Source organism: Neorhizobium sp. 2083, from assembly GCF_031455615.1.
In the GTDB taxonomy this organism is placed as follows: domain Bacteria; phylum Pseudomonadota; class Alphaproteobacteria; order Rhizobiales; family Rhizobiaceae; genus Neorhizobium.
Genome location: NZ_JAVDTC010000002.1, coordinates 222,269 through 276,205, shown reverse-complemented (window position 1 = coordinate 276,205; position 53,937 = coordinate 222,269). Strand labels below are relative to the sequence as shown.

Below are 53,937 nucleotides of genomic sequence, written 5' to 3'. Positions count from 1 at the left end.
GGAATGCTGGCGAAATCGAGCACGGAACTGGTCCGGCAGCAGAACAGCGCGCTCGTGCTGTCTGCGCTGCGTCGCCATGGCCGGCTCGCGCATACGGAAATCTCCGATGCGACGGGGCTGGCGTCGGCCACGATCTCGTCGATCACCGCCGATCTGGAACGCGCCCGCATCATCGAAAAGAGCGAGCAGCAGGCGACCGTCGGCCGCGGCCGGCCGCGCGTCCTGTTCAGCCAGCGGCGCAATTGCGGCTATCTGATCACCGTCATCATCTCGTCGGACAGCATCCAGTATTCGCTGGTCGATTATGCCGGGACGCTGCTCGACCGGTTCACAGAACCGCGCGGGGAGGGCGGTACGGCTGCCTTCCTCGCCGCCATCTCGGCGGCACTGATACGGGTCGCGGAGCGTTCCCGGATAGATCGCGGCAGCGTGCTGCTCGTTTCGGTCAGCAGCAAGGGACTGGCGCATCCGACAGAACCGGTGCTCGTCTGGTCGCCGGTCTTCGGTTCGCAGCCGGTCGATTTCGCAGCGGCGCTGAAAGACGGCTGGCAGGCCAAGGTCATCCTCAACAACGAGACGCTGCTGGTGGCCGGCGCGCTGCTCGAGCGGCAGGCCAAGACCGAAGGCGGTGGCGAGCCGGTTCTGGCCGCGCTCTCGCTCGGCCACAGCATCGGGCTCGGGATCGCACGCAGGGCGCCTGCGGGCGTCCCGGAAATCTCGGCACCGAATTTCGGGCACATGCTGCACATGCCGAACGGCGGCCTTTGTCGTTGCGGCGCACGGGGCTGCGTCGAGGCCTATGCCGGTTTCTACGCCATTCTGCGCGCCGCCTTCGAGGTGCCGATGGATACGATCCCGGCGAAATTCGTGCCGGTGGCGGAGATCGACAAGATCGCCACCCGCGCCCGGCAGGGCAACCGCATGGCGCAGCTTGCCTTCCGCCATGCCGGCGCGGCGCTTGGTTTCGGCCTGTCGCGGCTGCTCAGCCTGCATGGTCCCATGCCGGTCTTCATCACCGGCCCCGGCACGCGTTACCAGGACCTGCTACAGGCAGGTATCGAGGAGGGGCTGGCGCAGACGCATGTGGTGCGGCTCGGCGGCATGCCGACACTCGCCATCGTGGCGGACGAGCCCTCGCTGGTGTTCGAGGGGCATCTCAACCTTGCATTTTCGATCGTAGACCAGGATATCATCGGATCACGCCAGAACATGCAGGCCGCCGGCGAATGACACGTGGCGACGACAGGGCGGGAGTGAGACCATGATCGATCCGAACCATCCCTTTTACCAGCCGCTGTGGCGCCGGGTGCTGATTCCGGCCGTGTGCGCCGCCTGGGCGATATTCGAACTGGTCGCCGGCGAACCTCTGTGGGCCGTCATCGTCGGCGCCACCGGGGCTTATGCCACCTACAAGCTGTTCATCGAGAAGAGGAAGCCGCCGGTCGAGAAGCCGGCCGACGATTCGCAGGACTGAGCTTTCCTCTAGCGCCAGAACAATCCCTTGATCGCGGTGTCGATCAGCAGGTTGGCGGTTTTCATGCGGGTATTGGCGTTTTCCCGGAATTCCGGCGCGACGCTGTCGGGATGGTTGGCTTTGGCGAAATGCCGGCGTTTCTCGCCAAGCGTCGCCTCGGTATCGGCGGAGGTGATGGCCAGCTCTTCCGCGATCTCCTCGGTCGTCAGGCGCAGCAGATGGGCGGGAAAGGCCGGTGCCGGCGGTTCCTCCGGCTCGGGCGCCGGATACTCCCGCTCCAGTTCGATTTCGGCGATGTCTGGAAGGAAGGCGAAATAGGCTTCGGTCCCGGCGGCGGCTACCGCCGGACCGTCATCCGTCGGCGCGACGAAACCCATGCCGAGCCCCTTGATGCGGAAGCCCGTGCCGGCCTCTTCGGCCTCGTCATCGCCTTGCTCCTGTCTCAGCCGCGTCAGCACGGACTGGAAGACCGATTGCCCGAACAGCATGCTCCATCCTCGTTTTCGAAGCGGGATCAGAGCATGCGGAGGTGGTGTCGGGCTTGCGACGTTTTCTTTCTCCCCTTGGAGAGAAGTGGTCAGAAAGACCGGATGAAGTGGTGTGGAGCGGCTCGGCGAACGTTGGAAATGAAACCGCAGAGCAAGATTGCGAAATCGGCTAGCAAATGTAGATCAACCAGCTCATTCAGGACGAGGATAATCCGAAAGAGACAATTGCGAGTGGAGGCGACAAATGGCAGAAAAGTCGAACGTTGAGTGGGGGCCTTGCTGCTTCTGCGGCAAAAATATCCAAGCTGAGATGCCCGATCCCTTGCGGATTACTGCTGAGACGTCCGCAGGTAAATGGCAAGTCTGGTTCGCCCACGCAGAATGTTTCAAGAAGCGCTTGGCCGATCCGCCGGAGGCCCCGGGGTTCTTCAATCCGGCCCACTTCTGATTTGTGGCTTGGCCCCTCCAACGCGGCGGCTAGACGGCGCGTGGCTTCGGGCCTCTCTTGGAGCCAAGCCGGCCCGTTCGTAAGGCCCTAAGCCTGCGTTTGGCTCTGCCCCTGCCCATTCTGGCTCTGCGTCTGTCCCGCGGCCACCGTCAGCGACACCTTGAGGTTTTCGCCGGCCGGGCCGAGGCGGATGCCGGAGACGGGGGCGCAGTCGCGGTAGCAGAGGCCGGAAGCGACCCGCACGTAGCTGTCGTTCGGGCAGATCTTGTTCGAAGCGTCGAAGCCGACCCAACCAAGGCCCGGCAGAAACACTTCCGCCCAGGCATGGGTCGCCGCCTGTTCGGTCGTTCCTTCCATCAGCAGGTAGCCGGAAATGTAGCGCGCCGGGATGTCGAGCAGGCGGGCTGCGGCAAGGAAGATATGCGCATGGTCCTGGCAGACGCCACTCCGGGCCTCCAGCGCCTGTTCGGCCGTCGTCTCGGTGCCGGTCGCACCGGGTACATAGGCGACGGTCTCGTGGATCGTCTCCATCAGCGCATGCATCCTGGCAAGCTCGCTGTCGCCCGTCAGGCTCCTGGCGAGTTCGCGGACGAGCTTGCCGGGCTTGGTGAGCGCCGTTTCGCGCAGGAACAGCCAGAGCGGGCAGAAGCCCTGGTGCGGCCCAAACACGCCGGCGCGGTCCTCCGTCTCCACTTCGCCGGATGCGGTGATGCGGATCGTGTGCTCGGCACCTTCGGTCGAGACCAGCTCGACGCGGTTGCCGAACTGGTCGGCGTAACCCGCCTCGATCTTGGCGCCGTCGACGGTGATCGACCAGTTTATGACCTTCTGGCCTGGCCCGTCGACCGGCGTCAGCCTCAGGCGCTGCAGAGAATAGGGCACCGGCTCGTCGTAGAGATATTCGGTCGTATGGGAGATCTTCAGCCGCATGTGCGGTAAATCCTGTGCCTGTTGGGCCTACTGGTAAAAGCGGTAGCCTTCGGTGATTTCGGCGCTGAGCTGGTTGTTGCGGCTGACGAAATCCTCCAGGAATTCGTGCAGCCCCTGGTCCATGATGTCGGAGATCGAGCCGCGCTTCAGCGTCGAGCGGATCGCCGCCGCCGTCTCGTGGGCCTTCAGCCGCTCGTCATAGGTCTGCGCCAGATAGTCCAGATTGCTGGTGATCTTCTCGTAGCAATAGGCCAGCGACCGCGGCATCTGCACTTTCAGGATCAGGAAGTCGGCGATGTTGGCGGACTGGTACTCGCCGTCATAGACCCAGCCGTAGGAACGGTGGGCCGAGACCGAGCGCAGGATCGATTCCCATTGGAAATTGTCGAGCGCCGAACCCACCTGGCTGACGGCCGGCAGGAGCACGTAATATTTCACGTCGAGGATGCGGCTCGTGTTGTCGGCGCGTTCGATGAAGGTGCCGATGCGCGAGAAATTGTAGAGGTCGTTCCGCAGCATCGAGCCGTGGAAGGCGCCGCGGATCAGGCCGCAGCGATGCTTGATGACGTCGATCAGTTCCGGCAGGTCGGCGGGCTTGAGCTTGCGGGCGAGCCGGGCCTTGAGGTCGAGCCAGGCTTCGTTGGTTGCCTCCCAGGTCTCGCGGGTCAGCGCGGTGCGCACCATTCGGGCGTTGTTGCGGCCCCATTCGATGCAGGACATGACGCTGGACGGGTTGGACGTGTCGCGCAGCAGGTAGTCGATCGCATCCGCGGCCGTCAGTTCGGCATGCACTTCCGAATAGGCCTCGCGCACGCCCGCGCTTTCCAGTACCCCGTGCCAGTCCTCGTCGGAGGAGCCGGCGCGGGTCAGCGACACGCGCAGGCCCGCATCGACGAGGCGGGCGATATTCTCGGCCCGCTCGATATAGCGGAACATCCAGTAAAGGCCGTTTGCAGTTCTTCCGAGCATGTCTCTACGACCTCAATCTTCCAGTACCCAGGTGTCCTTGGTGCCGCCGCCCTGGCTGGAATTGACCACCAGCGACCCCTGTTTCAGGGCAACGCGGGTGAGGCCGCCGGGGATGATCTTCACCTTGTCGGAGACGAGCACATAGGGGCGCAGGTCGACGTGGCGCGGCGCGATCCCCTTGTTGACGAAGATCGGCACGGTGGACAAAGCCAGCGTCGGCTGGGCGATGTAATTGGCGGGCTTGGCCGCCAGCTTTTCGGCAAATTCGGTGCGTTCCTTCTTCGTCGCCGTCGGGCCGACCAGCATGCCGTAGCCGCCGGACCCGTGCACTTCCTTGATGACCAGTTCCTCGATGTGCTCCAGCACGTATTTCAGGCTGTCCGGCTCCGAACAGCGCCAGGTCGGCACGTTTTCGAGCAGCGCCTTGCGGCCGGTATAGAACTCGACGATCTCGGGCATGTAGGAATAGATCGCCTTGTCGTCGGAAATGCCGGTACCGGGCGCATTGGCGATCGTGATGTTGCCGGCCCGGTAGACATCCATGATGCCTGGAATGCCGAGCGCCGAATCGGCCCGGAAGGTGAGGGGATCGAGAAAGTCGTCGTCGACGCGGCGGTAGAGCACGTCGATCGCCTCGTAGCCGCGTGTCGTGCGCATCTTGACGCGTCCGTCGATGACGCGCAGGTCGGCGCCCTCGACCAGTTCCACGCCCATCTGGTCGGCAAGGAACGAATGTTCGTAATAGGCCGAGTTGAAGATGCCCGGCGTCAGGACCGCGACGCGCGGCTTGCCCTTGCAGCCCGGAGGCGCGAGCGAGGCGAGCGACTGGCGCAGCAGCCGCGGATAGTCCTCGACCCGCTGCACCTTGTTCAGCGTGAAGAGTTCCGGGAACATCTGCATCATGGTTTCCCGGTTTTCCAGCATGTAGGAAACACCGGACGGCGTGCGGGCATTATCCTCCAGCACGTAGAACTGGTCCTCGCCGGTGCGCACGATGTCGGTGCCGACGATATGGGTGTAGACGCCGCCGGGCGGCTTGAAGCCGATCATTTCCGGCAGGAAGGCGACGTTCCTCTCGATCAGCTCGCGGGGGATGCGGCCTGCCTTGATGATCTCCTGCTTGTGGTAGATGTCGTCGAGAAAGGCATTGAGCGCCAGGACCCGCTGCTCGATGCCCTGCGCGAGCTTGCGCCATTCACGGGCAGAAATGATGCGGGGGATGATGTCGAAGGGGATGAGCTTTTCGGAACTGTCCGCGTGTCCGTAGACTGCGAAGGTGATGCCTGTCTTTCTGAATATGTTTTCCGCATCCTGGGTCTTGCGGATCAGGTGCGCAGCGTCCTGACTGGCATACCATTCGTGATAGGTCTTGTATGGCGGTCGCGGATTGTTGTCCGCAGTCAACATTTCATCAAATGCCAATGGCGCGTTCCCTTGTTTTCCTGCCATTTGAGTACAACGCTGAAGGCAATGCAAGAACTGTGCGCAATTGGCCGAAAAGAATTCTGCGCGGTGAAAAAAGCGAGGTTCGAACCGTCCCGCGCCAATAGATGCGCCGATTCAGGCGCTCGGCAAGCTCCCCGCTTCGGGACGAGCTGGAACGGCCTTCTGCCCTGAAAAACATCAGCTGCCCAAGCTCTGTTCAAATGCTGCCGGCCGGCATCCATTCAGCCCGCTGTTTGCGGGAGGGGCGGGGCCCGGGAAACCGCCGAATCTGCTGCTTGACAGAATTTCGGCTGTTCCGCATAAAGACCCCGGACGTGCGAAAGTCACGGCCCGGTAGGTAGTCCGGGTGGCGCTTTGCGTTCGTATAAGGGTTCGCTCATGGTGAGCGGGCACATCCTGTACGTCCTTTTCCGATGGCGGAAGAGGAGCGTCCCATGCCTAAGCTGAAAGTTATTGTCGTCGGTGCCGGCCTCGGCGGGCTTTGCCTTGCTCAGATGCTGCGTCGCGCCGATATCGAGGTTGAAATCTTCGAACGCGATGCCGGCCCCTGGGCCCGCCAGCAGGGTTATCGCCTGCATATCGATCGGGATGGGGTGAATGCCCTCAGGGAAGTCCTGCCCGACGATCTCTACCGGCTGTTCGAAGCGACCGCGATGCGGCCCTTGCCGTTCACGACGATCGTCGATACCGGCCTGAAGGAATTGCGGCGGATGCCGAGTGGCGGCCCGGACAGGGCGCCGCGGCACTGGCTTGCGGAGGGCGATCCGCAGCATGTCAATGTCGATCGCACCACCTTGCGGCATATTCTCCTGACCGGGCTGCAGGATGTCTGCCGCTTCGGCGCCCGGATGCTGCGTTATGAAACGGATGCCGAAGGGGTGACCGCCGTGTTTTCCGACGGCAGCACCGCGCGGGGAGACATTCTGGTCGGTGCCGACGGGATACGCTCCGCGGTGCGGCGGCAACGCCTTCCCGAGGCGCGGATCGTGGATACCGGAGTGGGCGCCATCTACGGCCGCATTCCGATCGAGCGGGTTCGTCACCTGCTGCCCGGGCAGGTTCTGGGTGACGTCTTCACTGTCGCGTCCGACGATCGCCGGGTGTTCTTCGGACTGGGGCCGGTGGTTTTCCCGAACCGTCCCGATGTCGCCTCCGGCCGGATCGCTCCGCAGGCGGGTCTTTCCAGCCAGGAGGACTATGTCGTCTGCATCGTCGGCGGTCGCCGGGAATATTTCCCCGGTGACGGTGCCATGCCGCGGGAGGCCGGCGGCCCGGAGCTTCAGGCGCTTTCGATCGGGATGCTGGATAACTGGCCGGAGGCGGCCGGGACTATCCTTGCCCACGGAGATCCGTCCTCCTTCTTCGCGATCGAGATGCACACGAGCGTACCATGCGATCTCCAGGAGACTTTTCGCGTGACGCTTCTCGGGGATGCCATCCATGCGATGACGCCGACGCTCGGACGAGGGGCAAACGTCGCCATGCGCGACGCGGCGCTGCTCGGACATGCGATCGTCGCCGTCGAGCGCGGCGAGGTCGGTCTTGCGCTCGCACTCAACGCCTATGAGCGGGAGATGACCGATTATGGTTTCAGCGTGGTGCGCGAGTCGGCTGCCATGGGGCAAAGGCTGATGGGGCAGGATCCGCTTCCGGCGCAACGATCGCACCGCGTCGCCTTTCTCAAGCGGCGTTCATTGCAGCCATCAGTTTTTCTGCTTTGACGCATGCCCGGACAGGCAATAAGCAGGCGGTTTCCTCCTAGAAACAGCGATGCCGGAAATGCCATCATGCTCGATCGTCTGGCTCCGGCCCTCTTCGTCCTCCTCTGGTCCACGGGCTGGATCGTCGCGAAATATGCGGCGAAACATGCCGATCCGCTGACGTTCCTGGCCGGGCGCCATGCGCTCGCCGCCGCGGCTTTTTTCGTCGTCTGCCTGATCACCCGGGCGAAATGGCCGAGGAGCCGTGTCCAGATCGGGCACGCGATGTTCTCCGGCGTTTTCCTGCACGGGCTTTACCTTGCCGGCGTCTGGTATGCGATCGGGCAGGGCGTGCCGGCCGGCCTTTCCGGCATCATCGCCGGGCTGCAGCCGCTCCTGACCGCCCTGGTCGCGCCGCTTTTCCTCGGCGAGCGCCTCAAGCCCCTGCAGAAGGTCGGCCTGGCGCTCGGCTTCGCCGGCATTCTACTCGCGATCTCGCCGCAGCTTCTCGACGTCTTCGAACGCGGGCTGGCCGGACTTGCGGTTCCGGTGCTGATCAACCTCGTCGCCATGACGTCGGTCACCTACGGCACGCTCTATCAGAAGCGCCACCTGCAGGAGGGCGACCTGTTCTCGATCGCGACGCTGCAATTCGTCGGCGCACTGGCCGTCACGATCCCGCTGGCGCTCGCTCTTGAAAACCTGCGCTTCGACTGGACCCACGAGGCGGTCTTCGCCATGGGCTGGTCGGTTTTCGGCCTGTCGATGGGCGCTGTCGGCCTGCTGCTCTACCTCATCCGCCGCGGGCAGGTGTCGCGTGCCGCCTCGCTCATCTACCTGATGCCGCCGGTCGTGGCGATCGAGGCGGCCATCCTGTTCGGCGAACCGCTGACCTGGCCGATGATCGTCGGCACGGTGATCGTGGTCGCAGGCGTCTACATGGTCAACCGGAAGGCTTGAGGGCGTTTTTCGCCCGGTCAGGAAACGGGTGTCGGCGGGAGCCGGGCAGTCATAGACAGCGGATGTAAACCCAACAGGAGCTACATCATGCTGACCAACAAGGTTGCCATCGTCACCGGCGCATCCAGCGGCATCGGCCGCGCCGCCGCCCTTCTTTTCGCCCGGGAGGGCGCGGCTGTCGTTGCCAATGCGCGAGGCGAGGCAGAACTGCTGAAGCTTGTTTCCGAGATCGAGGCGGCCGGCGGCCATGCGGTCGCCGTGGCGGGCGATGTCGCGGACGAGGAGACCCACCGGAGATTGCTCGACGCCGCGCTTGGCCGGTTCGGCGGTCTCGACATTGCCCTCAACAATGCCGGCACGGTCGGGCCCTACAAGCCGCTCGGGGAGGTGACGCGACAGGAGTGGCAGGATACCGTGACCGCCAACCTCACGAGCGCCTTCCTCGGTGCTCGCTCGCAGATCCCGGCCATGGTCGAACGCGGCGGCGGATCGATCATCTTCACCTCCACCTTCGTCGGCACCAGTGTCGGCATTCCCGGCATGGGCACCTATGGCGCATCCAAGGCCGGGATCATGGGTCTGGTGAAGGGGATTACGGCCGACTACGGCGCGCGCGGCATACGCGCCAATGCATTGTTGCCCGGCGGCACCGACACTCCTATGGCCGGCGATGCGGCACAGAAGGAATGGGCGGCGGGTCTGCACGCCCTCAAGCGTATCGCCCAGCCCGAGGAAATCGCCCGGGCGGCCCTTTTCCTGGCAAGCCCGATGGCGAGCTTCGTGGCCGGGTCGGCGCTCTTTGCCGACGGAGGGAACGCCGCGGTCAAATGACAAAAAAAGAGGCCGCGTGAGCGGCCTCTTTCTCTTTGTTTTGTTGTGCTTACGCCGTTGTTGGCTCTGCTTACGCCGGGCGGCGCTTGCGGCCCTGCTGGCCGCCGTTGCGGTTGTCGTTGCCGAACTTCACCGGGCCGCGGTTGTCACCGTTTGCCGGGCGGGCCTGGCCGCCGTTATGCGCCTTGCGCTGGGCGCCCGGTTCATGGGCGCCGTGTGCCGCGTGGGCGGCCGGAGCACCATTGCCCTTGCGGTGGTCGTTGCGGGCCGGACGGCCTTCGCCGTTCTTCATCCCATCCTGGGGGCCGAACTGCTTCTTGGCCGGGCGGAAATCCGACGTCGTCGCCAGGTCGTTGTCGGCTTCGAAGCGCGGGGCTTCCTCGCCGCGACGCTGGCCGCGGAAATCGTCATTGCGGCGGTTGTCGCGCTGCGGACGGTCACCATGGGGGCGATCGCCGTGCGGGCGGGCCGGGCGTGCGGGACGATCTCCACCCTCGGCGCCGTCGGCAGCGAAGAACGGCTTGCGGGCCGGACGTTCGCGACGCTCAGGACGGCCTTCGCCCTGCGGACGGCCTTCGCCGCCATGACCGCGACCCTGGCCATTGCCGCCACGGCCGCGATTTGCGCCGCCGCGGTTGTTGCCGCCGCCACGCGACGGACGGCCCATGCCTTCCGGACGCTGGCCGGATGCGGTGGTGATCTCGATGCCCATCAGCTTCTCGATATCGCGCAGCAGGCCGGTTTCGTCCGTGGCGCAGAAGGCGATGGCGATGCCGTCGCGGCCGGCACGCGCGGTACGGCCGATACGGTGCACGTAGGCGTCCGGCACTTCCGGCAGGTCGTAGTTGAAGACATGCGTGACGCCGGGAATATCGATGCCGCGGGCAGCGACGTCGGTCGCCACCAGAACGCGGATCTCGTTGTCACGGAAGGCCTTGAGGGCGCGTTCGCGCTGGCCCTGGCTCTTGTTGCCGTGGATCGAGGCGACCTTGAAGCCGATATGCTCGAGATGCTTGGAAAGCTTCTCGGCGCCGTGCTTGGTACGCAGGAAAACCATGGCGCGGCCATCCGGGTTCTCTTCGAGCGACTTCTTGAGAAGATCGGTCTTGTCGTTCTTGCCGGCGACGAAATGGACGAACTGTTCGACCTTGTCGGCGGCCTTGCCCGGAGGCGTGACGGAGACCTGGACCGGATCCTTCAGGAAGTCGGCGGCAAGATCGGCGATCGCCTTCGGCATGGTGGCCGAGAAGAGCAGGGTCTGGCGGCGGGCCGGGACCATTTTCGAAATCTTGCGCAGGTCGTGGATGAAGCCGAGGTCGAGCATCTGGTCGGCTTCGTCGAGCACCAGGTAACGGACCGTGGTCAGGCCGATGGCGCGGCGGGCGACGAGATCGAGCAGGCGGCCGGGGGTCGCGACGAGGATGTCGGTGCCTTTTTCAAGCTGCAGCTGCTGCTTGTTGATCGAAGCGCCGCCGACCACCGCATTGATCTTCAGCGGCGTGTTGCGGACATAGCTCTTCAGGTTGACGGCGATCTGGTTGACCAGTTCGCGGGTGGGCGCAAGGATAAGCGTCCGGGTGGTGCGGTTGTCGGGGCGCTTCTGCTCCTTGAGGAGCATTTCGATCAGGGGGAGACCGAAGGCGGCGGTCTTGCCGGTGCCGGTCTGGGCGAGGCCGATCATGTCGCGGCCTTCGAGAAGCTGGGGGATCGCCTGGGCCTGAATAGGGGTGGGCGTCTCGTAACCAAGCGCAAACAGGGTGGCTACGAGCTGCTTGGTGAGGCCAAGCTCATGGAAATTCGTCAAGTCGAATACCTTTTCGGGGCGCCAAAAGCGTATCGCCGGGCTGGCACCATGCCGTCCGGTCTGCCTTTGGCGTCAAGAACCCCGCGTGAAGTGGGAACTTGCAAGTTGGAAATTGCTCTCCAGCGCTTAAACCCTCCGGGATCGAGGGCGATCTATCTTTGCGCCTTGTTCCTTCTTCGCGGTTGTCTTTAAGACGCGGGGCCAACTCACGCGGCGGCCGGAAGGTGAAAGCTGAGGCGCATTTGGTGGTTTTCCGGGCAAAAGTCAAGCAGATGTTTCGCAATCGCGAAATGGAGCGGCCTTCGGGCGCGGTCCGAAACAGCGCCCGAAGGCGATTTCAAATGCAAAGAGCCCGCCTCCGCCGGTGGCGGAAGCGGGCTCGATTTCATTTTTCGGATCCCCGATCAGCGCGAGCAGACCTCGACGCGATAGGGCTCGCCATAACGGTTGCGGCGCCATTCGAGTTCGCAGACCGGCGGATAGTCGCGATAATAGGCGCGGCGGTAATAAACCGGCGGCGGGGGCGGGGGAGCGTAGTCGTATTCCGGCTCCACATATTCGGGCTCGGCATAGGCGGGCCGCTGCGATCCGGCGATGATCGCGCCGCCGATGATGCCGCCGGCAAGGCCTGCGGCCACGCCCGGCCAGACGTTGCGATGGTGGCGGTCGCGGGCTTCAGCCGCCGGAGCGGTCACCGTCAGGGCGCCCGCTACGGACAGTGCGACGAGGCCAAGTGATATCGTCTTTCTCAATGCCGACATGTTTTTTCCTTTCCCTTTTTGTCCTCAAGGGGTGCAGAAATGGTCGCGCCGAAACGCGGCAGATTGATGAAGACGATTTCCCAATAGTCTGAACGGACATTCAGCTTGGTGCCGCCTTCGGTTGATTTTCGTCAAGTCTGAGCAATCGCTAATGGATATTGCGGCGAAATCGTGGCGGCAATGCGGAAAAGACTTGACGTCGCCCTTTCTGCCTAAGTCTCGGATTTTGTGTTCCGATCGCGCTTCGGTCAGCCGCAGACGGCGCGGCAGGGACGAAGTTGAGAATGTCGGCATTCGACCTCAGGCTGTGGTCTCGGGCGAATGCCGGCGCCTATGATTGACAAATGCCAGAAATGACAAGTCGTACTGTTTCAACAACACGATGTTAACACCCGCTATGGTGTTATCAGTCGATTGGGGAAAAACGAATCGAGCCGGGTATCGGCCGGCACGAAGGAGCGGGGGAAGGTGGACACCGAAAGCGAACTCTTGAAAACGGCATGCGCGCGGATCAACGATCTCGCCGAACCTGCCTTCATCAAGGACAGCGCCCTCAACTACGTGGCGGTAAACGCCGCCTATGCGCGCCTTTTCGGCCTGCATCCGAGCGACTTCGCGGGCAATACCAGCCGTGGCCTTGCAGGGGCGCCGGAAGATGCCGACCGCAAGGAAAAGGAATGCCGGGCGATCGTTTTCGGCACCGACGAGACGGCGCTCTGTTTCGACCGGTCCGGCGTGGTTCGCCACGAGATCAATATCGAGCGGTTCCTGACCGAAGACGACCATACCTATCTTTTCGGCGCGTTCGGAGCGATTCCGCGCATCGGCGCCGTTTCCGAGCCCAAGGACGTTGCCCCGCCTGCGGTTGCTGTACGCGCCGTCGTCCCCGCCGGCGGGTCGCATACCGGAAGTGCAAGGCCCGTCGCGCCGTTTTCGCCGTTCAACAATGCCCTTCTCGACGATGCCCTCGACATGCTCGAAATGGGTATCGGCATCTACGACAAGCATAACGTTCTGCTCTACTGCAACTCGCAGCTCATCAACCATTTCGAGTCGATCTCGATCGACGTCCAGCCGGGCATCACGCTCAGGGACATCCTCGGATTCGCCTACGATCGCCGTCACCGGGTGTCACCGGCGAGTTTCGGCCCCGATGCTCCTGACAAGGAGGCATGGATTGCCGAGCGAATGAAGCCGTTCGACCTTCCCTATTCGGAAAGCACCGACCAGCTTTCGGACGGGCGCTGGCTGCGCAGCATCAACAAACGCCTCGAAAACGGCCTGCTGATCGCCATCCGCCACGACGTGACGGAATTCAAGGAGCAGGAAATGCTCCTGCGCGCCCATGTCTCGGAAACGGACCTGTTTCGCGCCGTGCTCGAAGACCTGCCGGTGCCGGTGTTCGTGCGCAACAGCGACCGCCAGCTCACCTATGCCAACGCCGCCTACGAGGCGATGCTCGGCAAGCCCAGGACCCATTTCCTCGGCAAGACCGAGACGGAAATGTTCCCCGGCGCGGCCGATCGTTTCCGTCTCGAAAACGACCGCGTGATGATGGGCGAGGATATCGAGAAGTCGGAGGACATCACCTTCCCCGACGGATCGGTCGTGCCGGTCATCACGCATCTGCGCCGGGTGACCACCAATGACGGCGCGCACAATCTCGTCGGTTCGCGCATGGACGTCTCCCTCATCAAGGAGGCGCAGAACAAGGCGGAGAAGATGGGCAAGGATCTGCAGACGATCCTGCACGCCATGCCTGTCGGCGTGGCGATCCTCGACGCGCAGTTCCTGTTCGAATACGCCAACCCGGCCTTCTATGCCTTCTGGGATGCCGGAGAGCAGTTCGAGCTGCCGGGGCGTTCCTACCGGGATTTTCTGAAAGTCAATTTCGACCACGGCATCTACAGCGGCTCGACGCGCAGCTTCGAGGAGATCTACCAGGAGCGCATCGCCGCCCTGACCGACGGCCAGGAACGGCCGCCGATCGAGGTGAAAAGCCGCAACGGCCTGGTGATCGTGATTTCCGGCACCCAGCTTTCCGGCGGAAAGATCCTGCTGAGCTACATGGACATCACCGCCGTGCGCAAGCGCGAGCAGGAGATCCAGGAAGCCCGCGCGGCGCTGGAAGCCCATGGCGCGCTGATGCGCGACGCGACGAGCGCCATGTCGCAAGGCCTGCTCATCCTGCATGACGGCGAGATCATCTTCTCCAACGACGCGCTGCCGGCCATGCTCGACATGCCGGCCGAGATGGTGGGCGCCGGATGCCTGTGGCGCGATCTCTTCCGCTATTGCGCAAGGCGCGGCGATCTCGGCACGCCCGAGGAGGCGGTGGCGACGCTCAAAGCCTGGGAGGATAACGTCGCTGCCGGCAAGCCGGTATTCGCCGCCTTCCGCATCGAGGGCGCCAAGTGGATCCATGTCGAGGCCAAGCTGACTGGCAGCGACCATTGGCTGGCGGTCTTCACCGACGTCACCGAGATGAAGAGCCGTGAGGAGGAGCTGACCCGTCTCCTGCAGCGCGCCGAGGCCGCCGACCGGGCTAAGTCGGAATTCCTCGCCAATATGAGCCATGAGATCCGCACCCCGATGAACGGCGTGCTCGGCATGGCCGAACTGCTTGCCAAGTCCAATCTCGACACCCGCCAGAAGACCTTCATCGACATCATCGTCAAGTCGGGCAACGCGCTCTTGACGATCATCAACGACATCCTCGACTTCTCCAAGATCGATGCCGGCCAGATGAAGCTGCGCAAGGCGCCGTTCGATCCGGTCGAGGCGATCGAGGACGTGGCGACGCTTCTGTCCTCCTCGGCCGCCGAAAAGGATATCGAGCTGATCGTGCGCGGCGACGCCTCGGTCCGCGAGACGGTGATGGGCGATGCCGGCCGTTTCCGCCAGATCATCACCAATCTCGTCGGCAATGCGGTGAAATTCACCGAAAAGGGACATGTCTTCATCGATCTGAGGTCGGAGGCGAAAGGCCCCCGCGAGATGATGCTGTCGATCCGCATCGAGGATACCGGGCTCGGCATTCCCGAAGAGAAGCTGAAATCCGTGTTCGAAAAATTCTCGCAGGTCGATACGTCCTCGACGCGCCGGCACGAGGGCACCGGGCTCGGGCTTGCGATCACCGCGGGCCTGACCGAGCTGTTCGGCGGTCATATCGACGTGACGAGCGAAGTCGGACGCGGTTCGGTCTTCACCGTCCACCTGCCGTTCCAGGTGGTCAGCGAACGCAATATCCTGACGGCCCTGCCGATCAACACGAGCGGCGCGCGCATCCTCGTCGTCGACGACAATGCCGTGAACCGCCGCATCCTCACCGAACAGCTCAGCATGTGGGGTTTCGACACGGTGGCGGCCGAGAGCGGCGCCGAGGGACTGGCGATCCTCACCGAGGCGGCCCGTATCGGCGTTTTCGTCGATGCGATCGTACTCGACTACCACATGCCGGAGATGAACGGGCTCGATTTCGCAAGACACCTCAGGCGCGACCCGCGCTTCGACGGTACCGGCGTGGTTTTCCTCACGTCGATGGACATGGCCGGCGACGACAGCATGTTCGCCGCCCTCAACATCCAGGCGCATCTGATGAAGCCGGCGCGCGCCAACCTGTTGCGCAGCACGATCATCGATGTCGTCCGTTCGATCCGCACCAGGCGGCGGGCAATCGAGGCGGAGCAGGCGGCGGCCCGGCCGCAGGCGCAGCCAGTGGTCCAGGCCGTGGCTCCGGCCGCCGTCGCCGCGCCGTCGAGTTCCGTCCCGGTAATCGCCGAGGAACCGGCAGCCCCGGTCTCCACGCCTCCCATGCAGGCCGCACCGACGCTCGACGTGCTGGTGGCCGAGGACAACGAGGTCAACCAGATCGTCTTCACCCAGATTCTGCAGACAACCGGCTGGCTGTTCCAGATCGTCAAGAACGGCGCGGAAGCCGTCGAGGCGTGGAAGAAGCACGATCCGGCCGTGATCATCATGGACGTCTCGATGCCGGTCATGAACGGGCATCAGGCGACCCAGAAGATCCGCGAGCTCGAACAGGAAACGGGCACCCATACACCGATCATCGGCGTCACGGCGCATGCGCTCGAAAGTGACCGCGAGCTCTGCTTCCAGGTCGGCATGGACGATTATCTTTCGAAGCCGATCAGTCCCGAGGCGCTCGAGGCCAAGATCCGCAACTGGCTCGGCGGCGCTATCGTGAGTTCCGCCTCGAATTAAGCCGGCAAGGCCCCGTCAGTATCGCCTTTCCCGCGATGCCGCCCACGGCATGCCGGAAAGCGAGGGGCTGGAAAGCGAAGGGCCGGAAAGCGAGAGGCCGGAAATCGATGGGGCCGGGAGGGTGTCGGCCGTGATCCTCATCTGCACTCTGCCCGTCGTCGGGTGAAAGGCGATCCAGCGCGCCAGGTCGTCGCCCAGGCTGGCATCGACAAGCTTGATGCCTTCCTCCAGAAGAAAGCGCCTTGCGAAGGCCGCATTGAGAGATCCCGGATCGTAGCCGCTCGATTTGCGCGAGCGGCCGCCGAACAGCTTGGCGCGAAGATTTCGGCGTTCCGCGCCGAGGCTATAAAGATCGTCGACCAGCGCGCGCATGGCCGGCTCGCCATACCGTTCCGGGCGGTCGACGGTCTCCTGTCCGCCGCATGTCGGCAGGAGGAAATGGTTCAGTCCCCCGATGGCAACGAGAGGATCGTAGATGCAGGCCGAGACGCAGGAGCCGAGGACGGTCATCAGCACGACACCGGGGTCGCACGATACCGCGTACTGGCCGCCAATGACGTGCAGGGGTTGGAAGTCCATGAGGTTCATCTAATGCCCTAAATCCGTGTATGCCGACAGCAGCTTCCCGCAAAAGTATGAAGGTGCCGGGCTGAGAGGAAGGACCAAGAATGAGGGGCGAGAAATTCGGACTAGCCCAGTTTTCATAACTGGAAGCAGGTTTTTGGCATTTTTCGCGCGTCAATTGTGCCGGGTCGAACCTGCCGATGCGCCGATCCGGCGATCGCACGTCGGTGCGATCGGTTTTCCGTTCAGGAACCATTAAGCACGGGACGTGCATTGTCCGCGAATACCGAGCCCCTTCCTGCCGCTTTAGAGCGCGACTCGGTGGAAACGGAGACGCTTGCGATGAAGAAGATGATTGTCTCGGCGCTGATCCTGGCCGCTACCTGCACCAGCATCGTGTTGCCGGCCGGCGAAGCGGCGGCCCAGCAGTGGGACAGACACTACGACCGATATGACAGATATGACCGATACGACCGCCGTGGGCCTCCGCCGCGCAGACATCACAACAATACCGGTGCGGTGATCGCCGGCGGCCTGGCCGCAGGCGTCATCGGCGGCCTGATCGGCGGCGCAATCGCCAATGACGGCGGGCCGCGCTACATCGACCCGCCACCGCCGCCCCGGCCGCGCTGCTGGTACGAGGACCGCCGCGTGCGCAACGCCTATGACGGCGGCTGGCACATGGAAAGCCTGCGCGTCTGCCAATAGGCCGCCGCGTGACCCGATGGATGGCAGCCGGTCGTCAGGCCGGCTGTTCTGCGTCGGGTGCCCCCTTTTGCGCCGGGTGACCGTTTCAGGATGCCGGCTTGATGCCGCACAACATCTCGCGCTTGCCCGCAAAACCTGGACGCCGCTCCACGACGAAGCCGGCCGCCTGAAGGTTTCGCCGTACGAAGCCGGCGGCGGCATAGGTGCCGAACGTGCCGCCGGGCAAGGTCCTGCCGTGGATCGCCTGCATGATTTCGGGCGACCACATGTCGGGATTGCGGGACGGCGCAAAGCCGTCGAGGAACCAGGCGTCGAAATCCGCCTCGGCCAGGGAAACGCCTTCGAGCGCCGGGCCGCAGACGACGGTGAGCCGGGTCTGGGTATCGGCCTCGATCACCACATGGCCGGCAGGCCCGTCAGGCCATGCCCCGACCAGCGCCTGCCGTTCCGCGTCGATCTCCGGCCAGCGGGCAAGCGCCCGATCGATCTCGTCGCGCTGCATCGGATAGAGCTCGAACGAGGTGAAATGCAGCTTTGCGCCGGGGGCGCGGAAAAGCTTCCATTGCCGCCAGGTCTCGCAGAAATTCAGGCCGGTGCCGAAGCCGAGTTCGCCTATCCGGAAATTCTGACGCCCTTCCCAGCGCTCCGGCAGGCCGTTGCCGGCCAGGAACGTGTGGCCGCATTCCAGCCGCCCGTCGGTGCGGCAATAAAAGTGATCGCCAAATTTCTGGGAATAGGGCATATCGCCCTCATGCCAATCCAGGGCCTGGGCATCGGGATTCTGGCTGTCGGTCGCACGAACTTCAGGATGACGATCACTCATGGGACATGCGGATAATCCTGCCGGCTTCGGCGGTCAATCTCATGTCCTTCCGTCATCCGCGGATCTCGTCATCGTCGGTGGCGGCGTCATGGGCCTGTGGGCGGCGGTCAAGGCCGAGCGTCTGGGTATCCGCACCCTGCTTGTCGATGCCGGCCCGCTGGGGCAGGGGGCGAGCGGCGGGCTGCTCGGCGCCCTGATGCCGCACATGCCGGACAAATGGAACGACAAGAAACAGTTCCAGTTCGATGCGCTCCTGTCGCTGGAAGACGAGATCGCCGAGCTTGAGGCCGAGACCGGGATGGCCTGCGGCTACCGCCGGTCCGGCCGGCTGATCCCGCTGCCGAAGCCGCATCTGCGAAAGATCGCGCTCGGCCATTCGGCCGATGCCGAAGCGTGCTGGCGGCGCGGCGAGCGGCGTTTCCACTGGCATGTGCTCGACCGCCCCCCGCAGAAGGGGTGGCCGGATGCCTCCTTTGCCGCGGCCGGCCTCGTCCACGACACCTTTGCGGCGCGCGTATCGCCGCGCGGCCTAGTTTCGGCGCTTGCCGCCTTCCTTCGATCCGCGGGCCATGTGCAGGTCGTCGAGGGGATCGAGGCGGAGACGATCGACCCGGTATCGAATAGGATTATATTCCGCGGGGGCGAAAGCGTCGCGTTCGGGCACTGCATCGTCTCGGCCGGCCACCGATCCTTCCCGCTGCTTGAAGGGATTTCGCCACCCTATCCGCGTCTCATCGGCCAGCCGGTCAAGGGACAGGCGGCCCTGCTGAAGGCCGATATCGACCCCGCCCTGCCGGTGATCTTCCTGAACGGTCTTTATGTGGTCGCTCACGAGGGTGGCCATGTGGCGGTCGGCAGCACCAGCGAGGATGTGTTCGACGATCCGTCCTCGACCGATATCCAACTCGACGACCTCATCTTGCGTGCCCGGGCACTGGTGCCGGCCCTGGCCAAGGCCCCGGTTGCCGAGCGCTGGGCGGGATTGAGGCCGAAGGCGATCGACCGCGATCCGATGGTCGGCCCGCATCCCGATCACGCCCGAGTGATTGCGCTCACGGGTGGTTTCAAGGTGAGTTTCGGCATCGCGCACAGGTTGGCGGATGCGGCGCTCAATGCCGTGAATGGCCGGGAAATGCGGCTTCCGTCGTCATTCACGCTCGCCAATCATCTGGCGGTCGCCTCGCGTTAAACGCGAGTTTTCGGCCCTCCGCGTCGTTATTCTGTCACGCAAATCACTTAACCCCCACCGCAGGGATTGTTGAGCAATGCGTAAAACAACGGGGTTGCTGAAAAGGACGTTCAGAAGGTGACGCATGCGCTATGCCATTCATTTCACGCCTCCGGCGCATGATCCGCTGACGCTGGCCGCGGCCCAGTGGCTTGGCCGCAACGCCTTTTCGGGCGATGCGACGGAGCCGCCGGCAATCCGCGGCATGGGCATTCACGAGGTCGCTTTCCACACCGCACTGCCGCGCCGCTACGGTTTCCATGCGACGCTGAAGGCGCCGTTCCGGCTGGCGCCCGACGTTACCGAATCGATGCTGCTGCGCCACCTGATGCGGTTTGCCGGAACCCACAGCCCGTTCGAGCTGCCCAGGCTCGAAGTCGTGCGGCTCGGCAATTTTTTCGGCCTGGCGCCGGTCGTGCCCTGCGACACCATGCGGTTTCTTGCCGCGTCCGTCGTCCAGGAATTCGACAATTTCCGCACGCCGCTGACCGAGGCAGAACTGGAACGCAACGATCCGGGCAATCTGTCTGCACCGCAATTCGCCAACCTGCACCGCTGGGGCCATCCTTACGTGATGGACGAGTTCCGGTTCCACATGACGCTGACCGGCCCGTTGCTGCCGGTCGAGATGCCGCGTTTCGATCTGGCGCTGCGCGACTATTTCGAACCCTACCTGAAAAAGCCGGTCGAGATCGCCAATCTGGCGCTGTTCATCGAGGAAGAGCCGGGCGCTCCTTTCCAGGTGCATTCGCTGCATCCGATGGGTCGCGTGGCGGCGCGCAAGATCGCCTGAAAGACTGAAGGCGGTCACTTTTGTTCAAGAGGCCGGCGCGGAAATCTGCTATATCCGCGCGATGCAGAACGTCTCGCAGGAACAGGCAGCCGATTACATGCCGCTCGCCCAGGCGGAAACCACCCGCTTCTGGCGCGACAGCCGTTTCGGGGGCATGGAATGTCTGTCCGCCACATTCCTCACCCATGAATTCGCGCCACACGCGCACGACACGTTCAGCATCGGCGCCATCGAGCGCGGCGCCCAGATCGCGACGATCCGGGGCTTACGCGAAAGCTCGGGGCCGGGCGATCTCTATCTCATCAATCCCGGCGAGATCCACGACGGCGCGCCCGTCGAGGGCGGTTATCGCTACCGGATGATCTATCCGGACATGGCGCTGTTTCGCGAAATCCTCGAAGACGTCACCGGCAAATCCTTCCAGGGCACGCCGGCCTTCGGCAGGCAGATCCTTCACGACCAGGCGCTCGCCGACGCGTTTCACGAGGCGCACCGGACGCTCGAGGAAGGGGCGGGCGCTCTCGAAACCAGTCAGGCGATGTTCCTTGTGCTTGACGCGATGTTCCGCCGCCACGGCAGTTCGATCATCGTGCCGGCCGAGACCGCGGAGCGCACGGCGGTGCGCCAGGCCCGCGATTACCTGATCGAAAATTTCGCCTCCGATGTGGGGCTGGAGGAGTTGGCAACGGTCGCGGGTCTCAGCCGGGCGCATCTCATCCGCGCCTTCCGCAAGGAGTTCCACATCACCCCGCATTCCTTCCTCACCGACATCCGCATCCGCGCGGCGCGGCGGCGCTTGCGGGAGGGCGGCCAGCCGGCCGAGATCGCGCTCGAATGCGGCTTTGCCGACCAGGCGCATTTCACCCGGCACTTCAAGGCGCGTACCGGCCTGACGCCGGGGCAGTATCGCGCGCGCTGATCACTTTCGTTCAAGACGGCAGGTCTGGGCGCCTTTAAGCCCCTCACCCAGAGCGCAGCTTGCTGCGCTCCACCTCTCCCCGCAGGCGGGGAGAGGGGACGTGCCCCGCGCGATGTCGGAGTGAAACGGAGAGAGGGCGGCATATGTCCTTCTCCCCGCGTGCGGGGAGAAGGTGCCGGCAGGCGGATGAGGGGCAGACGCCATATCTACCCGAGATCAAGGTTATCGAATGAACGACAACACCAAACAGCAAGACTTCCTCGGCGGCATGCGCGCGATCTCGCCGCTGATCGCAGCGGTCATCCCGATCGGCCTCGTTTTCGGGGCGGTTGCGGCCACCAAGGGCCTGTCGCCGGCGGAAACGGCCCTGATGAGCGCGCTGGTGTTCGCCGGCGGTTCGCAATTCGTGGCGATGGATATCTGGACCCATCCGGCCTCCTGGACCGGCGTCGGGTTCGCAGCCCTCTTGGTCAACATCCGCCATGTGCTGATGAGCGCCTCGCTCGGCACCAGGATGGGCGGTTTCAGCCAGCCGGCGCGTTATCTCTCGATGCTGTTCCTCGCCGACGAGATCTGGGCGATGGCCGAGTTCCGGGCTAAGGTAGCAAAGCTCACGCCCGCCTGGTTCGCCGGCCTCGTCGCGCCCTTCTACCTCGCCTGGGTGCTTTCGGGGCTCGCTGGCGCTGCCCTCGGCGCCTTTCTCGGCGATCCGGTGGTGCTCGGGCTCGATTTCGCCTTTCCGGCCGTGTTCATCGTGCTGGTCATGGGCTTCTGGAAGGGGCCGGAGACCGGTGCCGTGCTGCTGGCGAGCGGGGCTGCCGCCGTCGCCACCCAGCATTTCGTGCCCGGCGTCTGGTATATCGCCGCCGGTGCCGTTGCCGGACTGGCAGCCGCCGTGCTCACCGGCAGGGCGCGGGGCGTGGAGGTGACGCCATGACCGTCGATCTCGCCACGCTTGCCGCCATCCTTGCCATGGCCGCCGCCACCGTGCTCACCCGCCTCAGCGGTCTCGTCCTCATCCGCCATGTCTCGCTCGAGGGCAGCCGCCGGAAGGCGATCGAATCGATCCCGCCCGCGGTGCTGATGGCGGTGGTCGCTCCGACCGCGTTTGCCACCGGGATTGCCGAAACCGTGGCCTGCGCGGTGACTGCTTTTGCGGCACTTCGCCTGCCGATGCTCGTTTCCGTGGCACTCGGGGTCGCCTGCGTCGCGATCCTTCGGGCGCTCGGCCTCTAGGCGACGTTTCCATCTCGACAGGGCCGGAAAGGGTGCGCTACCGTCCGGCCTCATTCGTCGAAGGTGATCCATGCAGGCAAAAGACTATCCGCGCGAACTCGTCGGCTACGGCCGCTCCACTCCCGATCCGAAATGGCCGGGCGGCGCCCATGTCGCCGTCCAGTTCGTGATCAACTACGAGGAGGGCGGCGAAAGCTCGATCATGGACGGCGATCCCGCCTCGGAAAACCTGCTGTCGGAAATCGTCGGCGCCGCACCCTGGCCGGGTCAGCGCAACCTCAACATGGAATCGATCTACGAATACGGCTCGCGCGCCGGCTTCTGGCGGCTGTGGCGGATGTTCACAGACCTCAAGGTGCAGACCACCGTCTATGGCGTGACACTTGCCATGGCCCGCAACCCGGAAGCCGTCGCCGCCATGAAGGAGGCGGGCTGGGAAATCGCCAGCCACGGCTATCGCTGGCTCGAATACAAGGATTTCCCGGAAGCCAGGGAGCGCGAGCACATTCTCGAAGCCGTGCGCCTGCATACCGAACTGGTCGGCGAGCGGCCCTACGGCATGTACCAGGGCAAGCCTTCCGACAACACGCTGAAACTGGTGATGGAGGAGGGCGGTTTCCTTTATTCGTCCGACAGTTACGCGGACGACCTGCCCTATTGGGTCAAGGGGCTCGACCAGAAGCCGTTCCTGATCATCCCCTATACGCTGGAAACCAACGACATGCGGTTCGCGACACCGCAGGGTTTTAACGCCGGCGACCAGTTCTTCACCTATCTCAAGGACGCCTTCGACGTGCTCTACCAGGAAGGCAGGGAAGGCGCTCCGAAGATGATGTCGGTCGGCCTGCATTGCCGTCTCGTCGGGCGGCCCGGCCGCGCCGCGGCGCTGAAGCGCTTCATCGAATACGTGCTCAGCCACGACAAGGTCTGGATCCCGCAGCGTCTGGAGATCGCCAGGCATTGGCACCAACACCACAAGCCGGCGGGCGCGCCATGACCGCCCGCGGGGATTTCGTCACGATGTTCGGCGGTGTGTTCGAGCACTCGCCCTTCATCGCAGAACGCGCCTACGACGCCGGGCTGATGCTGGTGCCGCTGTCGTCGAAGAGCGTACATGATGCGCTGACCTCGATCTTCCGCCGGGCAAGCCATGCGGAGCGTCTCGGTGTGCTGCGCGCCCATCCGGATCTTGCGGGCAAGCTGGCGATTGCCGGCGAACTCACCGAGGACAGCAGACAAGAACAGGCCGGTGCCGGGCTCGATCGCCTGAGCCCCACCGAGCACGCCCGGTTCACCGAACTCAACACCGCCTATACGGAAAAATTCGGTTTCCCCTTCATCATCGCGGTCAAGGGGCTGACCAAGGACGACATTCTGGCCGCCTTCGAGAAGCGCATCCACAACAGCGCCGAAGAGGAATTCGCGACCGCCACCGCCCAGGTGGAAAAGATCGCGCTCCTGCGCCTGCAATCGCTGCTGCCGGGACATTGAGGCCCTGGATGCTCCTTTCCCCCATCGTCTCCGTCGCTTATATTGGCGAGATCAGGAGTGACGCCATCATGAGACCGTCGGAAGTGCTGGAAAAGAACCGGGAAGCGATCCGCGAAGCGACAAAACGCTTTAACGCCACCAACCCGCGCGTCTTCGGCTCCGTGGCTCGCGGCGAGGACGGGCCGGACAGCGATATCGACATCCTCGTCGATGCGCTTCCCGGCACCACCCTGTTTGACCTTGGCGGGCTGCAGGACACGCTCGAAACGCTACTGCAAGTCAAGGTCGATCTTGTCACGTCCGGGGGCATCCGACATTCGATGCGCGACCGGATCCTGTCGGAAGCAGCATCCATATGAGTGCTGACCGCCTGAGGGAATATCTCGACCAGATGCACTCTGCAGCACTTCAGGCCTGCGAGTTCGTGGCGGGGATGGAGCAGGAAACGTTTCTCCGCGACATTCGCACGCAGATGGCGGTCGGCATGGCGTTGATCCTGATCGGCGAGAGTGCCGCCAGGATCATGACCCATCACCCGGACTTCCCCGTCGATCACCCGGAAATTCCCTGGTCGAAAATGAAGGGCATGCGCAATTTCGTCGTCCATGACTATTACGAACTGGAACTTCCTATCGTTCTGGATACGGTGAAGAACTCGCTGCCGCCGCTGGTTTCCCAGCTCGATTCCCTGCGCAACTGGCGTGCCCAGGGCGAATGATTGCAGCCGAATGACCGAAGGCGAACGACGTGACCGACTATCTTGAAATCCTGCCGCTGACCAGAGAAGCCTTTGCCCCGTTCGGCGATATCATCGAGGCCGATCCGGCAACCATGCGGCTGATCAACGGCGGAACGACCGAACGTTATCATGCGCTTGCCGAGCCGGTGGTGATCGGTGACCCCGAGCGGCTGATCTTCAGCATCTTCCGCAGCAAGCCGCGGCAGTTCCCTTACGCGGTCACCATGATGGAGCGGCATCCCTTCGCCAGCCAGAGTTTTTCGCCGATATCGGGCCAGCCGTTCCTGATCGCGGTTTCCCATGACGAAGACGGCCGGCCGGGCAAGCCGCAGGTTTTCCTCGTGCAGCCGCATCAGGGCGTCAACTACTTCCCGAAGGCCTGGCATCATCCGCTGATGGCGATCGGGGTCGTCAGCGATTTCCTGGTGGTGGACAGGGACAATACGTCCGCAAACTACGAGGAGTTCTTCTTCGAAACGCCCTACCTCATCGCGGAGCCCAGCCTGTGACCGGCCTCACCACCCATGTGCTCGACACTGCCAGCGGCAAACCGGCAGAGGGACTTTCGATCGATCTCTACCGGCTGAACGGCGAGGCGCGCGAAAAACTCAAGACCGTCGTCACCAATGGCGACGGCCGCGTCGATGGCGGCCCGATCCTGATCGGCGAGACGTTTGCGACCGGTGAGTACGAACTGGTCTTCCATGCAGGGGCCTACCTTCGTGCCCTGGGTGTCGCGCTCGCGGAACCGGCCTTCCTCGACGTGATCCCGATCCGCTTCGGCATTGCCGACACCACCGCGCATTATCACGTGCCGCTGCTGCTCTCGCCCTACGGTTATTCCACCTATCGGGGGAGCTGATGCGCTTTGCCGCGATCGCCGACATCCATGGCAACTGCGCGGCGCTCGAAGCGGTGCTCGCGGATATCCACGCGCAGGGCATTACCGACATCGTCAATCTCGGCGATTGCCTCAGCGGCCCGCTCGAAGCCGGGCGCACCGCCGACCTGCTGATCCTGCTCGATACGATAGCGACGCTGACCGTGCGCGGCAATCACGACCGCTACCTGATCGACAACCCGGCGGATGCGATGCCGTCATGGGAGGTGCATGCCTTTTCGCAACTGGCGCCCCGCCACCTGCAATGGCTGCGCAAGCTGCCGTTCAGCGCCGTCTACCGGGACGAGGCCTATCTCTGCCATGCGACGCCGCAATCGGATAATGTCTACTGGCTGGAGGGCGTGTCGAGCGAAGGCCATGTTTTCCTGAAGCCGCTGGACGAGATCGAGGCGCTGGCGCAAGGCATCGCGCAGCCGCTGATCCTGTGCGGTCACAGCCATGTTCCGCGGGCGGTGCAGCTCTCCGACGGCCGGCTGATCGTCAATCCCGGCAGCGTGGGGTGCCCCGCCTATGATGATGACGCGCCTTGTTTCCACAAGGTCGAGACCGGTCATCCGATGGCGTCATACGCGATCCTTGAAAAGACCTCGGCGGGCTGGATCCCGCAGTTCCGCAACGTATCCTACGATCACCTGGCCATGTCGCGGCTCGCCGCCGAGAACGGCCGCTCCGACTGGGCGGTGGCGCTCGCTACCGGCAGGGCGGGGTAGTCCCTCAACCGGCGTTGCGTTCCATCTCGCGGCTTGCGGCGCGCGCGAGGAAAGTCGAGCGCGACAGGCCCCGATCCGCGGCAAAGCGGTCGATCCGTTCCAGCACGTCTTCCGGCAGCGTGATATTGATGCGCACGGCCATGGCAGCGCGGGTTTTCAGCGTCACCAGGATTGCCAAAGCATCCAGGTTGAAGGCCAGGGCGATCGGCAGACGCTCATCCTCCTCCAGTGCCGTTTCCACGACTGACCGCTCCTCCTCGAAACCTTTCGGCAATCCTTCCCCTCGATAATTTCCGCGATTCGACAGGAGGGATCGTCATGGCCCAATCGCGCGGCAAATCCGGTTCTCGGCGCAAGAGTTCGCCCAAGCGGTCGTCGGGCTCCGGTTCGTCGCTGTGGCCCTGGCTCGGGACGCTGGCGGTGGTGGCGGGCGGCATTGCGCTTTACGAGAATTCCGCAGCGGCGAGGCGTTTCGTCACCGAACTGACGTCCGGCAAGCCGCCGGTTCAGCTCGCGGCGAAACCGGTGCCGGCCAGGCCCGTTCAGGCAAGCTCCGGGCCGTCGCACCGGCCGGTGACGCCCAAACCCGCAATCGCTCCCGACCAGAGCCACACCGCCGCGATCGTCCCGCCGGCGCCGATCGGAAAACCGATCCTCGAAGAGATCCAGAAGGCCGCGGAGCCGCCGAAGAGCAACGAAAGCCTCGCCGGCGCCTATGAGGCGAAATTCTATCTCTGCGGATCCGCCAAGCAGGACGACTGCGTCACCGCCGCCGACCGTTTCGTGTTCCACGGCCAGAAGATCCGGCTGGTCGGCATCGAGGTGCCCGACATCAAGAAGCCGCGTTGCGAGGCGGAACGGATCAAGGCGAGCGATGCGGAACTGCGGGTGCGCGCCTTCCTCGATTCCGGCCCGTTCGAGCTGGTCACTTGGCAGGGCAACGAGGACGAGGTCGAAGGCCACAAGCTGCGCGAAGTCACGCGCAACGGCCGCTCGCTCGCGGATGTCCTCGTCAACGAGGGACTGGCGAAACGGCCGGGTGCCGGCAAGGGCGGCTGGTGCTGAGGTAGCAGCGACCGCCCTCGGCGTTGATCAGAACGGCATGCTGGCCAGGATATTGCGGTCGATCGTCTGGATATCGCGCTTGCCGCACAGCGCCATGGTGATGTCGAGTTCCTTGCGGATGATTTCGAGCGTCGTCGTCACGCCTTCCTTGCCCATGGCGCCGAGGCCGTAGAGGAAGGGACGGCCGATATGGGTGCCGCGGGCGCCGAGCGCGACCGCCTTCAGCACGTCCTGGCCCGAGCGGATGCCGCCATCCACATGCACCTCGATCCGGTCGCCGACGGCTTCGATGATCTTCGGCAGCATGCTGATCGATGAGGGCGCGCCGTCGAGCTGCCGGCCGCCATGGTTGGAGACGATGATCGCATCGGCGCCGGTATCGGCAGCGGCGCGGGCATCTTCCTCGTCGAGAATGCCCTTGATGATCATCTTGCCGCCCCAGAGATCCTTGATCCAGCGGATGTCGTCCCACGAAAGCCGCGGGTCGAACTGTTCCGCCGTCCAGGCGCCGAGGGAGGAGAGGTCGGAGACGTTGCTCGCATGGCCGACGATATTGCCGAAACCGCGGCGTTTGGTGCCGAGCATTTCCAGGCACCACCTCGGGCGCGTGGCGAGCTGCAGGGCGGCGTTCAGCGTCGGCTTCGGCGGGGCGGCGAGGCCGTTGCGCAGGTCCTTGTGGCGCTGGCCGAGAATCTGCAGGTCGGCGGTGACGACCAGCGCCGAGCATTTTGCCGCCTTGGCGCGGCCGATCAGCCGTTCGACGAAGCCGCGGTCCTTCATCACGTAGAGCTGGAACCAGAAGGGTTTGGTGGTTACCGAGGCGACGTCCTCGATCGAGCAGATGCTCATGGTCGAGAGCGTGAAGGGCACGCCGAATTCTTCCGCCGCCTTGGCGGCGAGCATCTCGCCGTCGGCATGCTGCATGCCGGTCATGCCGGTCGGGGCAAGCGCCACGGGCATGGCAGCCTTTTCGCCGATCATCGTGGTTTCCAGCGTGCGGTTGGTCATGTCGACCAGAACCCGCTGGCGCAGCTTGATCCTCGAGAAGTCTTCCTCGTTCGCCCGGTAGGTGCCCTCGGTCCAGGCGCCGCTGTCGGCATAGTCGAAGAACATCTTCGGCACACGACGGCGGGCAAGTTTCTTGAGATCGGCGATGGTCAGCGGCTTGGACATCGATATTCTTCCTCCGGATGCTAGGCAGACGAGTAGCATATCTTCGCGGCTCCGCCAGAGGAATGTCGAGCGATATCGCGCGCTGTTTCGCCTCAGTTTATCTTCCGGGCGTGTGGTTCTGCGCGATATCGCCTGCCGTCACTCGGGGATAAGCAGCAGGCTGCCGGCTGCGCGGCCGCTTTCCAGGAATTCCTGTGCCCTGGCTGCCTCTTCGAGCGGATATTCTGCCGCGACGGCCGCGGTGATGCCGCTTTCGATTGCGGCAATCGCTGCTTTCGCCGCCTCGCGATAATTGGCCTGGTCGATGGTGAAGGCAAGAATGCTGGGATGCGACAGGGCCTTGCCCGGCCTGAGCCGGTCTACATCGACCGGCGGGATCGGGCCGGCGGCCTGACCTATGGTTACCACGGTGCCGAACGGCCGGACGCTGTCGATCGTCTTGGCCAGCACAGAACCGCCAACTCCGTCATAGCCGACATCGACGCCGCGTCCGTTCGTCCGGGACTTGACCTCGCCCACCAGATCCGCGTCCCGCCCGACGATCAGGTGATCGGCGCCGTAGCTGCGGGCCAGTTCCGCCTTTTCCTGCGAGCTTACGGTTCCGATCACCGTCGCTCCGAGTTCCTTGGCCCATTTGACCAGGATCGCGCCGAGACCGCCCGCAGCTGCGTGGACCAGGACGGTGGTGCCGGCGCCGACAGGGTAAGTCTTGGAAAGCAGCATATAGGCCGTCATCGCTTTCAGCAGCGAGGAAGCCGCCGTCGCGGCGTCGATCTGCGGCGGAAGAAGGATGGCCCGCTGCGCCGCCAGCGTCCGGCGCGTTGCGTAGGCTCCGATCGGGGCGCCGCAATAGGCAATCCGATCGCCGACCTTCAGATCGGCGACGGCGGAGCCGACGGCTTCCACCGTGCCGGCCGCCTCGACACCGATCACGGCGGGATAGGATGGCAGCGCGTAGATCCCCTTGCGGTGATAGATATCGACGAAGTTCATGCCGATCGCATCGTGCCGCACGACAATTTCGTCCTCCTTGGGCGTCAGCTGAGGCTGTTCCAGGATCTGCAGGTTTTCCAACCCGCCTGGGGAGGTCAGGCTCACCAGGATATTCGCCATCGTCATTCTCCATGTTTGAGGCGGGGTCAGGATGAGCCTTTGCCTATTGTTTGAAAATTCCCTATTCATGGACAATGGATGGGAAAAAATTGACAATGCTCGACTGGGAAAACCTCCGCTACTTTCTGGCGCTCTCGAACAGCGGAACGTTGCTCGGCGCCGCCCGGACACTCGGCGTGGAACACGCGACCGTCAGCCGCCGCGTGGCGCTTCTGGAGGAGCAGCTGCAGGCCAGACTGGTCGATCGCCGCGGCCGGAAGATCACGCTGACGGTCGAGGGCGAACGCATTGCCGAACTGGCGCGGCGGATGGAGGAACAGGCTCTCGCCACCGATCAGGCGAGGCTCAAACAGGACCGGCTGGCCGGTACGGTGCGCATCAGCGCACCTCCGGCACTTTCGGACTTTCTGTTGCCGGAGCCGATCGCCATGCTTCGCCGGCGTCACCCCGAGATCGAGATCGTCGTTGCCGGCGAAAAGCGCTATGCGTCCCTCAACCGTCGGGAGGCGGACATTGCGGTGCGTCTGGCCCGTCCCGAACAGGGGGATCTTACCGTCATGCGGATCGGCAGCGTTCGGTTCGATTTCTATGCGTCGCCGTCCTATCTTGCCGAGACGCCGCAAGAGCAATGGAGCTTCATTTCTTACGGCGAGGACATGGACACGTCCCCGCAGCATCGGCGGCTTCTCGATATCGCGGGAGGACGGCGTGTCGGCCTGAGGGCCTCGACGCTGGAATTCCAGCGCGCAATGGCCCGGGCGGGCGGCGGGATCGCCATCCTGCCCGATTTCTTCGTCGGCGCCGGCGACGGGCTGGCCCTTGCGCTGGTGGAGGACGAACCGGTGACGCGCGACATCTGGCTCGTCGTTCACTCGGATATCCGCGACGTTCCGATTGTCCGGGCTGTCATGGAAGCGATCAAGGAGGGGGCCCGGCGGCGGGTGGGCGGTTAGGTCCTGACCTGGATCGCGTCGAGCGCGCCCTTCATCGCTTTGCCCGCCACATAGGTCTCGACCACGGCGCGGTCGTCGCCCATGGTCTGCAGCAGGAACAGTTCTTCCGGCAGTGTCTTCACCGTTTCCATCCGCAACCGCATGGCCGGTGTCGATGCCGCGTCCAGTACCACGAGGTCGGCGGCGGTGCCCGGTTCCAGCGTGCCGATGTCGTCCGCCATCGACAGCGCCTCGGCATTGCCCCTCGTCATCAGGTAAAAGCTCTCGAGCGGGTTGAGGCGCTCGCCGAGCAACTGCTGGATCTTGTAGGCCTCGTCCATGGTGCGCAGCATCGAATAGCTGGAGCCGCCGCCGATATCGGTGGCGACCGCCACCCTGACGGGCTTGTCACGCCGCATCAGCGATTTCATCGGGAACAGGCCGGAACCGAGGAAGAGGTTGGAGGTCGGGCAGTGGACGGCGACGGCGCCGGCTTCCGAGAGCGCATCGGCTTCCCGTTCGGAGAGATGGATCGCGTGCCCGAGCAGCGTCTTTTTGCCCAGCAACCCGTAACGGGCGTAGATGTCGGTATAGTCCGTGGCCTCCGGATAGAGGTCCATCGTGTAGCGGATCTCGTCGTGGTTTTCGGAAAGATGGGTCTGGATGTGCAGGTCCGGAAACTCTTCGGCCAGCGCCTGGGTCGCCTGCATCTGGCCCGGCGTCGAGGTGATCGCGAAGCGCGGCGTGATCGCCACGTGATTGCGTCCCTTGCCGTGCCAGTCGGCGATCACCGCGCGGGTTTCGTCATACCCCATTTCGGGCGTGTCGAGCAGGCCCTGCGGCGCGTTGCGGTCCATCATCACCTTGCCGCCGACCATGCACATGCCGCGCTTCAGGGCTTCGGCGAAGAATGCGTCGGCCGAGGTCTTGTGCACCGAACAGTAGGCGACCGCCGTCGTGGTGCCGTGGCGCAGCAGTTCGTCGTAGAAATGGGTCGCGATACGGGCCGCGTGCTCGCTTTCGACGAACCGGCATTCCTCTGGGAACGTGTAGGTGTTCAGCCATTCCAAGAGATTGGCGGCATAGGAGGCGATCACCTGCATCTGGGGGAAGTGCAGGTGCATGTCGATGAAACCCGGCATGATCAGGTGCGGCCGGTGGTCGATCTCCTCGATCCCCTCCGGCGCGATGGCCCTGACGGTTCCATAGCTGCCGGCCACGGAAATCCTGCCGTCCTCCATCAGCAGCGCACCGTCGCTTTCATAGAGGTAGCTGTCTGTGTCGGTCAGGGAGAGGGGCGCGCGCTTGAAGGAGAGCAGGCGGCCGCGGATCAAGATCTGGGTCATCGGGATATCGCGCTTTCATACCATGCCACCAGCAGCTTGCGCTCTTCCGGCGAGATGGCGGTGACATTGCCGGGCGGCATGGCGTGGCTGCGGCCGGCCTGGATATAGATTTCCCGCGCATGCGCGGCGATTTCGGCATCCGTCTCCAGCCTGACGGATTTCGGCGTGAAATTGACGCCTTCGTAAACGGGCTCGGCCGCATGGCACATGGAACAGCGTGCCTGCACGACATCCCTGGCTGCGCCGAAATGGGCGTTGGCCGCGAATTTCTGGGCCACCGGGTTCATCGAGGTCTCAGCCTCGCCGGTCAGCACTTTCGGCACGGTCGAGAGCCACATGATAACGATGAACAGCAGCACCGTCACCAGCCAGGTCCAGGTCGGCTTGCCCTTGCGGGCGTGGGTGGTGTTGAACCAGTGCCTTATCGTCACGCCCATCAGGAAGACCAAGGCGGCGATCACCCAGTTGAAATGGGTCGCGAACGCCAGCGGATAATGGTTCGACAGCATGAAGAAGATGACGGGCAGCGTCAGGTAGTTGTTGTGGAGCGAACGCTGCTTGGCGATCGCGCCGTATTTCGGATCCGGCGTGCGGCCGGCGATCAGGTCCGCGACCACGATCTTCTGGTTGGGGATGATGATGAAGAAGACGTTGGCCGACATGATCGTCGCGGTGAAGGCGCCGAGATGCAGGAAGGCGGCGCGGCCGGAAAACACCTGCGTGTAACCCCAGGCCATGGCGATCAGCACCAGGAAGAGCAGCGCCATCAGGCCCCAGGTGTTGTTTCCGAGCGGCGACTTGCAGAGCAGGTCGTAGACGATCCAGCCGACCGACAGGGATGCCAGCGACAGGACGATCGCCTGCCAGGGGGCGAGGTCCATCACGGTGCGATCGATCAGGAACAGGTCGGCTCCGCCGTAATAGACGATGCAGAGCATCAGGAAGCCTGAGAGCCAGGTAAAGTAGCTCTCGTATTTGAACCAGGTCAGGTGTTCCGGCATCTGCGCCGGCGCCACCAGGTATTTCTGCACATGGTAGAAACCGCCGCCATGTACCTGCCATTCTTCGCCATAAACACCGGCCGGCAGATTGGGGCGTTTGGTCAGCCCGAGATCGAGCGCGATAAAATAGAACGACGAGCCGATCCAGGCGATCGCCGTGATGACATGGAACCAGCGGGCGGCGAAACTGAGCCACTCCCAGGCGACGGCATATTCATACATTCAGTCTTCCCCTTTTTGCCCCCGACTCGTTACTGTGGGGAAAAAACCGGGCCAAGGGAAGAGGGGCCGCCTCGAACACTTTTTTGTCCCGCTACGGAACTGCGACCATCGACTTCGAGTTCCTCCGGGCTATCCTTCCGGGATTGGCAATAGTAGCATGTTCTGAATTGTGCATCGCGATAAGTTAGGGTTAGTTGGTCGAGCCGACTCACGTATTGTGACAATTGCAAGTCAGCCGGCGAAAGCTTGGTAATGCGTGCGGTTTGAGCCGGTGATGGGGGCATTCATCAACGGAGACTAAGCTCATGCGTGGTATTCTGACAGGTGTGATGATTGCGTATGCGTCCTGCGTCCAGGTTGGTTCGGCCAGTGCCCACGAGGCACACAGCGCGAGCGGTGTGACCTGGAAATATGACGGCTTCTGTTGCAATGGCGACAACCATACCGGCGACTGCCAGATGATCGCGACCAAGAACGTCAAGATCATCGACGGTGGCTACGAGATCATCCTGGGTCCCGGCGATCATCGGCTGATCACCCGCCCGCATGATTTCAAATTGCCGCAGAGCCAGGCCCGGCGGAGCCAGGACGAGGAATATCATCTCTGTCTCTATCCGACCGAAGATACGCTGCGCTGTTTCTATGCGCCGGATATGAGCTATTAGCCGCTGCCGGCGGCCAGGAGATATGTTCAGCCAGTTTTCCGTCCAGCAAAGCGGCGGATAGAAAACTGACTGCAAGTTCAGAACCCTGACTGCTAGAGCGTTTCCTTGTTGGATTGAAACATTCTGTGGCTCAAGCGGGGTCGATCTGGCGGCCCGTTTGAGCCAACCCGAAGGGCCGCATCTTTCCGCCGGGATCAAAGGCGATCGGCTTGGACGTACCATCAGGTATGCCCTGCGCCAATCGCCTTGGCCCCAACGAAAACCTGCTCCGGCAGAATGCTTCAATCCAACAAGGAAACGCTCTAGTCCCGGAATGTCGGCATGGTTTTCCGCATGAAGTCGCGGAAGGCGCGGATTTTCTTGCCGTTCCTGCGGGCTTGCGGGTAGACGAGCCAATAGTCGCTACCGTCGTCGCTCAACACGTCGAACGGCTGGATCAGCCGGCCGAGCGCCACATCGTCTGCATAGAATTCGGGTTTCAGGATCGCGACCCCCTGACCGGCAATCGCCGCGGCCGCCTCGAAGGCCTGGGCGCCGAACCTGCTTACCGGACGGCCGCCGAGATCGACATCCGGCATGCCCGCCGCCGCGAACCAGATTTTCCACCAGGGATCGCCGGGATCGATGATCCTCAGCTTCAGGATGTCCGCCGGCGTGTTGACGCCGCCGATCGTCGCCGCCAGCTGCGGGCTCAGCATTGGCGTGAAATGGCTCTTCTCGAGGAAATGCGCCTTGAGGCCCGGCCAGTCGCCCTTGCCGGTGCGGATCGCCACGTCGGCCTCGGTCTTGGAAAAGTCGATCATCTCCTGTGAGGTCTCCAGCCTGACCGCGATGGTCGGGTTCTCGAGCTGGAACGATCCCAGATGGCGTGCCAGCCAGCGCGAGGCGAAGGTGGCGGTCGAGTGGATGATGAGTGTCCCCTCCGACGTGTCGTGAAGCGTGGCGAGCGCATCGCCCATGATCGCGAAAGCTTCGGCGATCCTCGGGGCCAGCTGCTCTCCTGCCTCCGTCAGGGAGACCTGACGCGGCCGGCGCAGGAAAAGTTGCTCGCCGATCGTGTCCTCCAGCAGCTTGATCTGGTAGCTCACCGCCGTCTGCGTCAGCCCGAGTTCCTCGCCGGCCCTGGTGAAACTCATCAGCCGGGCGGCGGATTCGAACACCCGAAGCGCGTTCAGCGGGAACTGTTTCGACATCTTCATGGATAAGTTCTCTTGATCCGTACAGGCGGTAATTCGATTGGATTGCCGATATTTTCCGGCGCAACTTACCTCCATACCGATCAAATGAAAACGGGGTATCCCCGTTGGAGCAAGAAGATGTTTTCCAGCTTCAATCTGCCCTTCGAATGGCTTCTGCCGCGGTTCGGCCTGGCAAAGGCGATCCGCTTTCGGCTGGCGGTGCGCCGCAACAGCCTTGATCTTGAGGAAATGCCCGCGTCCTGGCAGCGCGACCTCGGCCTTCTAGATGGCCGCGACCGTCGCGGCGCGCCGGACGAGGGCGCGTTTCGCGCGACGCGGATGATCTATTCGCAGCGAAGCCTTTGATCGCGGTTCTAGACTATTGTACCGCCGATTGGGCAAGGACACCTGGCGCCCTTGCCAGATCCAGCGCAACAGTCGCTTCAATCCATGCGGCGAAGGCCTTGATCTTGGCCGCATTCTTACGCGCAGGCGGATAACACAGCCAGTAGGTCTTGGTGTCGCTGAGGGCAAGATCAAACGGTTGCACAAGGCGTCCGGAGGCGAGTTCCGCCTGAAACAGGAAGGGGCTGAGCATGGCGACGCCATGGCCGGCGATCGCCGCATTCGCCTCCAGATCCAGCGCGCCATAAGCGTCCAGCTGCATTTGCCTGATGCCGATGGGATCGAGGCCGGCGGCCCGGAACCAGTCGTTCCAGAGCCCCTTGCCGTTCGAAATCCACGGCGCCTTCATCAGGTCGGCGGGCGTCTGAATGCCGCCGACGCTTTCGGCGAGTTGCGGATTGAGCATGGGCGCGTAGGTAAGGCGTAATATCGGATGGCAGATCAAGCCGTCCCAAGGGTTTGCCCTAATGCGGATCGCCACGTCGGTCGGTTGCGGATATTCCCCGTCATGGGCACCGCTGCGCACGAGCCGCACGGCGATATGCGGATGTTCGAGCTGAAATTCGCCGATATGCCGTGCCAGCCAATGAGACGCGAAGGTGGGCGGGGAGTGGATTTCCAATGTCTCCTCCGTCGTGCCGCGCGCTTCCTGCACCGCTTCAGACAGAAGGGAAAAAGCCTCGGCCACTTTCGGCAGGAGATTGCGGCCGGTTTCCGTCAGTTGCAGCGCCCGCGGTCTTCGCAGGAACACCGCGTCGCCGAGATAGTCCTCCAACAGCTTGATCTGATAGCTGACCGCCGTCTGCGTCATGCCGAGTTCTTCGGCGGCGCGGGTAAAATTCTCGAGGCGGGCGACCGCCTCGAAGACCCTGAGCGCATTGAGCGGAAAACGGCGCGACAGTTTCATCGATAAGTTCTCTTTATCGCCGGCCACTGTATTTGAATTGGAATTCCCAGGCAATCGGGCGCATCGCTGATCCCACCCAATCAGGATCGTTTATCGATGTGGAGCGACCACCATGCCGTCCGCAGATGCCCATTCCGTGCCCTTGAACTCCGCGTGTTCGGGAAAGTCCGGCCGCCCGGATGTCTCAGGGCCGCTTCGCCGGTTTTTCCACCGTCTCTTCAAGGGCCGTTCGCAGATAGAGGCATTGCCGGACGACCTGCGCGGCGATCTCGCCCTGCCGCAGGCCGTGCTGGAAAGCCGCACGGAGGCGTTCTGGGGCGCAAAATGCCGTTCAAGTGCTCGGGACCTGCCGCTTTGACTGCTGGTCCTGGCGGGCGGCGTAGGTTGCGATGAGTTCCGCCGCCACCAGCGCGGCGATCACCGCCGGGCGCTTGTCCTTCACCGCCGCGCCGCCGATCGGCAGAACCAGGCGGGACATCATCCCGTCGCTGTCGTCATCGCCCTGCCGCTTCAGCCAGTGCGAGAACGTCGCCCGTTTGGTCAGCGAGCCGATCATGCCGACATAGGCGAGATCGGTGCGTGCAAGAGCCCGCTGGGCGATCAGGAAATCCAGCGCATGGTCATGGGTGAGAATGATCGCCGCCCCGCCTGCCGGGATTTTGTCGATGAAGGCTTCCGGCATGGCGGTCAGGTGTCTTGCCGTATTTTCCGGCAGGTCTTCCAGCGCCTCGGCGCGGGTCTCGATGACGGTCACCGCAAAGGGCAGGGGAACCAGCGCTTTTGCGAGCGCCTGACCCACGTGGCCCGAGCCGAACAGCGTGACCGCCGGCCGGTCGTCCTCTTCCTCGCGCAGGCGCCGTTCCAGCATATCGGCGAGCTCCGGTGTCAGCGGCCGGAAGGCAAGCCGGGTATGGCCGCCGCAGCACTGGCCGATCTCCGGCCCGAGCGGAATGTCCATCGCCGTCTCGCCGCGACCCGCCAGCATCGCCCGGGCATTGTCGATCGCCATATATTCGAACTGCCCGCCGCCGATCGTGCCCCAGATCGCCGTATCCGCGACCAGCATGAAGGTGCCGGCTTCGCGGGGGGTGGAACCCTTTGCCTCGCGGATTTCGACGAGGATCGCGTGCGGGTGGGTGGTGATAAAAGCTGTCAGGGAGAGGTCGCGCACTGGATACCCCCCTCTGTCCTGCCGGACATCTCCCCCTCAAGGGGGGAGATCGGCAAGAGGCGCTGCCTTGCCCAGCTATCAGCCCTATCGGTGCCCCATGCCATTGAGAGGGAGTGGGAGCTGGCCACATCCGATCTCCCCCCTTGAGGGGGAGATGCCCGGCAGGGCAGAGGGGGGTAGCAACATCTACGCAAAGCGCTCGATCCCGATAATCCGCAGAAGGTGCATGCACACATCGTCGATATGGCGGTACACTTCGTCATTGGTAAACCTTACCACCTGCCAGCCAAGCGAGGCCAGTTTCTCATCCCTCGCAGCGTCCCGGCCGATGTTCTGATCGAATGAATGGCTCGCACCATCGACCTCGATAATCAGCTTGTGCTCCGGGCAGGCAAAATCGACGATGTAACCGGCGATCGGCATCTGCCGCCGGAAGCCGATCCCCATCAGGCGATGAGCGCGGACCGCATTCCAGAATTTCAGCTCCGCTTCGCTCAGCGCCCGGCGCATGGTCCGGGCGTTTTTCCGATTGGCGTCGCGGACATGGAAATGCGGCATGCGCGCTCCATCACATCGCCTTCAGCCGCTCGACCGCCATCAGCACCCGTTCCGGCGTTGCCGGCGCGTCGAGCCTCGGGCAGACGGAATAATCCGCCACGCTTGCCACCGCCATCGACAGAGCTTCCAGCACGGAGATCGCCAGCATGAACGGCGGTTCGCCGACAGCCTTGGAGCGGCCGATGGTGGGCTCGGCGTTTTCTGCCCATTCGGCGAGCTTGACGTTGAAAATCTTCGGCCGGTCGGAGGCGAGCGGGATCTTGTAGGTGGAGGGGGCGTGGGTGCGCAGGCGGCCCTTGGCGTCCCACCACAATTCCTCGGTGGTCAGCCAGCCCATGCCTTGAACGAAGGCGCCTTCCACCTGGCCGATGTCGATCGCCGGGTTCAGCGACTTGCCGACGTCGTGGAGAATGTCGGTGCGGTCGACCATGTATTCGCCGGTCAGCGTGTCGATCGAGACTTCCGACACCGCAGCGCCATACGCGAAGTAATAGAACGGCCGTCCTCTACCCGCCTTGCGGTCCCAGTGGATGCGCGGCGTCTTGTAGAAGCCGGCGGCCGACAATTGCACGCGGTCGTAATAGGCGGCCCGGATGAAGGTGTCGAAAGGCACGATCTCGCCGCCGATGCGCAGCCGGTTCGGCAGGAACTCGACCTTGTCGCGGCCGACCTTCCACTGGCGCATGGCGAAATCGATCAGCCGTTCCTTGATCTGGCGGGCGGCGTCGTAGGCGGCCATGCCGTTCAGGTCGGTACCGGAAGAGGCGGCAGTCGCAGACGTGTTCGGCACCTTGCCGGTGGTCGTCGCGGTGATCTTCACCCGGTCGATATCGACCTGGAACGTATCGGCCACCACCTGCGCCACCTTGGTGTAGAGGCCCTGGCCCATTTCGGTTCCACCATGGTTCAGGTGGATCGAGCCGTCATTGTAGATATGCACCAGCGCGCCCGCCTGGTTATAGGCGGTCATGGTGAAGGAGATGCCGAACTTCACCGGCGTCAGCGCGATGCCCTTGCGGATCACCGGGCTCTGCGAATTGAACTCCAGGATCGCCTGCCGGCGGGCCTGATACTCGGAGGAAGCCTCCAGCTCGTCGACGAGGCGGGCGATGATATTGTCCTCGACGTCCTGGTGATAGGGCGTCATCGTCCGGTCGGAACCGCGCTGGCCGTAGAAATTCAGCTTGCGGATATCGAGCGGGTCCTTGCCGACCGCATAGGCGATCTCCTCGATGATCCGCTCCCCACCGAGCATGCCCTGCGGCCCGCCGAAACCGCGAAACGCGGTATTGGAGACGGTATGGGTCTTCAGCGGTTGCGAGGTCAGGCGCACATGCGGATAGAAATAGCTGGAATCGGCGTGAAAGAGCGCGCGGTCGGTGACCGGGCCGGAAAGATCGGCGGAAAAACCGCAGCGCGCCGCATAGGTGGCATCGACCGCATGGATGCGACCTTCCTCGTCGAAGGCGACGTCGTAATCGACCCGGAAATCGTGGCGCTTGCCGGTGATCGACATATCCTCGTCGCGGTCGGGGCGGAACTTTACCGCCCGCTTCAGCTTCCTGGCCGCGACGGCCGCGAGCGCCGCGAACTGGTTGCCTTGCGTTTCCTTGCCGCCGAAACCGCCGCCCATGCGGCGGGTCTGGACGGTCACCGCATTGTTGGCGACGCCCAGCACATGCGCCACCATGTGCTGAATTTCGCTCGGATGCTGGGTGGAGGACCAGACGGTCACCTCGTCGTCTTCGCCCGGAATGGCGAGCGCGATATGGCTCTCCAGGTAAAAATGCTCCTGGCCGCCGATATACATGTGGTTCTGGACGCGCAGCGGCGCCTTTTCGATCTCGGTTTCCGGCTCGCCGCGCTTCAGCGTCATCGGCTCGACGACGTAAGGCGCGTCGTTCTCGCGGGCGCTGTCGATATCGGTCCAATGGGGCAGGTCGCGGTATTCGATCTTCGCGAGCTTCGCCGCCCGGCGAGCCTGGTCGCGGGTTTCGGCGATGACGGCGAAGACGATCTGGCCGTGGAACTGCACGGCGGTGGTCGCCAGCAGCGGCTCGTCGTGCTGGCCGGTCGAGGCGACGTCGTTGAAGCCCGGAACGTCTTCCGCGGTGATTACCCAGACGACGCCGGGTGCGCTTTTGACCGCCGAAAGATCGATCGAGACGATCTCCGCATGCGCCCGGTCGGCAAGCCCCAAGCCGCCATGCAGCGTTCCTGCGGGTTCGGGAATATCGTCGATATATTCGGCGGTTCCGGTGACGTGCTTATGTGCTGAATCATGTTTCAGCGAGGTGTGCATCGGGCCGTTGATGAGCGGCTTGTTGTCGAACGTGGTCTTGTCCATCAGCAGAGGCCTCCAATCCGGAGGCTGCCCCTCATCCGGCTGCCGCCACCTTCTCCCCGTAGGGACGGGGAGAAGGACGCAAGCCGCATCGGCATCGCCTCAATCGCTGACGGTGAGCGGGGCACGTCCCCTCGCCCCGCAAGCGGGGAGAGGGCTAGGGTGAGGGGCCGGTTCACGGTGTTTACCATTTTCACGCCTCCTCCAGCTCGAACCGGCGGAGTTCCGCGGGCGCTCCGGCGGTTTCCAGGAAGAAGCGGGTCAGCAGGTTCCTGGCGGTGAGGCTGCGGTATTCAGCCGTCGCCCGCCAGTCGGTCAGCGGCTGGTAATCCTCGCCGAACGCATCGCGCACGGCCGAGACGGTGCCCCAGTTCCACACCTCTCCGAGAAGCGCATCCTCGACGTGTTTCGCCCGTTTCGGGGTCGCCGCCATGCCGCCGAAGGCGATGCGGATCTTTTCGACCTTGCCGTCGGCATCGAGCGTCAGATGGAAGGCGCCGCAGAGCGCGGAGATGTCCTCGTCGCGGCGCTTGGAGATCTTGTAGACGGCGAAATGGCTGCCTTCGGCCGGGCGCGGCACGAAAACCTTCTCGACGAATTCGGTCGGCAGCCTGTCCTGCTTGCCGTATGCGAGGAAATAATCCTCGAGCGGTATGGTACGGCGGCCGGAATGGGAGCGCAGCGTCAGCTCGGCGCCGAGCGCGATCAAGGGCGGCGGGGTGTCGCCGATCGGCGAGCCGTTGGCAATGTTGCCGCCGATCGTGCCCATGTTGCGCACCTGCTGGCCGCCGATCCGGTCGATCAGCCGGCCGAGCGGCGGGATCTCGTCCACGAGAACATCGAATGCCTGGGCATAACTGACGCCGGCGCCGATGGTGATACCGGCCTCCTCGGAGGTGATCGACTGCAGCTCGGTCAGATGGTTGATGAAGATGACGGGGTTCAGAAGCCGCATCTGCTTGGTCACCCACAACCCGACATCGGTCGCGCCGGCAACGATCGTCGCCTCCGGTTCGTCGGCGAGGATATCGGCGAATGCTGCGACCGAGGCCGGCACGATCGAGCGGGCGCCATCCTTGGCGATGATGATGGTGTCGTTGCCGGAATGGATGCCCCAGAGCTTGGCCATGACCTGGATGCGGTCGCTCTCCAGCGGGTCGAAGAGCGAGCTCGGCCGGCTGGTGGAGATGTGCTCGGCCGCCTTGACGATCGGCTCGTAACCGGTGCAGCGACAGAGATTGCCCTGCAGCGCGCTTTCGATTTCGGCGCGCGTCGGCGTGCCGTTCGAGAGCCACAGGCCGTAGAGCGACATCACGAAGCCGGGGGTGCAGAAGCCGCATTGCGAGCCGTGGAAATCGACCATCGCCTGCTGCACGGGATGCAGCGCGCCGTCGCGTCCTGCCAGGTGCTCGATGGTGACCACATGCGTGCCGTGCAGAGATCCTAAGAACCGGATGCAGGCGTTGACGCTTTCGTAGCGCAGGCCGTGTTCCGTCAATCGCCCGATCAGCACCGTGCAGGCGCCGCAGTCGCCTTCCGCACAGCCTTCCTTGGTACCTGTCAGCCGCCGCCTCAGGCGAAGATAGTCGAGAAGGGTTTCCGTCGGGCCGAAATCTCCAAGGGTGACCTCATCTCCATTCACGATGAAGCGGATGGCTTCGCTCATTTTTCTCCTTCGTCCGCCGTTGCCGGCTCTTGTAGTCCGTTCCGGTTGGCCCGGTTATTGGGCGGTCCAGCCGCCGTCGATCGAGATATGCGTGCCGGTAATGCTTCTGGCCGCATCGCTGGCGAGATAGATCGCCGCCTGCGCGACCTCGTCGATCGCCACGAATTCCTTGGTCGCCTGCAGCTTCAGCATCACCTCGGTCTTCACCTGGTCCTCGGTGATGCCGCGCTCGCGGGCGGTGTCGGGGATCTGCTTTTCGACCAGCGGCGTCAGCACGTAGCCCGGACATATCGCATTCACGGTAATCCCGAATTCGGCAAGTTCCAAGGCCGCCGTTTTGGTTAGTCCTAAAATACCATGTTTGGCAGCTACATAGGCGGATTTGAACGGCGAGGCGACCAGCGCGTGGGCCGAGGCCACGTTGATGATCCGGCCCTTGCCGGAAGCCTTCATCAGAGGGATCGCGTGGCGCATGGTATGGAAGGCCGAGGTCAGGAGGATGGCGATCAGCTGGTCCCATTTTTCCGGCGGGAATTCCTCGATCTTGGCCACATGCTGGATGCCGGCATTGTTGACCAGCACATCCACGGTGCCGAAGGTTTTTGCCGCGGTGGCGATCAGGTCCTCGATCTCGGCCGGCCGGGTCATGTCTGCCCCATGATAGAGCACGCGGCCGGAGCCGAGCGCATCGAGTTCGCTGCGCGTCGCCTCGATCGCATCGGCCGGCCCGAAGCCGTTGATCACGACATTGGCGCCTTCGGCCGCAAACGCCTTTGCAACGCCGAGCCCGATGCCGCTCGTGGAGCCGGTGACGACGACGGTTCTGCTCATGCCCAAATCTCCCTGCGATCCAGCCTTCCGGGCGGCGTTCTTGTGCGCCGCAATGGTCAAGGCAGGTTATGCGCAAATTTCGCCCTCTTGCAATCGGCATCGTCGATCTCGAGCGCCGGGCGGATGCCCGCCATCGCCGGCGAGGGAAGGGCGCGGCGGCGTCGTCTCAACATCGCTGCCGCCGCCGGGCGCCCCCTGGAGCAACGGCAGGTCGAGGCTCTCGATCTGGCCGCGGTTTGCCGCCAAACAGCGGTCACAACTCGCAGGAAGAACTTGCCGGGGGAGGCTTATTGATGATGACACAAAAAAACCGAGCTGCTATTGTTCCAACGGCGCCGGACGGACAGACCTGGGAGGGTCGGATGGGATTGTTTGATGGCCTTGGAAGCGTGATCAGCGACGCCCTGGGCGGCAGGCCGGTCAATTTGCTGGCGGTTGCCGAAAACATCTTTCAGAATGCCGGCGGCGTCAACGGAATCGTCGCCCAGCTCAACCGGGCGGGCCTCGGCGACCAGGTGGCGTCGTGGATCGGCACCGGTTCCAATCTTCCCGTCTCCGCCGAGCAGATCAGGTCGGCTCTTTCCTCCGAGCAGGTACGCGGTCTGGCAAGCGCGCTCGGCATCGATGTCGACCAACTGCCTCAGCTTCTCGCAGATCACTTGCCGACCGCGATCGACAAGGCGAGCCCGAACGGGGTTCTCCCGTCCTGACGGGGGAGCCGTGCATTCTTCGCTTCACCCTATTGGCAACTCACAGCTTCAGGCAAAACCATGTACGGAAAACTGACTTTCCTCGCCGCCGGCACCCTTCTCGGCGCCCTTGCCCTGTCTTCCCCCGCCAGCGCGCTGACGATGAAGGAATGCAGCACGAAATATCAGGCCGCCAAGACGGACGGTTCTGCAAAGGACATGAAGTGGAATGATTACCGCGCCAAGTTCTGCGGCGCCGATGCCGCCGCCGCGGACAAGCAGGACGAGGACGACGTGGTCAAGACCACGGAAAAAGAACCGGAAAAGTCCACGGTCAAGGCACCGAAGAGCGTGACCTTCCCCAAGGCGGTCGACAAGAAATACGCAAGCGAGACGCCTGCCAAGGGCCGCCTCAAGACCTGCGTCGACTCCTACCATGTCAACAAGGAAGCCGGCACGCTCGCCGACCTCAAGTGGATACAGAAGGGCGGCGGTTACTGGAGCCTGTGCAACACGGCTCTGAAGGGCGGCGCCTGATCGCTTAATCGTATTCCGGCGTCCAGCATGCCGGCGGACAGGGGAAAGGCGCGCCGCGCCCTTCCTTTCCGTTTGACAGGCTTTTGCCGTTTCTGTTCAAACCAGTTCCCAAGCATTGCGTGAACTGGGAGGGACGGCATGGCGGGATATGTTCTGGCGATCGATCAGGGGACGACCTCGACGCGGGCGATCGTGTTTGACGGTGACATGCGGATAGCCGGCATCGGCCAGAAGGAATTCACCCAGATCTTCCCCAAATCCGGCTGGGTGGAGCATGATCCGGAAGAGATCTGGGCGACCGTGCTCTGGGCCGTCGAGCAGGCCCTGCGGGAAGCCAAGCTGAAAGCCTCCGACATTGCCGCGATCGGCATCACCAACCAGCGTGAGACCGTCGTCGTCTGGGAACGCGAAAGCGGAAAACCGATCCATAACGCCATCGTCTGGCAGGACCGTCGCACCGCCAGCTATTGCGAGAAGCTGAAGCGGCAGGACCTCGAAAAGCTGTTCACCCGCCGCACTGGCCTGCTGCTCGACCCCTATTTTTCCGGCACCAAGCTTTCCTGGATGCTCGCCAACGTCAAGGGTGCACGGGCGAGGGCGGCCAAGGGGGAGCTTTGCTTCGGCACGATCGACACGTTCCTGATCTGGCGGCTGACCGGCGGAAAAAGCTTCGTCACCGATGCGACCAATGCCTCGCGCACGCTGATCTACAACATCGCCGACAACCGCTGGGACGAGGACCTGCTGGAAATCCTTCGCATCCCCGCCGCCATGCTGCCCGAGGTCAAGGATTGCGCCGACGAGTTCGGCATTTGCGACGAAAGCCTGTTCGGCGCGGCGATCCCGATCCTCGGCGTTGCCGGCGACCAGCAGGCGGCGACGATCGGCCAGGCCTGTTTCGAACCGGGCATGATGAAATCCACCTACGGTACCGGCTGTTTCGCGGTGCTCAACACCGGCGCCGACATGGTGCGGTCGAAGAACCGGCTCCTGACCACCATCGCCTACCGCCTCGATGGCGAGACGACCTATGCGCTGGAGGGCTCGATCTTCATCGCCGGGGCCGCCGTGCAATGGCTGCGCGACGGGCTCGGGATCATCGAAAGAGCGTCGCAAACCGGGGAGTTGGCGGAAGAAGCCGATCCTCAGCAGGAGGTTTACCTGGTGCCCGCCTTTACCGGGCTCGGCGCGCCCTATTGGGATGCGGAAGCCCGCGGCGCCATGTTCGGCCTGACCCGTGCGACGGGGCCTGCGGAAATCTCCCGCGCTGCGCTCGAGGCGGTCTGCTACCAGACCCGCGACCTTTACGACGCGATGCAGAAGGACTGGCGCAACGCCAACGGCAGCACGGTGCTGCGCGTCGACGGCGGCATGGTCGCCTCCGACTGGACGATGCAGCGGCTCTCCGACCTGATCGACGCGCCCGTCGACCGGCCGACCATCCTCGAGACGACAGCGCTCGGGGCCGCATGGCTTGCGGGCTCGAAGGCGGGGGTGTGGCCGGACCGGAAAGCCTTCGCGAAAAGCTGGGCGCGGCAGCGCCGATTCGAGCCGCAGATGGACGAAAAGACCCGTTCTGCGAAGATTCGCGGCTGGAAGGATGCTGTCCGGAGAACATTAACAAATGCGTAAGTACTTATTTTCGATTAACCATTTATCGAAAATTCGAATCAAATGCGAATCGCGTCATTTTCGCACCATGTTCGTTGCCATATCCTCGCCGGCGACTTAGAGAGGGTGGGCATGTTTAAAATTCCTCAGATCTTGGCTTTCCTGTTGGTGCTCGGCGCCTCTCTGGCAATCAGCCGTGTTCCGGCCGAGGCCGGCTACGCCCATTTCATCTATGATGTGAAGAGCGGCAAGGTTCTGGCGTCGGAGAATGCCGACGACATCAACCATCCGGCATCGCTCACCAAGATGATGACGCTCTACATGACCTTCGAGGCGCTGCGCGAGGGGCGGCTCAAATGGGACCAGGACATTCCGATGACGCCAAATGCGGCGTCGAAGATCCCCTCCAAGCTCGGCGTTGCCGCCGGCCGGACGATCACCGTGCGCGAGGCCGTCAACGGCATGATCGTGCGCTCGGCCAATGACGCCGCGGCGACGATGGGGGATTATCTCGGCGGTTCGGAAGACCGTTTCGGCGAAATGATGACCCGGAAGGCCCGGGCGCTCGGCATGAGCCGAACCGTGTTCCGCAACGCGTCCGGCCTGCCGGACGACAGCCAGGTGACGACGGCGCGCGACATGGCGCAGCTGGCGCTGGCGCTGATCCGCGACTTCCCGAGGGAATACCAGTTGTTCTCCGCCAGGAACATGGAGTTCCGCGGCAAGCGCCTGCGCGGCCACAACAACCTCATGTACCGCTATCCGGGCATGGACGGCGTCAAGACCGGCTTCACCAACGCGTCCGGCTACAATATCGCCAGCGCCGTCACCATCGACGGCCGCCGGGTGATCGGCGTGGTGATGGGCGGCAAGTCGGCCCGCAAGCGCGACGACCAGATGGCGGCGCTTCTCGACCGCTACGTGCCGGGCAACAATGCGGCGTCCGGTGGTCTCGTGGCTTTCGAGACCCAGAAGCGGCCCGCTGAAGACACGGTGCCGCTCGCCTTTGCGACGCCTTCGCCGCGCAAGGAAATCACCCTCGGCACCACGCCCAAGGCCGCGCTCGCCAATCTCTATGCGGCGCCTCCGAACGCAGTTCCCCGGACTGCGCCAGTCCCGACCGCCCCATCCCGGGTTGCGTCGTCTCAGGTCATGGCGCCCCAGCAGCCGGCAGGTTCGCTCTGGCGCATCCAGATTGCCGCGGCCGCCAGCCGCGACCAGGCATCCGCGCTGCTCGAAAAGGCGATGCCGTTGCTGACCCAGGGTTATGGCCGCGTTGCACCGAGCGTCGAAAGTTACGCCGATAGCGGCAAGGAAGTGTTCCGCGCGCGCTTCGTCGGCTTTGCAGATGGCGACGCCGCCAGCCGGGCCTGCTCGACCCTGCAGGCCAAGGCGATCACCTGTTTCGTGGTGCGATAGGCCCTTGAAGCCGCCGCCGGATCGCCGGCGGCGTGCTGTTTTCCGGATTCGGTCAGGCCTTCACCGGCGCATTCATCGCCCAGGCGACGCCGAAGGGATCGCGGACCTGGCCGTAGCGGTCGCCCCAGAACATCACCTGCAGCTCCAATTCGACCGTCATTCCCGCATCGACGGCGCGTTTCCACCAGAAGTCGATGTCGTCGACCGGCAGCATCATGGTGAAGGCCTGCGGGGTCTGGAGCGGGTGGCCATACTCCGGATAGGCATCGCCGAGCATCACCGAAGTGCCGTTGATATAGAGATGAACGTGCATGGTGCGGCCCTGGTCATCCACCGGATGAAGGGCCGCGATCTCGGCGCCAAGCGCCTTCTTGTAATATTCGGCAGCCTTCATCGCACCGTCGACCTGAAGATAGGCGACGACCCCGCCGCGTACGGGCGCTACTGCCTGATTGTCGTTTGTCTGGGCATTCGTATCCATGATTTTCCCTCCTGTTCGGATCGTTTTCGTCCATGCCGGACGATACAAGGACGAAGGAGGGATGGGGATGCCGACATTTCGCCGACGTTTTTTACGCAGTTTTGCCGCTTGGGTTCATGTGTCCCATTTGATCCGTCGAAGATCGGCGCTTCCGTCGATGATGCGGACAATGCGAACCGTGTCATCGACGATCGCGTAGAGGGCAAGCCATCTCTCGATCACGAGCATCCGGGCGGATTGAGCGATATCGGAGCGGCCCGGCCCCATCTCAGGGTGGTCCGCCAATCGCAATATACGGGCGTCGATACGCCGGACAACCGCATCGGCCATGGCGAGGCCGCTCTTGTCGGCAATCCAGGACCAGATATCCAGCATATCGTCACGCGCTCGGCTGGAATAAACGACCGCCTTGGCCATGGATCAGGGCTTGCCCGCGCGTCTGTTGCGGCCTTCGGCCTTGATCGAGTTCAAATCCAGCGGGCGGTAGTCGCCACTTTCGATACCTTCGTCCCAGGCCTTTTTCAGACGATCCAGATCGCCGGCCGCATCGTCCTGCTCCTCCAGCAGTCGCAAGGCCTCCTGTACGACCTCGCTCGAGGAGCGGTAGCGTCCAGACGCTATTTTAGATTTCACGAACTCGGCCAGATCGTCCGTCAGCGAAACATGGATGTCCATGGACAGCTCCTTTCCGCGCATGATGGAAGGAGGGCGGGATTTTGACAAGCGATTTCGGAGGTCACTCCCGTTCCGCGAATTCCTTCACCAGGCCCTCATAGGCCTCCATCGGCGGGAAGGTCTCGTAGGAATGGACGGCCGGGGTGGTCGCCCAGGGCAGCTTTTCGGACGTGTAGGTCTCGATGAAGGGCACGAACCATTTGGGGTCGTCGAGCATGGTCGGACGCAGGTTAACGAACCAGTCCATGCCGGCCGGCTTCGTGAACATCCAGCTCTTGCAATGCGGGCAGTGGTAGTGGTGGGCGTCGTCGCCGTGCAGGCCGCCGATCACCGGTTCGCCCTCGGTCACCTCGAACCCTTCAGAGGGGATCGCGGCGGAGAGCGAGAAGGCGCTGGCGCTCATTTTCTGGCAGCCGGTGCAGTGGCAGGCCATGGTCAGGATCGGCGGGGCGCTGATCCTCAGGCGCACCTGTCCGCAACGGCAACTACCCTGCATGGGGAGATCTGGCATGGGGAGAGTAGGTTTGGGCATATTGTCACCTCCATCTCCCCATGAACTAGGGTCGCTACGGTATTTGATCAGGCCGGGCGCTTGGGAATATCCAGGCCGCGCTGTACGGCCGGCCTTGCGAGGCCGCGCTCCAGCCATTGCGGCACGCGCTTCAGCCGGTCGTATTCGACCAGTTCGCCGGCGCCGTAGAAGCCGATCAGGTTGCGCACCCAGCCGAGCATGGAAATGTCGGCGATCGAATATTCGTCGCCCATCACCCAGTCGCGGCCTTCGAGACGGGTTTCGAGCACGCGGATGATGCGGTGGGATTCCCTGGCGTAGCGGTCGCGCGGGCGCTTGTCCTCGATGTCCTTGCCGGCGAACTTGTGGAAGAAGCCGAGCTGGCCGAACATCGGCCCGAGGCCTGCCATCTGGAACATCACCCACTGGATCGTCTCGTAGCGGGTGGCCGGATCGGAGGACAGCAGCTTGCCGGTCTTTTCGGCGAGATAGATCAGGATCGCGCCCGACTCGAACAGCGCCAGCGGCTTGCCGCCTGGGCCGTTCGGATCGAGGATCGCCGGGATCTTGCCGTTCGGGTTGAGCGACAGGTATTCCGGTTCCCAGGTCTCGTCGGCACCGATATTGATGAAATGCGGCTCGTAGGGCAGGCCGATCTCTTCGAGCATGATCGACACCTTCACGCCGTTCGGCGTCGGCGTCGAATAGAGCTGCAGCACGTCCGGGTTCTGGGCGGGCCATCTGGAAGTGATCGGGAAGGCGGCAAGATCGGCCATGGGAATTCCTCGGGAAGTGGATCAGATCTGGAACCGGGGAGCGGAAAGACTCACTCCGAATCCCGTCGAGCGATACTTAGCAAATCATCGGCGAGCCGCACCGGCAAATCCATCCGTTCATGCAAGATGTTGATCACGCCGATGCGGCCGCCGGACAACGTGCGGGACGATATAGTGGCGCTCGTAGCGGCTGAACCAAGCCTCGACGTCGAGGCCGGCCGGAATCGTCAGCGCTGAGGGAAGTTTTCGCCAGAGCACGCGGGTCTCCGACAGCCGCTGGAGATGCCGGTGCAGGCCGAGAATGTAGGCCTCGGCCTGGGCTTCACCCCAGGTTTCCGCCGTCGTTTTCCAGATCACATCCTGGGCGGCATCGGCCGGCGGGTAGAAGAGATAGCCAGCCATCTCATCGCATCTTGTTGCGGCTGATGACGTCCTTCGCGGTCACTTCGACGAATTCGCTCTCCCCGGCGCGCAGGCCGGGCTCCAGATGCCGCTTCAGCCAGTCCCAGGCCTCGTCGTTGCTCTGGATATCCTTGCGGATCAGGGCGCGGATATATTCGCTGGCGTTTTCGTAGAGGCCGTTTTCGCCTGTCTGCTGCCGGATATGGTCCTGCAGCTTGCCGGTGACGCGCACGTGGATGCTTTCCGAGGCCATCTGCAATCCTTTCATCATTGTGATGAGTGTCGCAGATATTGCCAATAAATTCTACAATGGAAATCGTTTTTGCCACCGGCGCGCGAGGCGCGCCGGTGGCAATCCATCGAAACGAAATCAGCAGTCCGTGGTCAGCGGGCGCTGGCCGGGAAGGCCGGCAGCTTGCCGATGTCGCCGGCATCGTGCTGGACGACGAGCCTGGCGTTCAATTCCCGGGCGATCCTGTTCATGCGATCCATCGAGGCGAGGCTTTCGGCGCGATCGATGTTGAAGGGCGGCACGCCGTTATTGGCGATCTGCTCCTCGAAATGCACCACGTCGCCGGAGAGCAGGACCGGTCCGGTCTTCGGCAAGTGGACGAGCAGGGCCGTTTCGCCCTTGGTGTGGCCGGGCATGGACAGCATCATCACCGAACCGTCGCCGAACACGTCACGGTCACCCGCGACCGGGTCGACCTTCGCCTTGCCGTCCATCCAGGGCTGGACGAGCGCCGGCATGACGCCGAAGGGCAGGGGATTTTCATGCAGGCTCTGCCAGTCGCCGGCGCCGATCATCAGCGTCGCCTTCGAGAAGGTCGAGGCCTGGCCGAGATGGTCGAAGTGGTTGTGGCTGATGCCGACAATGCCGATCTGCTCCGGCTTGATGCCGATCTTCTGGAGCTGCGCCGGGATGTCGGCCGTGAGCGACGGGGCGAGCGGCTGGGTCAGGTCCGGCGCCTTGCCGATCAGGGCTGCAGGCAGGCCCGTGTCCCAGAGCATGTAGTCGGCGCCGTGGCGGATCACGTAGCAGCTGTCGGTGAGCGTGCGGGTCTGGCCGGCATAGGCGAACGTGTCGGAAAAGCTCGACAGGTCCTTGACCATGACCGAGCCGCAATCGAGCCGCCAGAGTTCGAGATCGGCTGCGGCACGGGCGGGAGCCGAAAGAGCCAACAGAGCCGCGCCGGCGGCCAGAAGGGATGCGCCGAAGGCGGAAAAGGCGGAAAGGGTAGCGAAGGTCTTCATCAAAAGTCTCCTCGGTTGAAGCCCGCGCCTTCTGCCCGCTTTCCGCCCGCCACCAGGGCCGGATTTTTGCCGGCTTGAGCCCGAAACGCTCACCGGGGATGTTTTTCGTTTCGCATCCTCCGCTATACTGTGCTGATGAACCTGATCCTCGGCCGGCATTTTACAGATCATTCCCGCAGTTTGCTCGACCGCCTGCGCCCGATGGCGGCCGGGCGCCTCAAGCCCGGCATGAACGCCTATGCGGAGCAGCTGTTCATCTATTGCTGTTTCGACCGGGAGAAGGTGAAGGCGCTGGAGCTGGACTGCCCGATGGTCGGCATCGTGCTTCATGGCCAGAAGGAAATCTGGCTCGGTGACAGGACGCAGGTCTTTCCGGCCGGATCCGTATTCGTTCTGCCCGGCGGCGTGGCGATGGACGCGGTCAACATACCGGATGAGACAAACGGCCTCTATGTCGCGCTGAGGCTCGACGTGCCCGACCTGCCGGAAGGCATACCGCCGCTCTCGACGGCCGAGCGATTGCAAGGCGGCGAGGCGGGCAGTTTCGGCGTCCCGCTCGGCGAGGATCTGGTGGAGGCACTCTGCCACGCCGCGACGGCGATTGCCGACGGCGCGGTCGGCGAGACGATCAGGCGGTTGCGCATGGCCGAGGTTCTGGCCCTGCTGCGCCCGCTGCCGGAGGCGCGGGCCCTGTTTCGCCAGAGCCTTTCGGAGGAGGTCGCCTGGCTGATCGCCGCTGCCCCTTCCGAGCCCTGGAGCGTTGCCGGCCTCGCAGCCGAGCTTGGGATCGGCGCCTCGACGCTGCGTCGCCGCCTCTCCGGCGAGGGCGCCTCGTTCCGGTCCATCCTGCGTCGGGAGAGGCTGAAGGCGGGGCAGAACGCTCTATCCTCGGGCGCTTCCAGCATCGCTGCTGCGGAGGCTGCGGGTTATGCCTCGCGGTCGCATTTCTCCCGCCGGTTCCGCGAGACGTTCGGTACCAGCCCGACCGGGCGACGCTGATCCGTCAAAAAATTACTGCACCTTGTCGGCAGCCGCGCTAATCCTTCGTCTTCATTAGGAGAAGGAGCTACGCATGCTTTACGCCATCCTTTGCTACGCCCATGAGGAAACCGTCTTCGCCTGGTCCAAGGAGGAAGAGGATGCCGTCATGGCAAAGCTCATCGAGGTGCAGACGCCTTATGCTGAGGCCGGCAAGCTCGGCCCGGTCGGGCGGCTGATGCCGACCACCGCCGCCACAACCGTGCGCAAGGGCAGGGAGGAGCCGCTGGTGCTCGACGGGCCGTTTGCGGAAACCAAGGAAGTGCTCCTCGGTTTCTACACGCTCGAGGCCGAGACGCTGGAAGAGGCGGTTGCCTTCTCGAAGAAGCTTTCGGCGGTCAATCCCGGCTCCAGTTCCTATGAAATCCGGCCCTTCTACGTCTTCCATCCCGGCGAGATGAAACATAGCGAGACCAAGACATGACAGATATTGCCTGGATCGAGCTTGCCCTGACGGCCGCGCGGCCGCAGGCGCTTGGCGCGCTTCTGCGTTACTTTCGCGATCTCGATACCGCGGAAGAGGCCTTTCAGGAGGCCTGCTTGCGCGCCATCCGGACATGGCCGGACAAGGGGCCGCCCCGCGACCCGACCGCATGGCTGATCTTCGTCGGCCGCAACAGCGGCATCGACGCGGTCCGCAAGCGCTCCAGGAACGATCCATTGCCGGAGGAGGAGGCCTTCTCCGACCTGTCCGACGCCGAAACGGATATCGCCGACCGGCTCGACAATTCCAACTACCGGGACGACATCCTGCGGCTGATGTTCATCTGCTGCCATCCGGACCTTCCGGCGACCCAGCAGATCGCGCTGGCGCTCCGGATCGTCTCGGGCCTCAGCGTCGCGCAGATCGCCCGCGCCTTCCTCGTCGGCGACAGCGCCATGGAACAGCGCATCACCCGGGCCAAGGCGCGCGTCGCCAAGGCCGGCGTGCCCTTTGAGACACCGGGTGCTGCGGAACGGAGCGAGCGCCTCGGCATCGTTTCGGCGATGATCTATCTCGTCTTCAACGAAGGATATTCCGCCGGCATCACCAATCCCGACAGCGCCGCGTTCTGCGACGAGGCGATCCGGCTTGGCCGGCTGCTCTTGCGCATCTTCCCGGGCGAGCCGGAGATCATGGGATTGCTGGCGCTGATGCTGCTGCAACATTCGCGCGCCGGGACACGCATCGACGCCCAAGGCCAGATCGTGCTTCTGGAGGACCAGGACCGAAGCCGCTGGGACCGCAAGCTGATCAACGAGGCGCTGGCCCTGCTCGACAAGGCGATCCGCCACCGCAAGCCCGGCCCTTATCAGGTCCAGGCGGCGATCTCGGCGCTGCACGCCCGGGCGGCGACGCCGAAGGATACCGACTGGCAGGAGATCACCATGCTTTATGACCTTCTGGAACACATCCAGCCGTCGCCGGTGGTCACGCTCAACAAGGCGGTTGCGGTCTCCAAGCTCGAAGGGCCGGAGGCGGCGCTCGCCATGATCGCGCCGCTGGCCGAAAAGCTCGACGGCTATTTCTATTTCCACGGGGTCAAGGGCGGGCTGATGCTGCAGGCCGGCCGGAAGAGCGAAGCCCGGCAGGCCTTCGACCGGGCGATCGCGCTCGCCAATTCGCCGGCCGAATGCGCCCATATCCGGATGCAGATCGACAAGCTCGGCGCGGTGACGCCGCCGGCGGTGTAGGTGGACAATCAAATCAATGCCTGGGGCAATTGCCCCTCACCCTAACCCTCTCCCCGCAGGCGGGGAGAGGGGACGTGCCCTCAGTAGCGCTTGAGAAGGACGGAGACGGTGTGATCCTGCGTCCTTCTCCCCGTCGAGACGGGGAG

General features: G+C 63.7%; 60 protein-coding genes. 32 read left to right on the top strand and 28 right to left on the bottom strand.

Annotated features, from left to right (window positions below):
- The first annotated feature begins 3 nt into the window (after positions 1-3).
- Positions 4-1,230: an ROK family transcriptional regulator gene (locus J2X76_RS09445; RefSeq protein ID WP_113286424.1), complete on the top strand. Its 1,227-nt coding sequence runs from the start codon at positions 4-6 to the stop codon at positions 1,228-1,230.
- Positions 1,231-1,261: 31 nt separating this feature from the next.
- Positions 1,262-1,474: a DUF3329 domain-containing protein gene (locus J2X76_RS09440; RefSeq protein WP_113126613.1), complete on the top strand. Its 213-nt coding sequence runs from the start codon at positions 1,262-1,264 to the stop codon at positions 1,472-1,474.
- 8 nt (positions 1,475-1,482) lie between these two features.
- On the opposite strand, the gene J2X76_RS09435 is transcribed toward J2X76_RS09440, so the two are convergent.
- Positions 1,483-1,962 carry a hypothetical protein gene (locus tag J2X76_RS09435; RefSeq protein WP_113126614.1) on the bottom strand — a complete coding sequence of 160 codons (480 nt, stop codon included), beginning with the start codon at positions 1,960-1,962 and terminating at the stop codon, positions 1,483-1,485.
- A gap of 244 nt (positions 1,963-2,206) precedes the next feature.
- Here J2X76_RS09435 and J2X76_RS09430 point away from each other — a divergent pair, with 244 nt between their 5' ends.
- Entirely contained in the window at positions 2,207-2,410 is a 204-nt protein-coding gene (locus tag J2X76_RS09430) for a hypothetical protein (RefSeq protein ID WP_113126615.1), read from the top strand.
- Between the two features lie 87 nt (positions 2,411-2,497).
- Here J2X76_RS09430 and J2X76_RS09425 read toward each other — a convergent pair whose 3' ends face one another.
- The 3 genes from J2X76_RS09425 to J2X76_RS09415 are packed head-to-tail and all read right to left on the bottom strand — an operon-like array spanning position 2,498 to position 5,731.
- A complete protein-coding gene (locus J2X76_RS09425; RefSeq protein WP_113286426.1) occupies positions 2,498-3,340 on the bottom strand; it encodes a transglutaminase family protein in 843 nt (280 codons plus the stop codon).
- Positions 3,341-3,367: 27 nt separating this feature from the next.
- Positions 3,368-4,309 (bottom strand): alpha-E domain-containing protein, encoded by a 942-nt coding sequence (locus tag J2X76_RS09420; RefSeq protein ID WP_113126617.1) that lies wholly within the window; start codon positions 4,307-4,309, stop codon positions 3,368-3,370.
- A 12-nt stretch (positions 4,310-4,321) separates the two neighbouring features.
- Positions 4,322-5,731, bottom strand: a complete 1,410-nt coding sequence (locus J2X76_RS09415) for a circularly permuted type 2 ATP-grasp protein (RefSeq protein WP_113126618.1) — start codon at positions 5,729-5,731, stop codon at positions 4,322-4,324.
- Positions 5,732-6,189: 458 nt separating this feature from the next.
- On the opposite strand from J2X76_RS09415, the gene J2X76_RS09410 reads away from it, so the two are divergent.
- From J2X76_RS09410 to J2X76_RS09400, 3 genes are all read left to right on the top strand, one after another.
- Positions 6,190-7,476, top strand: coding sequence for an NAD(P)/FAD-dependent oxidoreductase (locus J2X76_RS09410; RefSeq protein WP_310215282.1), 1,287 nt, complete (start codon positions 6,190-6,192; stop codon positions 7,474-7,476).
- Positions 7,477-7,539: 63 nt separating this feature from the next.
- The gene (locus tag J2X76_RS09405; RefSeq protein ID WP_310216511.1) at positions 7,540-8,415 is read left to right on the top strand and encodes a DMT family transporter; all 876 of its coding nucleotides are present in this window, start codon (positions 7,540-7,542) and stop codon (positions 8,413-8,415) included.
- An 87-nt stretch (positions 8,416-8,502) separates the two neighbouring features.
- Complete coding sequence (locus tag J2X76_RS09400) at positions 8,503-9,246, top strand: SDR family oxidoreductase (RefSeq protein ID WP_310215279.1); 744 nt, start codon at positions 8,503-8,505, stop codon at positions 9,244-9,246.
- A gap of 70 nt (positions 9,247-9,316) precedes the next feature.
- Here J2X76_RS09400 and J2X76_RS09395 read toward each other — a convergent pair whose 3' ends face one another.
- Positions 9,317-11,050, bottom strand: a complete 1,734-nt coding sequence (locus tag J2X76_RS09395) for a DEAD/DEAH box helicase (RefSeq protein WP_113126621.1) — start codon at positions 11,048-11,050, stop codon at positions 9,317-9,319.
- A gap of 404 nt (positions 11,051-11,454) precedes the next feature.
- A complete protein-coding gene (locus J2X76_RS09390; protein WP_113126623.1) occupies positions 11,455-11,811 on the bottom strand; it encodes a hypothetical protein in 357 nt (118 codons plus the stop codon).
- Between the two features lie 468 nt (positions 11,812-12,279).
- On the opposite strand from J2X76_RS09390, the gene J2X76_RS09385 reads away from it, so the two are divergent.
- Complete coding sequence (locus tag J2X76_RS09385; protein ID WP_310215276.1) at positions 12,280-16,035, top strand: response regulator; 3,756 nt, start codon at positions 12,280-12,282, stop codon at positions 16,033-16,035.
- A gap of 15 nt (positions 16,036-16,050) precedes the next feature.
- Here J2X76_RS09385 and J2X76_RS09380 read toward each other — a convergent pair whose 3' ends face one another.
- On the bottom strand, positions 16,051-16,614 hold the full coding sequence (locus J2X76_RS09380) for a chemotaxis protein CheD (protein ID WP_162736507.1): 564 nt from the start codon (positions 16,612-16,614) through the stop codon (positions 16,051-16,053).
- 327 nt (positions 16,615-16,941) lie between these two features.
- Between J2X76_RS09380 and J2X76_RS09375 the strand changes: the two genes are divergently transcribed.
- Entirely contained in the window at positions 16,942-17,307 is a 366-nt protein-coding gene (locus J2X76_RS09375; protein WP_113126625.1) for a hypothetical protein, read from the top strand.
- Between the two features lie 85 nt (positions 17,308-17,392).
- Here J2X76_RS09375 and mnmD read toward each other — a convergent pair whose 3' ends face one another.
- Positions 17,393-18,130, bottom strand: coding sequence for a tRNA (5-methylaminomethyl-2-thiouridine)(34)-methyltransferase MnmD (gene mnmD / locus J2X76_RS09370; RefSeq protein WP_310215271.1), 738 nt, complete (start codon positions 18,128-18,130; stop codon positions 17,393-17,395).
- Between mnmD and J2X76_RS09365 the strand changes: the two genes are divergently transcribed.
- The 12 genes from J2X76_RS09365 (at position 18,129) to J2X76_RS09310 (ending at position 26,147) form a co-directional block, all read left to right on the top strand.
- Entirely contained in the window at positions 18,129-19,319 is a 1,191-nt protein-coding gene (locus J2X76_RS09365; protein WP_310215268.1) for an FAD-dependent oxidoreductase, read from the top strand. The genes mnmD and J2X76_RS09365 overlap by 2 nt on opposite strands.
- Before the next feature lie 124 nt (positions 19,320-19,443).
- Positions 19,444-20,151 (top strand): DUF1045 domain-containing protein, encoded by a 708-nt coding sequence (locus J2X76_RS09360; RefSeq protein ID WP_113126628.1) that lies wholly within the window; start codon positions 19,444-19,446, stop codon positions 20,149-20,151.
- 61 nt (positions 20,152-20,212) lie between these two features.
- Positions 20,213-21,070, top strand: a complete 858-nt coding sequence (locus J2X76_RS09355) for an AraC family transcriptional regulator (protein ID WP_310215266.1) — start codon at positions 20,213-20,215, stop codon at positions 21,068-21,070.
- A gap of 229 nt (positions 21,071-21,299) precedes the next feature.
- Positions 21,300-22,007, top strand: a complete 708-nt coding sequence (locus J2X76_RS09350) for an AzlC family ABC transporter permease (protein WP_310215264.1) — start codon at positions 21,300-21,302, stop codon at positions 22,005-22,007.
- The gene (locus tag J2X76_RS09345) at positions 22,004-22,306 is read left to right on the top strand and encodes an AzlD domain-containing protein (RefSeq protein WP_113126631.1); all 303 of its coding nucleotides are present in this window, start codon (positions 22,004-22,006) and stop codon (positions 22,304-22,306) included. Before J2X76_RS09350 ends, J2X76_RS09345 begins: the two co-directional genes overlap by 4 nt.
- A gap of 70 nt (positions 22,307-22,376) precedes the next feature.
- A complete protein-coding gene (gene puuE, locus J2X76_RS09340; RefSeq protein WP_310215259.1) occupies positions 22,377-23,303 on the top strand; it encodes an allantoinase PuuE in 927 nt (308 codons plus the stop codon).
- Positions 23,300-23,797 (top strand): 2-oxo-4-hydroxy-4-carboxy-5-ureidoimidazoline decarboxylase, encoded by a 498-nt coding sequence (uraD, locus tag J2X76_RS09335; protein WP_113284077.1) that lies wholly within the window; start codon positions 23,300-23,302, stop codon positions 23,795-23,797. The genes puuE and uraD overlap by 4 nt, the downstream gene beginning before the upstream one ends.
- Before the next feature lie 68 nt (positions 23,798-23,865).
- Positions 23,866-24,156, top strand: coding sequence for a nucleotidyltransferase family protein (locus J2X76_RS09330; protein ID WP_113126759.1), 291 nt, complete (start codon positions 23,866-23,868; stop codon positions 24,154-24,156).
- Positions 24,153-24,515, top strand: coding sequence for a DUF86 domain-containing protein (locus J2X76_RS09325; RefSeq protein ID WP_113126634.1), 363 nt, complete (start codon positions 24,153-24,155; stop codon positions 24,513-24,515). The genes J2X76_RS09330 and J2X76_RS09325 overlap by 4 nt, the downstream gene beginning before the upstream one ends.
- Positions 24,516-24,544: 29 nt before the next feature.
- A complete protein-coding gene (locus tag J2X76_RS09320; RefSeq protein WP_310215255.1) occupies positions 24,545-25,045 on the top strand; it encodes an ureidoglycolate lyase in 501 nt (166 codons plus the stop codon).
- Complete coding sequence (uraH, locus tag J2X76_RS09315; protein WP_310215254.1) at positions 25,042-25,398, top strand: hydroxyisourate hydrolase; 357 nt, start codon at positions 25,042-25,044, stop codon at positions 25,396-25,398. The genes J2X76_RS09320 and uraH overlap by 4 nt, the downstream gene beginning before the upstream one ends.
- Positions 25,398-26,147: a metallophosphoesterase family protein gene (locus J2X76_RS09310; protein ID WP_310215251.1), complete on the top strand. Its 750-nt coding sequence runs from the start codon at positions 25,398-25,400 to the stop codon at positions 26,145-26,147. The genes uraH and J2X76_RS09310 overlap by 1 nt, the downstream gene beginning before the upstream one ends.
- 4 nt (positions 26,148-26,151) lie before the next feature.
- On the opposite strand, the gene J2X76_RS09305 is transcribed toward J2X76_RS09310, so the two are convergent.
- Positions 26,152-26,388, bottom strand: a complete 237-nt coding sequence (locus J2X76_RS09305; RefSeq protein WP_405030009.1) for a type II toxin-antitoxin system HicB family antitoxin — start codon at positions 26,386-26,388, stop codon at positions 26,152-26,154.
- 77 nt (positions 26,389-26,465) lie between these two features.
- Here J2X76_RS09305 and J2X76_RS09300 point away from each other — a divergent pair, with 77 nt between their 5' ends.
- The gene (locus tag J2X76_RS09300) at positions 26,466-27,212 is read left to right on the top strand and encodes a hypothetical protein (protein ID WP_310215248.1); all 747 of its coding nucleotides are present in this window, start codon (positions 26,466-26,468) and stop codon (positions 27,210-27,212) included.
- Between the two features lie 27 nt (positions 27,213-27,239).
- Here J2X76_RS09300 and J2X76_RS09295 read toward each other — a convergent pair whose 3' ends face one another.
- Both J2X76_RS09295 and J2X76_RS09290 read right to left on the bottom strand, forming a co-directional pair.
- Positions 27,240-28,385, bottom strand: coding sequence for an alpha-hydroxy acid oxidase (locus J2X76_RS09295; RefSeq protein WP_310215245.1), 1,146 nt, complete (start codon positions 28,383-28,385; stop codon positions 27,240-27,242).
- A 138-nt stretch (positions 28,386-28,523) separates the two neighbouring features.
- Positions 28,524-29,498, bottom strand: a complete 975-nt coding sequence (locus J2X76_RS09290; RefSeq protein WP_310215243.1) for a quinone oxidoreductase — start codon at positions 29,496-29,498, stop codon at positions 28,524-28,526.
- Between the two features lie 95 nt (positions 29,499-29,593).
- On the opposite strand from J2X76_RS09290, the gene J2X76_RS09285 reads away from it, so the two are divergent.
- Positions 29,594-30,451, top strand: coding sequence for a LysR family transcriptional regulator (locus J2X76_RS09285; RefSeq protein WP_310215241.1), 858 nt, complete (start codon positions 29,594-29,596; stop codon positions 30,449-30,451).
- Here the strand turns inward: J2X76_RS09285 and guaD are convergent.
- Both guaD and puuD read right to left on the bottom strand, forming a co-directional pair.
- On the bottom strand, positions 30,448-31,776 hold the full coding sequence (guaD, locus tag J2X76_RS09280) for a guanine deaminase (protein WP_310215239.1): 1,329 nt from the start codon (positions 31,774-31,776) through the stop codon (positions 30,448-30,450). The genes J2X76_RS09285 and guaD overlap by 4 nt on opposite strands.
- Positions 31,773-32,999: a urate hydroxylase PuuD gene (puuD, locus tag J2X76_RS09275; RefSeq protein ID WP_310215236.1), complete on the bottom strand. Its 1,227-nt coding sequence runs from the start codon at positions 32,997-32,999 to the stop codon at positions 31,773-31,775. Before puuD ends, guaD begins: the two co-directional genes overlap by 4 nt.
- Positions 33,000-33,304: 305 nt before the next feature.
- On the opposite strand from puuD, the gene J2X76_RS09270 reads away from it, so the two are divergent.
- Positions 33,305-33,664 (top strand): hypothetical protein, encoded by a 360-nt coding sequence (locus J2X76_RS09270; protein ID WP_113126645.1) that lies wholly within the window; start codon positions 33,305-33,307, stop codon positions 33,662-33,664.
- Between the two features lie 302 nt (positions 33,665-33,966).
- On the opposite strand, the gene J2X76_RS09265 is transcribed toward J2X76_RS09270, so the two are convergent.
- On the bottom strand, positions 33,967-34,863 hold the full coding sequence (locus J2X76_RS09265; RefSeq protein WP_310215231.1) for a LysR substrate-binding domain-containing protein: 897 nt from the start codon (positions 34,861-34,863) through the stop codon (positions 33,967-33,969).
- Between the two features lie 117 nt (positions 34,864-34,980).
- Here J2X76_RS09265 and J2X76_RS09260 point away from each other — a divergent pair, with 117 nt between their 5' ends.
- On the top strand, positions 34,981-35,208 hold the full coding sequence (locus J2X76_RS09260) for a hypothetical protein (RefSeq protein WP_310215229.1): 228 nt from the start codon (positions 34,981-34,983) through the stop codon (positions 35,206-35,208).
- Between the two features lie 13 nt (positions 35,209-35,221).
- On the opposite strand, the gene J2X76_RS09255 is transcribed toward J2X76_RS09260, so the two are convergent.
- A complete protein-coding gene (locus J2X76_RS09255; protein WP_310215225.1) occupies positions 35,222-36,154 on the bottom strand; it encodes a LysR substrate-binding domain-containing protein in 933 nt (310 codons plus the stop codon).
- A gap of 112 nt (positions 36,155-36,266) precedes the next feature.
- On the opposite strand from J2X76_RS09255, the gene J2X76_RS09250 reads away from it, so the two are divergent.
- On the top strand, positions 36,267-36,512 hold the full coding sequence (locus J2X76_RS09250) for a hypothetical protein (protein WP_310215221.1): 246 nt from the start codon (positions 36,267-36,269) through the stop codon (positions 36,510-36,512).
- Here the strand turns inward: J2X76_RS09250 and xdhC are convergent.
- The 5 genes from xdhC to J2X76_RS09225 all read right to left on the bottom strand — a co-directional run bounded on the left by xdhC (position 36,486) and on the right by J2X76_RS09225 (position 42,724).
- Positions 36,486-37,325 (bottom strand): xanthine dehydrogenase accessory protein XdhC, encoded by an 840-nt coding sequence (gene xdhC / locus J2X76_RS09245; RefSeq protein ID WP_310215219.1) that lies wholly within the window; start codon positions 37,323-37,325, stop codon positions 36,486-36,488. The genes J2X76_RS09250 and xdhC overlap by 27 nt on opposite strands.
- A gap of 186 nt (positions 37,326-37,511) precedes the next feature.
- Positions 37,512-37,883 carry an endonuclease domain-containing protein gene (locus J2X76_RS09240; protein WP_310215217.1) on the bottom strand — a complete coding sequence of 124 codons (372 nt, stop codon included), beginning with the start codon at positions 37,881-37,883 and terminating at the stop codon, positions 37,512-37,514.
- A 10-nt stretch (positions 37,884-37,893) separates the two neighbouring features.
- Positions 37,894-40,230: a xanthine dehydrogenase molybdopterin binding subunit gene (xdhB, locus tag J2X76_RS09235; protein ID WP_310215215.1), complete on the bottom strand. Its 2,337-nt coding sequence runs from the start codon at positions 40,228-40,230 to the stop codon at positions 37,894-37,896.
- Positions 40,231-40,420: 190 nt separating this feature from the next.
- A complete protein-coding gene (xdhA, locus tag J2X76_RS09230; protein WP_310215212.1) occupies positions 40,421-41,893 on the bottom strand; it encodes a xanthine dehydrogenase small subunit in 1,473 nt (490 codons plus the stop codon).
- Between the two features lie 54 nt (positions 41,894-41,947).
- Positions 41,948-42,724: a 3-hydroxybutyrate dehydrogenase gene (locus J2X76_RS09225; RefSeq protein ID WP_113126655.1), complete on the bottom strand. Its 777-nt coding sequence runs from the start codon at positions 42,722-42,724 to the stop codon at positions 41,948-41,950.
- 68 nt (positions 42,725-42,792) lie between these two features.
- On the opposite strand from J2X76_RS09225, the gene J2X76_RS31590 reads away from it, so the two are divergent.
- The 4 genes from J2X76_RS31590 to J2X76_RS09205 all read left to right on the top strand — a co-directional run bounded on the left by J2X76_RS31590 (position 42,793) and on the right by J2X76_RS09205 (position 46,980).
- On the top strand, positions 42,793-43,434 hold the full coding sequence (locus J2X76_RS31590) for a YidB family protein (protein ID WP_405030008.1): 642 nt from the start codon (positions 42,793-42,795) through the stop codon (positions 43,432-43,434).
- Positions 43,435-43,494: 60 nt separating this feature from the next.
- Positions 43,495-43,950 carry a hypothetical protein gene (locus J2X76_RS09215; protein ID WP_113126657.1) on the top strand — a complete coding sequence of 152 codons (456 nt, stop codon included), beginning with the start codon at positions 43,495-43,497 and terminating at the stop codon, positions 43,948-43,950.
- 138 nt (positions 43,951-44,088) lie between these two features.
- Positions 44,089-45,582 carry a glycerol kinase GlpK gene (gene glpK / locus J2X76_RS09210; protein ID WP_113126658.1) on the top strand — a complete coding sequence of 498 codons (1,494 nt, stop codon included), beginning with the start codon at positions 44,089-44,091 and terminating at the stop codon, positions 45,580-45,582.
- Positions 45,583-45,693: 111 nt separating this feature from the next.
- Positions 45,694-46,980 (top strand): D-alanyl-D-alanine carboxypeptidase, encoded by a 1,287-nt coding sequence (locus J2X76_RS09205; RefSeq protein WP_310215207.1) that lies wholly within the window; start codon positions 45,694-45,696, stop codon positions 46,978-46,980.
- 52 nt (positions 46,981-47,032) lie between these two features.
- Here the strand turns inward: J2X76_RS09205 and J2X76_RS09200 are convergent, their stop codons facing one another.
- The 8 genes from J2X76_RS09200 to J2X76_RS09165 all read right to left on the bottom strand — a co-directional run bounded on the left by J2X76_RS09200 (position 47,033) and on the right by J2X76_RS09165 (position 51,079).
- Positions 47,033-47,461 (bottom strand): glyoxalase/bleomycin resistance/extradiol dioxygenase family protein, encoded by a 429-nt coding sequence (locus J2X76_RS09200; RefSeq protein WP_310215205.1) that lies wholly within the window; start codon positions 47,459-47,461, stop codon positions 47,033-47,035.
- Positions 47,462-47,575: 114 nt separating this feature from the next.
- Positions 47,576-47,878, bottom strand: coding sequence for a type II toxin-antitoxin system RelE/ParE family toxin (locus tag J2X76_RS09195; protein ID WP_310215203.1), 303 nt, complete (start codon positions 47,876-47,878; stop codon positions 47,576-47,578).
- A 3-nt stretch (positions 47,879-47,881) separates the two neighbouring features.
- On the bottom strand, positions 47,882-48,136 hold the full coding sequence (locus J2X76_RS09190; protein ID WP_310215201.1) for a type II toxin-antitoxin system ParD family antitoxin: 255 nt from the start codon (positions 48,134-48,136) through the stop codon (positions 47,882-47,884).
- Between the two features lie 61 nt (positions 48,137-48,197).
- Complete coding sequence (locus J2X76_RS09185) at positions 48,198-48,668, bottom strand: GFA family protein (protein ID WP_310215199.1); 471 nt, start codon at positions 48,666-48,668, stop codon at positions 48,198-48,200.
- Positions 48,669-48,715: 47 nt separating this feature from the next.
- Positions 48,716-49,423, bottom strand: coding sequence for a glutathione S-transferase N-terminal domain-containing protein (locus J2X76_RS09180; protein WP_310215198.1), 708 nt, complete (start codon positions 49,421-49,423; stop codon positions 48,716-48,718).
- Positions 49,424-49,540: 117 nt separating this feature from the next.
- Entirely contained in the window at positions 49,541-49,825 is a 285-nt protein-coding gene (locus tag J2X76_RS09175; RefSeq protein WP_310215196.1) for a hypothetical protein, read from the bottom strand.
- 1 nt (position 49,826) lies between these two features.
- Positions 49,827-50,078 carry a transcriptional regulator gene (locus tag J2X76_RS09170; RefSeq protein ID WP_113126664.1) on the bottom strand — a complete coding sequence of 84 codons (252 nt, stop codon included), beginning with the start codon at positions 50,076-50,078 and terminating at the stop codon, positions 49,827-49,829.
- A 131-nt stretch (positions 50,079-50,209) separates the two neighbouring features.
- Positions 50,210-51,079, bottom strand: a complete 870-nt coding sequence (locus J2X76_RS09165; RefSeq protein ID WP_310215193.1) for an N-acyl homoserine lactonase family protein — start codon at positions 51,077-51,079, stop codon at positions 50,210-50,212.
- 135 nt (positions 51,080-51,214) lie between these two features.
- Here J2X76_RS09165 and J2X76_RS09160 point away from each other — a divergent pair, with 135 nt between their 5' ends.
- The 3 genes from J2X76_RS09160 to J2X76_RS09150 all read left to right on the top strand — a co-directional run bounded on the left by J2X76_RS09160 (position 51,215) and on the right by J2X76_RS09150 (position 53,791).
- On the top strand, positions 51,215-52,078 hold the full coding sequence (locus J2X76_RS09160) for a helix-turn-helix domain-containing protein (protein WP_310215192.1): 864 nt from the start codon (positions 51,215-51,217) through the stop codon (positions 52,076-52,078).
- 73 nt (positions 52,079-52,151) lie between these two features.
- Positions 52,152-52,541 carry a YciI family protein gene (locus tag J2X76_RS09155; protein WP_310215189.1) on the top strand — a complete coding sequence of 130 codons (390 nt, stop codon included), beginning with the start codon at positions 52,152-52,154 and terminating at the stop codon, positions 52,539-52,541.
- A complete protein-coding gene (locus J2X76_RS09150; protein ID WP_310215186.1) occupies positions 52,538-53,791 on the top strand; it encodes an RNA polymerase sigma factor in 1,254 nt (417 codons plus the stop codon). The genes J2X76_RS09155 and J2X76_RS09150 overlap by 4 nt, the downstream gene beginning before the upstream one ends.
- Positions 53,792-53,937 lie beyond the last annotated feature (146 nt).

What these genes read in the sequence shown, in the direction of transcription:
- J2X76_RS09445 (WP_113286424.1), top strand. Translation starts at nt 4, where the DNA reads ATGCTGGCGAAATCGAGCACGGAACTGGTCCGGCAGCAGAACAGCGCG.
- J2X76_RS09440 (WP_113126613.1), top strand. Translation starts at nt 1,262, where the DNA reads ATGATCGATCCGAACCATCCCTTTTACCAGCCGCTGTGGCGCCGGGTG.
- J2X76_RS09435 (WP_113126614.1), bottom strand. Translation starts at nt 1,962, where the DNA reads ATGCTGTTCGGGCAATCGGTCTTCCAGTCCGTGCTGACGCGGCTGAGA.
- J2X76_RS09430 (WP_113126615.1), top strand. Translation starts at nt 2,207, where the DNA reads ATGGCAGAAAAGTCGAACGTTGAGTGGGGGCCTTGCTGCTTCTGCGGC.
- J2X76_RS09425 (WP_113286426.1), bottom strand. Translation starts at nt 3,340, where the DNA reads ATGCGGCTGAAGATCTCCCATACGACCGAATATCTCTACGACGAGCCG.
- J2X76_RS09420 (WP_113126617.1), bottom strand. Translation starts at nt 4,309, where the DNA reads ATGCTCGGAAGAACTGCAAACGGCCTTTACTGGATGTTCCGCTATATC.
- J2X76_RS09410 (WP_310215282.1), top strand. Translation starts at nt 6,190, where the DNA reads ATGCCTAAGCTGAAAGTTATTGTCGTCGGTGCCGGCCTCGGCGGGCTT.
- J2X76_RS09400 (WP_310215279.1), top strand. Translation starts at nt 8,503, where the DNA reads ATGCTGACCAACAAGGTTGCCATCGTCACCGGCGCATCCAGCGGCATC.
- J2X76_RS09390 (WP_113126623.1), bottom strand. Translation starts at nt 11,811, where the DNA reads ATGTCGGCATTGAGAAAGACGATATCACTTGGCCTCGTCGCACTGTCC.
- J2X76_RS09380 (WP_162736507.1), bottom strand. Translation starts at nt 16,614, where the DNA reads ATGGACTTCCAACCCCTGCACGTCATTGGCGGCCAGTACGCGGTATCG.
- J2X76_RS09375 (WP_113126625.1), top strand. Translation starts at nt 16,942, where the DNA reads ATGAAGAAGATGATTGTCTCGGCGCTGATCCTGGCCGCTACCTGCACC.
- J2X76_RS09365 (WP_310215268.1), top strand. Translation starts at nt 18,129, where the DNA reads ATGGGACATGCGGATAATCCTGCCGGCTTCGGCGGTCAATCTCATGTC.
- mnmD (WP_310215271.1), bottom strand. Translation starts at nt 18,130, where the DNA reads ATGAGTGATCGTCATCCTGAAGTTCGTGCGACCGACAGCCAGAATCCC.
- J2X76_RS09360 (WP_113126628.1), top strand. Translation starts at nt 19,444, where the DNA reads ATGCGCTATGCCATTCATTTCACGCCTCCGGCGCATGATCCGCTGACG.
- J2X76_RS09355 (WP_310215266.1), top strand. Translation starts at nt 20,213, where the DNA reads ATGCAGAACGTCTCGCAGGAACAGGCAGCCGATTACATGCCGCTCGCC.
- J2X76_RS09350 (WP_310215264.1), top strand. Translation starts at nt 21,300, where the DNA reads ATGAACGACAACACCAAACAGCAAGACTTCCTCGGCGGCATGCGCGCG.
- J2X76_RS09345 (WP_113126631.1), top strand. Translation starts at nt 22,004, where the DNA reads ATGACCGTCGATCTCGCCACGCTTGCCGCCATCCTTGCCATGGCCGCC.
- puuE (WP_310215259.1), top strand. Translation starts at nt 22,377, where the DNA reads ATGCAGGCAAAAGACTATCCGCGCGAACTCGTCGGCTACGGCCGCTCC.
- uraD (WP_113284077.1), top strand. Translation starts at nt 23,300, where the DNA reads ATGACCGCCCGCGGGGATTTCGTCACGATGTTCGGCGGTGTGTTCGAG.
- J2X76_RS09330 (WP_113126759.1), top strand. Translation starts at nt 23,866, where the DNA reads ATGAGACCGTCGGAAGTGCTGGAAAAGAACCGGGAAGCGATCCGCGAA.
- J2X76_RS09325 (WP_113126634.1), top strand. Translation starts at nt 24,153, where the DNA reads ATGAGTGCTGACCGCCTGAGGGAATATCTCGACCAGATGCACTCTGCA.
- J2X76_RS09310 (WP_310215251.1), top strand. Translation starts at nt 25,398, where the DNA reads ATGCGCTTTGCCGCGATCGCCGACATCCATGGCAACTGCGCGGCGCTC.
- J2X76_RS09300 (WP_310215248.1), top strand. Translation starts at nt 26,466, where the DNA reads ATGGCCCAATCGCGCGGCAAATCCGGTTCTCGGCGCAAGAGTTCGCCC.
- J2X76_RS09295 (WP_310215245.1), bottom strand. Translation starts at nt 28,385, where the DNA reads ATGTCCAAGCCGCTGACCATCGCCGATCTCAAGAAACTTGCCCGCCGT.
- J2X76_RS09290 (WP_310215243.1), bottom strand. Translation starts at nt 29,498, where the DNA reads ATGGCGAATATCCTGGTGAGCCTGACCTCCCCAGGCGGGTTGGAAAAC.
- J2X76_RS09285 (WP_310215241.1), top strand. Translation starts at nt 29,594, where the DNA reads ATGCTCGACTGGGAAAACCTCCGCTACTTTCTGGCGCTCTCGAACAGC.
- guaD (WP_310215239.1), bottom strand. Translation starts at nt 31,776, where the DNA reads ATGACCCAGATCTTGATCCGCGGCCGCCTGCTCTCCTTCAAGCGCGCG.
- puuD (WP_310215236.1), bottom strand. Translation starts at nt 32,999, where the DNA reads ATGTATGAATATGCCGTCGCCTGGGAGTGGCTCAGTTTCGCCGCCCGC.
- J2X76_RS09270 (WP_113126645.1), top strand. Translation starts at nt 33,305, where the DNA reads ATGCGTGGTATTCTGACAGGTGTGATGATTGCGTATGCGTCCTGCGTC.
- J2X76_RS09265 (WP_310215231.1), bottom strand. Translation starts at nt 34,863, where the DNA reads ATGAAGATGTCGAAACAGTTCCCGCTGAACGCGCTTCGGGTGTTCGAA.
- J2X76_RS09260 (WP_310215229.1), top strand. Translation starts at nt 34,981, where the DNA reads ATGTTTTCCAGCTTCAATCTGCCCTTCGAATGGCTTCTGCCGCGGTTC.
- J2X76_RS09255 (WP_310215225.1), bottom strand. Translation starts at nt 36,154, where the DNA reads ATGAAACTGTCGCGCCGTTTTCCGCTCAATGCGCTCAGGGTCTTCGAG.
- J2X76_RS09250 (WP_310215221.1), top strand. Translation starts at nt 36,267, where the DNA reads ATGCCGTCCGCAGATGCCCATTCCGTGCCCTTGAACTCCGCGTGTTCG.
- J2X76_RS09240 (WP_310215217.1), bottom strand. Translation starts at nt 37,883, where the DNA reads ATGCCGCATTTCCATGTCCGCGACGCCAATCGGAAAAACGCCCGGACC.
- xdhB (WP_310215215.1), bottom strand. Translation starts at nt 40,230, where the DNA reads ATGGACAAGACCACGTTCGACAACAAGCCGCTCATCAACGGCCCGATG.
- xdhA (WP_310215212.1), bottom strand. Translation starts at nt 41,893, where the DNA reads ATGAGCGAAGCCATCCGCTTCATCGTGAATGGAGATGAGGTCACCCTT.
- J2X76_RS09225 (WP_113126655.1), bottom strand. Translation starts at nt 42,724, where the DNA reads ATGAGCAGAACCGTCGTCGTCACCGGCTCCACGAGCGGCATCGGGCTC.
- J2X76_RS31590 (WP_405030008.1), top strand. Translation starts at nt 42,793, where the DNA reads ATGCGCAAATTTCGCCCTCTTGCAATCGGCATCGTCGATCTCGAGCGC.
- J2X76_RS09215 (WP_113126657.1), top strand. Translation starts at nt 43,495, where the DNA reads ATGTACGGAAAACTGACTTTCCTCGCCGCCGGCACCCTTCTCGGCGCC.
- glpK (WP_113126658.1), top strand. Translation starts at nt 44,089, where the DNA reads ATGGCGGGATATGTTCTGGCGATCGATCAGGGGACGACCTCGACGCGG.
- J2X76_RS09205 (WP_310215207.1), top strand. Translation starts at nt 45,694, where the DNA reads ATGTTTAAAATTCCTCAGATCTTGGCTTTCCTGTTGGTGCTCGGCGCC.
- J2X76_RS09200 (WP_310215205.1), bottom strand. Translation starts at nt 47,461, where the DNA reads ATGGATACGAATGCCCAGACAAACGACAATCAGGCAGTAGCGCCCGTA.
- J2X76_RS09195 (WP_310215203.1), bottom strand. Translation starts at nt 47,878, where the DNA reads ATGGCCAAGGCGGTCGTTTATTCCAGCCGAGCGCGTGACGATATGCTG.
- J2X76_RS09190 (WP_310215201.1), bottom strand. Translation starts at nt 48,136, where the DNA reads ATGGACATCCATGTTTCGCTGACGGACGATCTGGCCGAGTTCGTGAAA.
- J2X76_RS09185 (WP_310215199.1), bottom strand. Translation starts at nt 48,668, where the DNA reads ATGCCCAAACCTACTCTCCCCATGCCAGATCTCCCCATGCAGGGTAGT.
- J2X76_RS09180 (WP_310215198.1), bottom strand. Translation starts at nt 49,423, where the DNA reads ATGGCCGATCTTGCCGCCTTCCCGATCACTTCCAGATGGCCCGCCCAG.
- J2X76_RS09175 (WP_310215196.1), bottom strand. Translation starts at nt 49,825, where the DNA reads ATGGCTGGCTATCTCTTCTACCCGCCGGCCGATGCCGCCCAGGATGTG.
- J2X76_RS09170 (WP_113126664.1), bottom strand. Translation starts at nt 50,078, where the DNA reads ATGGCCTCGGAAAGCATCCACGTGCGCGTCACCGGCAAGCTGCAGGAC.
- J2X76_RS09165 (WP_310215193.1), bottom strand. Translation starts at nt 51,079, where the DNA reads ATGAAGACCTTCGCTACCCTTTCCGCCTTTTCCGCCTTCGGCGCATCC.
- J2X76_RS09160 (WP_310215192.1), top strand. Translation starts at nt 51,215, where the DNA reads ATGAACCTGATCCTCGGCCGGCATTTTACAGATCATTCCCGCAGTTTG.
- J2X76_RS09155 (WP_310215189.1), top strand. Translation starts at nt 52,152, where the DNA reads ATGCTTTACGCCATCCTTTGCTACGCCCATGAGGAAACCGTCTTCGCC.
- J2X76_RS09150 (WP_310215186.1), top strand. Translation starts at nt 52,538, where the DNA reads ATGACAGATATTGCCTGGATCGAGCTTGCCCTGACGGCCGCGCGGCCG.